Source organism: Bacillus sp. BP-3 (assembly GCF_028401955.1).
Taxonomy (GTDB): Bacteria; Bacillota; Bacilli; order Bacillales; family Bacillaceae_G; genus Bacillus_A.
In genome coordinates this window covers 57,672-115,342 of sequence record NZ_JAQOTJ010000012.1, presented here as the reverse complement: position 1 = coordinate 115,342, position 57,671 = coordinate 57,672, and the positions used below count along the sequence as shown (strand labels likewise).

60 protein-coding genes and 1 pseudogene (2 of these 61 cut by a window edge) are annotated in these 57,671 nt (G+C 34.6%); 48 read left to right on the top strand and 13 right to left on the bottom strand.

Going from position 1 to position 57,671, the window contains the following annotated elements; translation table 11 throughout:
* Positions 1 to 880 carry the 3' end of a squalene--hopene cyclase gene (shc, locus tag PLX19_RS18430; RefSeq protein ID WP_272190213.1) on the top strand. 980 nt of this gene lie to the left of the window's left edge, so the window shows 880 of its 1,860 coding nt (coding positions 981-1,860); the start codon falls outside the window, past its left edge; the stop codon is at positions 878 to 880.
* Positions 881 to 899: 19 nt separating this feature from the next.
* On the opposite strand, the gene PLX19_RS18425 is transcribed toward shc, so the two are convergent.
* Complete coding sequence (locus PLX19_RS18425) at positions 900 to 1,049, bottom strand: YfhD family protein (RefSeq protein ID WP_272190212.1); 150 nt, start codon at positions 1,047 to 1,049, stop codon at positions 900 to 902.
* Positions 1,050 to 1,181: 132 nt separating this feature from the next.
* Between PLX19_RS18425 and fabG the strand changes: the two genes are divergently transcribed.
* Positions 1,182 to 1,922, top strand: a complete 741-nt coding sequence (fabG, locus tag PLX19_RS18420; protein ID WP_272190211.1) for a 3-oxoacyl-ACP reductase FabG — start codon at positions 1,182 to 1,184, stop codon at positions 1,920 to 1,922.
* Between the two features lie 94 nt (positions 1,923 to 2,016).
* On the opposite strand, the gene PLX19_RS18415 is transcribed toward fabG, so the two are convergent.
* Positions 2,017 to 3,501: an aldehyde dehydrogenase family protein gene (locus PLX19_RS18415; protein WP_272190210.1), complete on the bottom strand. Its 1,485-nt coding sequence runs from the start codon at positions 3,499 to 3,501 to the stop codon at positions 2,017 to 2,019.
* A gap of 280 nt (positions 3,502 to 3,781) precedes the next feature.
* Between PLX19_RS18415 and PLX19_RS18410 the strand changes: the two genes are divergently transcribed.
* The 7 genes from PLX19_RS18410 to PLX19_RS18380 all read left to right on the top strand — a co-directional run bounded on the left by PLX19_RS18410 (position 3,782) and on the right by PLX19_RS18380 (position 10,971).
* Positions 3,782 to 4,060, top strand: coding sequence for a YhdT family protein (locus tag PLX19_RS18410; RefSeq protein ID WP_272190209.1), 279 nt, complete (start codon positions 3,782 to 3,784; stop codon positions 4,058 to 4,060).
* A 2-nt stretch (positions 4,061 to 4,062) separates the two neighbouring features.
* Entirely contained in the window at positions 4,063 to 5,502 is a 1,440-nt protein-coding gene (gene panF / locus PLX19_RS18405) for a sodium/pantothenate symporter (RefSeq protein WP_272190208.1), read from the top strand.
* Positions 5,503 to 5,814: 312 nt separating this feature from the next.
* Complete coding sequence (locus PLX19_RS18400) at positions 5,815 to 6,102, top strand: hypothetical protein (RefSeq protein ID WP_272190207.1); 288 nt, start codon at positions 5,815 to 5,817, stop codon at positions 6,100 to 6,102.
* 172 nt (positions 6,103 to 6,274) lie between these two features.
* Complete coding sequence (locus PLX19_RS18395) at positions 6,275 to 7,222, top strand: nucleoside hydrolase (protein WP_272190206.1); 948 nt, start codon at positions 6,275 to 6,277, stop codon at positions 7,220 to 7,222.
* Positions 7,223 to 7,349: 127 nt separating this feature from the next.
* Positions 7,350 to 8,450, top strand: a complete 1,101-nt coding sequence (locus tag PLX19_RS18390; protein WP_442869067.1) for a serine hydrolase — start codon at positions 7,350 to 7,352, stop codon at positions 8,448 to 8,450.
* A gap of 101 nt (positions 8,451 to 8,551) precedes the next feature.
* A complete protein-coding gene (gene argH, locus PLX19_RS18385; protein ID WP_272190205.1) occupies positions 8,552 to 10,060 on the top strand; it encodes an argininosuccinate lyase in 1,509 nt (502 codons plus the stop codon).
* A 71-nt stretch (positions 10,061 to 10,131) separates the two neighbouring features.
* Complete coding sequence (locus tag PLX19_RS18380; protein WP_272190203.1) at positions 10,132 to 10,971, top strand: GNAT family N-acetyltransferase; 840 nt, start codon at positions 10,132 to 10,134, stop codon at positions 10,969 to 10,971.
* Between the two features lie 23 nt (positions 10,972 to 10,994).
* On the opposite strand, the gene PLX19_RS18375 is transcribed toward PLX19_RS18380, so the two are convergent.
* Entirely contained in the window at positions 10,995 to 11,747 is a 753-nt protein-coding gene (locus tag PLX19_RS18375) for a (S)-benzoin forming benzil reductase (protein ID WP_272190202.1), read from the bottom strand.
* A 129-nt stretch (positions 11,748 to 11,876) separates the two neighbouring features.
* Between PLX19_RS18375 and PLX19_RS18370 the strand changes: the two genes are divergently transcribed.
* The 3 genes from PLX19_RS18370 (at position 11,877) to PLX19_RS18360 (ending at position 13,595) form a co-directional block, all read left to right on the top strand.
* On the top strand, positions 11,877 to 12,329 hold the full coding sequence (locus tag PLX19_RS18370; protein WP_272190201.1) for a ferritin-like domain-containing protein: 453 nt from the start codon (positions 11,877 to 11,879) through the stop codon (positions 12,327 to 12,329).
* A 161-nt stretch (positions 12,330 to 12,490) separates the two neighbouring features.
* Positions 12,491 to 12,892, top strand: coding sequence for an NUDIX hydrolase (locus PLX19_RS18365; protein WP_272190200.1), 402 nt, complete (start codon positions 12,491 to 12,493; stop codon positions 12,890 to 12,892).
* An 85-nt stretch (positions 12,893 to 12,977) separates the two neighbouring features.
* Positions 12,978 to 13,595, top strand: a complete 618-nt coding sequence (locus PLX19_RS18360) for an acetate uptake transporter (protein ID WP_272190198.1) — start codon at positions 12,978 to 12,980, stop codon at positions 13,593 to 13,595.
* 46 nt (positions 13,596 to 13,641) lie between these two features.
* Here the strand turns inward: PLX19_RS18360 and PLX19_RS18355 are convergent, their stop codons facing one another.
* Positions 13,642 to 14,754: a phosphodiester glycosidase family protein gene (locus PLX19_RS18355; protein ID WP_272190197.1), complete on the bottom strand. Its 1,113-nt coding sequence runs from the start codon at positions 14,752 to 14,754 to the stop codon at positions 13,642 to 13,644.
* A 480-nt stretch (positions 14,755 to 15,234) separates the two neighbouring features.
* Between PLX19_RS18355 and cspD the strand changes: the two genes are divergently transcribed.
* The 8 genes from cspD (at position 15,235) to PLX19_RS18315 (ending at position 23,645) form a co-directional block, all read left to right on the top strand.
* Entirely contained in the window at positions 15,235 to 15,435 is a 201-nt protein-coding gene (gene cspD, locus PLX19_RS18350; RefSeq protein ID WP_035430809.1) for a cold-shock protein CspD, read from the top strand.
* Positions 15,436 to 15,556: 121 nt separating this feature from the next.
* Positions 15,557 to 16,405 carry an exonuclease gene (locus tag PLX19_RS18345; RefSeq protein WP_272190196.1) on the top strand — a complete coding sequence of 283 codons (849 nt, stop codon included), beginning with the start codon at positions 15,557 to 15,559 and terminating at the stop codon, positions 16,403 to 16,405.
* A 776-nt stretch (positions 16,406 to 17,181) separates the two neighbouring features.
* A complete protein-coding gene (locus tag PLX19_RS18340; RefSeq protein ID WP_272190195.1) occupies positions 17,182 to 17,730 on the top strand; it encodes an AarF/UbiB family protein in 549 nt (182 codons plus the stop codon).
* Between the two features lie 342 nt (positions 17,731 to 18,072).
* Positions 18,073 to 18,729, top strand: a complete 657-nt coding sequence (locus tag PLX19_RS18335) for a PIG-L deacetylase family protein (protein ID WP_272190240.1) — start codon at positions 18,073 to 18,075, stop codon at positions 18,727 to 18,729.
* Positions 18,726 to 20,051 carry a glycosyltransferase family 4 protein gene (locus tag PLX19_RS18330; RefSeq protein ID WP_272190193.1) on the top strand — a complete coding sequence of 442 codons (1,326 nt, stop codon included), beginning with the start codon at positions 18,726 to 18,728 and terminating at the stop codon, positions 20,049 to 20,051. Before PLX19_RS18335 ends, PLX19_RS18330 begins: the two co-directional genes overlap by 4 nt.
* Positions 20,041 to 21,216, top strand: a complete 1,176-nt coding sequence (locus PLX19_RS18325) for a carboxylate--amine ligase (protein ID WP_272190192.1) — start codon at positions 20,041 to 20,043, stop codon at positions 21,214 to 21,216. The genes PLX19_RS18330 and PLX19_RS18325 overlap by 11 nt, the downstream gene beginning before the upstream one ends.
* Positions 21,217 to 21,221: 5 nt before the next feature.
* Entirely contained in the window at positions 21,222 to 22,277 is a 1,056-nt protein-coding gene (locus PLX19_RS18320; protein WP_272190238.1) for a phosphotransferase, read from the top strand.
* Between the two features lie 39 nt (positions 22,278 to 22,316).
* Positions 22,317 to 23,645 carry a glycosyltransferase family 4 protein gene (locus PLX19_RS18315; protein WP_272190191.1) on the top strand — a complete coding sequence of 443 codons (1,329 nt, stop codon included), beginning with the start codon at positions 22,317 to 22,319 and terminating at the stop codon, positions 23,643 to 23,645.
* A gap of 304 nt (positions 23,646 to 23,949) precedes the next feature.
* Here PLX19_RS18315 and PLX19_RS18310 read toward each other — a convergent pair.
* Positions 23,950 to 24,486: pseudogene (locus tag PLX19_RS18310) on the bottom strand (DUF3898 domain-containing protein); the annotation flags it as partial.
* Between the two features lie 78 nt (positions 24,487 to 24,564).
* A complete protein-coding gene (locus tag PLX19_RS18305) occupies positions 24,565 to 25,695 on the bottom strand; it encodes a site-specific integrase (protein ID WP_272190237.1) in 1,131 nt (376 codons plus the stop codon).
* A gap of 427 nt (positions 25,696 to 26,122) precedes the next feature.
* Between PLX19_RS18305 and PLX19_RS18300 the strand changes: the two genes are divergently transcribed.
* The 6 genes from PLX19_RS18300 to PLX19_RS18275 all read left to right on the top strand — a co-directional run bounded on the left by PLX19_RS18300 (position 26,123) and on the right by PLX19_RS18275 (position 32,023).
* On the top strand, positions 26,123 to 26,302 hold the full coding sequence (locus tag PLX19_RS18300; RefSeq protein ID WP_272190190.1) for a helix-turn-helix domain-containing protein: 180 nt from the start codon (positions 26,123 to 26,125) through the stop codon (positions 26,300 to 26,302).
* Positions 26,303 to 26,445: 143 nt separating this feature from the next.
* Positions 26,446 to 26,607, top strand: a complete 162-nt coding sequence (locus tag PLX19_RS18295; RefSeq protein WP_272190189.1) for a hypothetical protein — start codon at positions 26,446 to 26,448, stop codon at positions 26,605 to 26,607.
* A 40-nt stretch (positions 26,608 to 26,647) separates the two neighbouring features.
* On the top strand, positions 26,648 to 27,304 hold the full coding sequence (locus PLX19_RS18290) for a hypothetical protein (protein WP_272190188.1): 657 nt from the start codon (positions 26,648 to 26,650) through the stop codon (positions 27,302 to 27,304).
* 359 nt (positions 27,305 to 27,663) lie between these two features.
* A complete protein-coding gene (locus tag PLX19_RS18285; RefSeq protein WP_272190187.1) occupies positions 27,664 to 30,450 on the top strand; it encodes a hypothetical protein in 2,787 nt (928 codons plus the stop codon).
* A gap of 497 nt (positions 30,451 to 30,947) precedes the next feature.
* On the top strand, positions 30,948 to 31,634 hold the full coding sequence (locus PLX19_RS18280) for a Rha family transcriptional regulator (protein ID WP_272190186.1): 687 nt from the start codon (positions 30,948 to 30,950) through the stop codon (positions 31,632 to 31,634).
* Positions 31,635 to 31,804: 170 nt separating this feature from the next.
* Positions 31,805 to 32,023 (top strand): hypothetical protein, encoded by a 219-nt coding sequence (locus PLX19_RS18275; RefSeq protein ID WP_272190185.1) that lies wholly within the window; start codon positions 31,805 to 31,807, stop codon positions 32,021 to 32,023.
* Between the two features lie 49 nt (positions 32,024 to 32,072).
* Here the strand turns inward: PLX19_RS18275 and PLX19_RS18270 are convergent, their stop codons facing one another.
* Positions 32,073 to 32,714: a hypothetical protein gene (locus PLX19_RS18270; RefSeq protein WP_272190184.1), complete on the bottom strand. Its 642-nt coding sequence runs from the start codon at positions 32,712 to 32,714 to the stop codon at positions 32,073 to 32,075.
* 125 nt (positions 32,715 to 32,839) lie between these two features.
* Here PLX19_RS18270 and PLX19_RS18265 point away from each other — a divergent pair, with 125 nt between their 5' ends.
* The 21 genes from PLX19_RS18265 to PLX19_RS18165 all read left to right on the top strand — a co-directional run bounded on the left by PLX19_RS18265 (position 32,840) and on the right by PLX19_RS18165 (position 52,661).
* Positions 32,840 to 33,163, top strand: a complete 324-nt coding sequence (locus PLX19_RS18265) for an HNH endonuclease signature motif containing protein (protein WP_272190183.1) — start codon at positions 32,840 to 32,842, stop codon at positions 33,161 to 33,163.
* Complete coding sequence (locus tag PLX19_RS18260; protein WP_272190182.1) at positions 33,144 to 33,416, top strand: hypothetical protein; 273 nt, start codon at positions 33,144 to 33,146, stop codon at positions 33,414 to 33,416. The genes PLX19_RS18265 and PLX19_RS18260 overlap by 20 nt, the downstream gene beginning before the upstream one ends.
* Before the next feature lie 111 nt (positions 33,417 to 33,527).
* Positions 33,528 to 33,884, top strand: coding sequence for a hypothetical protein (locus PLX19_RS18255; RefSeq protein ID WP_272190181.1), 357 nt, complete (start codon positions 33,528 to 33,530; stop codon positions 33,882 to 33,884).
* A complete protein-coding gene (locus PLX19_RS18250) occupies positions 33,881 to 35,548 on the top strand; it encodes a terminase large subunit (protein WP_272190180.1) in 1,668 nt (555 codons plus the stop codon). Before PLX19_RS18255 ends, PLX19_RS18250 begins: the two co-directional genes overlap by 4 nt.
* A gap of 15 nt (positions 35,549 to 35,563) precedes the next feature.
* The gene (locus tag PLX19_RS18245) at positions 35,564 to 36,721 is read left to right on the top strand and encodes a phage portal protein (RefSeq protein WP_272190179.1); all 1,158 of its coding nucleotides are present in this window, start codon (positions 35,564 to 35,566) and stop codon (positions 36,719 to 36,721) included.
* Between the two features lie 16 nt (positions 36,722 to 36,737).
* Complete coding sequence (locus tag PLX19_RS18240; protein WP_272190178.1) at positions 36,738 to 37,439, top strand: head maturation protease, ClpP-related; 702 nt, start codon at positions 36,738 to 36,740, stop codon at positions 37,437 to 37,439.
* Positions 37,439 to 38,692 (top strand): phage major capsid protein, encoded by a 1,254-nt coding sequence (locus PLX19_RS18235; RefSeq protein WP_272190176.1) that lies wholly within the window; start codon positions 37,439 to 37,441, stop codon positions 38,690 to 38,692. Before PLX19_RS18240 ends, PLX19_RS18235 begins: the two co-directional genes overlap by 1 nt.
* A gap of 13 nt (positions 38,693 to 38,705) precedes the next feature.
* Entirely contained in the window at positions 38,706 to 38,837 is a 132-nt protein-coding gene (locus PLX19_RS18230; RefSeq protein ID WP_272190175.1) for a hypothetical protein, read from the top strand.
* Between the two features lie 2 nt (positions 38,838 to 38,839).
* Positions 38,840 to 39,121 (top strand): head-tail connector protein, encoded by a 282-nt coding sequence (locus PLX19_RS18225; RefSeq protein WP_272190174.1) that lies wholly within the window; start codon positions 38,840 to 38,842, stop codon positions 39,119 to 39,121.
* Positions 39,122 to 39,124: 3 nt separating this feature from the next.
* On the top strand, positions 39,125 to 39,427 hold the full coding sequence (locus tag PLX19_RS18220) for a phage head closure protein (protein ID WP_272190173.1): 303 nt from the start codon (positions 39,125 to 39,127) through the stop codon (positions 39,425 to 39,427).
* Positions 39,420 to 39,776, top strand: a complete 357-nt coding sequence (locus PLX19_RS18215; protein ID WP_272190172.1) for an HK97 gp10 family phage protein — start codon at positions 39,420 to 39,422, stop codon at positions 39,774 to 39,776. The genes PLX19_RS18220 and PLX19_RS18215 overlap by 8 nt, the downstream gene beginning before the upstream one ends.
* Positions 39,773 to 40,102, top strand: coding sequence for a hypothetical protein (locus PLX19_RS18210; protein ID WP_272190171.1), 330 nt, complete (start codon positions 39,773 to 39,775; stop codon positions 40,100 to 40,102). Before PLX19_RS18215 ends, PLX19_RS18210 begins: the two co-directional genes overlap by 4 nt.
* Positions 40,103 to 40,684: a major tail protein gene (locus PLX19_RS18205; protein WP_272190169.1), complete on the top strand. Its 582-nt coding sequence runs from the start codon at positions 40,103 to 40,105 to the stop codon at positions 40,682 to 40,684.
* A gap of 4 nt (positions 40,685 to 40,688) precedes the next feature.
* Positions 40,689 to 41,045 (top strand): hypothetical protein, encoded by a 357-nt coding sequence (locus PLX19_RS18200; protein ID WP_272190168.1) that lies wholly within the window; start codon positions 40,689 to 40,691, stop codon positions 41,043 to 41,045.
* Positions 41,046 to 41,301: 256 nt separating this feature from the next.
* Positions 41,302 to 44,091 carry a phage tail tape measure protein gene (locus PLX19_RS18195; protein WP_334313768.1) on the top strand — a complete coding sequence of 930 codons (2,790 nt, stop codon included), beginning with the start codon at positions 41,302 to 41,304 and terminating at the stop codon, positions 44,089 to 44,091.
* Between the two features lie 5 nt (positions 44,092 to 44,096).
* Positions 44,097 to 44,924 carry a phage tail domain-containing protein gene (locus tag PLX19_RS18190; protein ID WP_272190167.1) on the top strand — a complete coding sequence of 276 codons (828 nt, stop codon included), beginning with the start codon at positions 44,097 to 44,099 and terminating at the stop codon, positions 44,922 to 44,924.
* Between the two features lie 11 nt (positions 44,925 to 44,935).
* The gene (locus PLX19_RS18185) at positions 44,936 to 46,900 is read left to right on the top strand and encodes a pyocin knob domain-containing protein (RefSeq protein ID WP_272190166.1); all 1,965 of its coding nucleotides are present in this window, start codon (positions 44,936 to 44,938) and stop codon (positions 46,898 to 46,900) included.
* A 1-nt stretch (position 46,901) separates the two neighbouring features.
* Positions 46,902 to 50,315 (top strand): phage tail protein, encoded by a 3,414-nt coding sequence (locus PLX19_RS18180; RefSeq protein ID WP_272190165.1) that lies wholly within the window; start codon positions 46,902 to 46,904, stop codon positions 50,313 to 50,315.
* A 179-nt stretch (positions 50,316 to 50,494) separates the two neighbouring features.
* Positions 50,495 to 51,199, top strand: coding sequence for a hypothetical protein (locus PLX19_RS18175; protein ID WP_272190164.1), 705 nt, complete (start codon positions 50,495 to 50,497; stop codon positions 51,197 to 51,199).
* A gap of 170 nt (positions 51,200 to 51,369) precedes the next feature.
* On the top strand, positions 51,370 to 51,597 hold the full coding sequence (locus PLX19_RS18170; protein WP_272190163.1) for a BhlA/UviB family holin-like peptide: 228 nt from the start codon (positions 51,370 to 51,372) through the stop codon (positions 51,595 to 51,597).
* Positions 51,597 to 52,661, top strand: coding sequence for an N-acetylmuramoyl-L-alanine amidase (locus PLX19_RS18165; RefSeq protein ID WP_272190162.1), 1,065 nt, complete (start codon positions 51,597 to 51,599; stop codon positions 52,659 to 52,661). Before PLX19_RS18170 ends, PLX19_RS18165 begins: the two co-directional genes overlap by 1 nt.
* A 72-nt stretch (positions 52,662 to 52,733) precedes the next feature.
* Here PLX19_RS18165 and PLX19_RS18160 read toward each other — a convergent pair whose 3' ends face one another.
* The 5 genes from PLX19_RS18160 to PLX19_RS18140 all read right to left on the bottom strand — a co-directional run bounded on the left by PLX19_RS18160 (position 52,734) and on the right by PLX19_RS18140 (position 56,807).
* The gene (locus PLX19_RS18160; protein WP_272190161.1) at positions 52,734 to 53,303 is read right to left on the bottom strand and encodes an imm11 family protein; all 570 of its coding nucleotides are present in this window, start codon (positions 53,301 to 53,303) and stop codon (positions 52,734 to 52,736) included.
* A 35-nt stretch (positions 53,304 to 53,338) separates the two neighbouring features.
* Entirely contained in the window at positions 53,339 to 54,997 is a 1,659-nt protein-coding gene (locus PLX19_RS18155) for an AHH domain-containing protein (protein WP_272190160.1), read from the bottom strand.
* Positions 54,994 to 55,356: a DUF3958 family protein gene (locus PLX19_RS18150; RefSeq protein ID WP_272190159.1), complete on the bottom strand. Its 363-nt coding sequence runs from the start codon at positions 55,354 to 55,356 to the stop codon at positions 54,994 to 54,996. Before PLX19_RS18150 ends, PLX19_RS18155 begins: the two co-directional genes overlap by 4 nt.
* A gap of 41 nt (positions 55,357 to 55,397) precedes the next feature.
* On the bottom strand, positions 55,398 to 55,673 hold the full coding sequence (locus PLX19_RS18145) for a TIGR04197 family type VII secretion effector (protein WP_272190158.1): 276 nt from the start codon (positions 55,671 to 55,673) through the stop codon (positions 55,398 to 55,400).
* A gap of 285 nt (positions 55,674 to 55,958) precedes the next feature.
* Positions 55,959 to 56,807 carry a hypothetical protein gene (locus PLX19_RS18140; protein ID WP_272190157.1) on the bottom strand — a complete coding sequence of 283 codons (849 nt, stop codon included), beginning with the start codon at positions 56,805 to 56,807 and terminating at the stop codon, positions 55,959 to 55,961.
* A gap of 344 nt (positions 56,808 to 57,151) precedes the next feature.
* Between PLX19_RS18140 and PLX19_RS18135 the strand changes: the two genes are divergently transcribed.
* Positions 57,152 to 57,526, top strand: coding sequence for a hypothetical protein (locus PLX19_RS18135; protein ID WP_272190156.1), 375 nt, complete (start codon positions 57,152 to 57,154; stop codon positions 57,524 to 57,526).
* Positions 57,527 to 57,567: 41 nt separating this feature from the next.
* On the opposite strand, the gene PLX19_RS18130 is transcribed toward PLX19_RS18135, so the two are convergent.
* Positions 57,568 to 57,671, bottom strand: partial view of a hypothetical protein gene (locus PLX19_RS18130; RefSeq protein WP_272190155.1) — the 3' portion only. 169 nt of this gene lie beyond the right edge of the window; 104 of the gene's 273 nt are visible here — the last part of the coding sequence; its start codon lies beyond the right edge, outside the window — the gene reads right to left on this strand; the stop codon is at positions 57,568 to 57,570.

Genomic DNA, 57,671 nt, shown 5'->3' with positions numbered 1-57,671 from the left:
AGCAAATCGTTTTTTATTAAAGCAGCAGCATACTTCTTATGGGGATTGGCATGTTCATGCACCTTCTTTACCTCCTGGCGGATGGGGATTTACTGATACAAATACCATTGTACCAGATTGTGATGATACAACAGCAGCGCTGCGTTCGCTTACTTCAATCGCGAAGAAAGATAAGAAAGTAAAACGAGCTTGGGATAAAGGGATACATTGGCTTCTTGGAATGCAAAACAATGATGGAGGCTGGGGAGCATTTGAGAAGAATGTTGATAAGCAGATGTTTATGCATATTCCTCTCGACAGCGCAGAAGATATGATTCTCGATCCGTCTACAGCAGATTTAACAGGAAGGGTAATCGAATTTTTTGGAACGCATGCACCGAATGAGATAAACAGTTATGATTTACAACGTGGGGTACAGTGGCTTCTACGCAATCAAGAACAAAATGGTTCTTGGTATGGAAAATGGGGAGTTTGTTACATATATGGCACATGGGCTGCTGTAACAGGCCTGCAGGCAAATGGCTTGCTAAAGAATCATCCAGCAATAGAAAAGGCAGTACGGTGGTTAGAAATGATTCAACATCGCGATGGAGGTTGGGGAGAATCGTGCAAAAGCAGTAAGGAGAAACGATTTATTTCCACAACTTTTAGTACACCTTCTCAAACTGCATGGGCATTAGATGCATTAATTGCTGTACATGATACAGAGACACCAAGCATTCAAAGTGGAATCAATTATTTGTTAGAGCATTCTTTTCGAAATATTGAATATCCGACTGGAGCAGGGCTTCCAGGGGAATTTTATATTCGTTATCATAGTTATCATCGTTTATTTCCTTTACTAACCTTGGCACATTATGTGAAAAAATACAAAGAATAAACCGAGATATATTCTCGGTTTATTTTTTGTTTCGTTGCTGTTTTTGACGTGCATCTGCAGCATTTGCACGCGCTTGTGCTTCTAAGTCATCTTGATCAGCAAGTTCCCTAGAAAATTCAACATCAATACCGTCAGATACTTTGTTTTGTTGTACATTCTTTTTGTTCATTTTACACAATCTCCTTGTGCTATGCTAAGTTACAATTATAGTGTGACACAAATAGACTTTTTTATACAAAAAGGAAAATGAAATACATAAGACGAAATATATAGAAAATATATTGGGAAGTGGGGAAGAAGAATGAACTTTTTAGAGGGAAAAACAGCTGTTGTCACTGGGGCGGCACAAGGAATTGGAAAAGAAATTGCACGTGTATTTTGTGCTTTAGGAGCAAAAGTATTGCTAAGTGATATGAATCAAGAAGTTCTAAATAGTACGACAACCCAATTGTTACGGGAAGGATATGATGTAAGGGCGTATGTTTGTGATGTAAGCAGTCATACAGATGCAAAATCGCTAATTGAGTATGCCATTCAAACATACGGTGCATTACATATTTTAGTAAATAATGCCGGGATTACCCGAGATGCAATGCTACATAAAATGGAAAAAACAGCATGGGAACAAGTGCTGCAAGTAAATGTAACAGGGGTCTTTAACTGCATGCAACCAGCGCTCCTACATATGCGTAAACAACAGTATGGCCGCATTATTAATATTTCTTCGATTAGTTGGCAGGGAAATATCGGCCAAGCAAACTATGCTGCTGCGAAAGCAGGTGTAATTGGATTAACAAAAACAGCATCAAAAGAAGCGGCTGGATTTGGTGTTACATGTAATGCAATTTGTCCGGGATTTATGGATACCGATATGACGAATGCTATACCCGACAAAGTAAAGGACAAGATGGTCGCCGCAATTCCAGCAGGGCGAATCGGAACGCCGCAAGATATTGCAAATGCAGCTGCTTTCCTAGCGTCAGACTTTGCTTCTTATATTACTGGAGAAGTGTTGAATGTAAGCGGCGGATTACAAGTATAAGGTAAAACTTCAATCGATGAGCGGTTAATAGAAAACGCTCATCGATCATAATAAATGAAGAAAGAAGGCCTTGCCAATTGGCAAGGCCTTTCTTCTAGTTTAAGTTAATCCAAACACTTTTTACTTCTGTATAGTTATTTAACGCATAAGAACCCATTTCGCGTCCAAGACCCGACTGTTTATAACCGCCAAATGGAGAGGCTGCATCAAATACGTTATAGCAGTTTACCCATACCGTTCCAGCACGTAATTTATTTGCAACATAATGCGCATTTTTCATGTTCTCTGTCCACAAACCGGCTGCTAATCCATATGCTGATTTGTTAGCGCGTTCAATCACTTCATCAATGTCATCAAATGGCATTGCCGCAACGACAGGGCCGAAAATTTCTTCTTTCGCAATCGTCATTTCATCTTGTACAGCTGCGAAAATTGTTGGAGAAACATAATAACCATTTTCAAAAGGTTTCGTTCCGCCAACTAATATTTCTGCGCCTTCATTTTTTCCTTTTTCAATATAGCCCATTACGCGATTTTGTTGTTCTTCTGATACAAGGGGACCGATGTTAGTTTGTGGATCTAATCCCGCACCCTGCGTTAAGCTTTTTGAATATAAGGCAAGATCTGCCACAACATTATCATACATTTTCTTTGGAATGAATAGGCGCGATCCTGCGCAACATACTTGTCCTTGATTAAACATAACGCCCGAAAGTGCAGCTGGAATTGCACGGGACAAATCAGCATCAGGTAAAATGATATTTGGTGATTTCCCCCCGAGCTCTAAAGTCACGCGTTTTAAAGATTGAGATGCTTCTTTCATAATGTATTTTCCAACTTCTGTTGAACCTGTGAAAGCAATTTTATCGACAAGTGGGTGACTGACAAGAGCTTGACCAGCTGTTTCTCCGTATCCAGGTACAATGTTAATCACACCATTTGGAAATCCAGCTTCTTCAATTAGTTCAGCTAAATATAGCGCAGAAAGAGGAGTTTGTTCGGCAGGTTTTAGTACGACAGTACATCCAGTTGCTAGTGCTGCTCCTAGTTTCCACATCGCCATTAAAAGAGGGAAATTCCAAGGGATAATTTGACCAACAACACCAACTGGTTCATGGCGTGTATAGTTAAAATAATCTCCTGAAACAGGAATTGTTTGACCAACTAATTTTGTTGCCCAGCCAGCGTAATAGCGCATATGTTCAATTGCAAGAGGTATATCTGCAGTTGTTGTTTCTTGAATTGGTTTTCCATTATCTAATGTTTCGAGCTGTGCAAGCTCGTCTTTATGTTTTTCCATTAAATCAGCAAGCTTGTACATGAGACGGCTGCGATCAGCACCGCTCATACGTGACCATGGACCTTCATCAAACGCCAGGCGTGCTGCCAGGACAGCTTTATGAATATCTTCACGGCCACCTTCACATACAACGGCTAATGTATCGCCGGTTGCTGGATTTGGTGTTTTAAATGTTTTTCCTGAAGCGCTTTCAATAAAGTTTCCATTTACATATAACTTTTTTGTTCCTTGCAAAAATCTCTCTACTTTTTCATGAAGGTTCACAGCTAGTTGACTCATTGTATAACCCCCTTAAAAATATATAATGTAAACGCAGCAAAATACTGCGTTTATTCCAAATAAAAGAGGAGGTGTCAGATAACTAGGTGAATGACATCTAATTTCAATCGTAACCTGAATAGTTGGAAATTTCAATCTTTATTTATGTTGTGATTGTTAAAAATATGTAATTTTCAAATATATGTCCAATATTTTTCGTGAAAGATTTTCATTTTGTTTTTTGTAGGAAAAACTATATAAAGAATGTTACAATAATACATCGTGAAAGGAGGGAAAAGAAATGAATCGACATCATGAAGATCCGCGTTTCCGCATTTCACATCGTGAAGCGTTGATTGGACTTGGACTTGCTGTGATTAACTTTCTGATATGGTATGGTTTTGCATATGGATTAGGTAGTGGCAACCCGAAAGAGTATACGTACATATTAGGATTCCCAGCCTGGTTCTTTTATAGTTGTATAGTTGGATTTATTGTAATGGTTTTACTGATTGTCTTTGTTGTTCGTTTCGTCTTTCAAGATGTTTCGTTTGATGAGGAAGAAAAGAGTGAGGAATGAAAATGAACTGGTATGTAATTATTCCAATGATGTTATCTTTTATTATTGTATTTTTAATTGGTCTATATGCATCGAGACGTGTGCAAACAACCGCGCATAACAAATTTTTACAAGAATATTTTCTTGGTGGCCGCGAACTTGGTGGATTATTGTTAGCAATGACAATGATTGCGACTTACGGAAGTGCAAGTAGCTTTATCGGTGGACCTGGAATTGCCTATAATATAGGACTTGGTTGGGTATTATTGGCGTCTATTCAAGTTGTAACGGGTTACATTGTATTAACTGTACTTGGAAAGAAATTTGCAATTATTGCAAGGAAAATGGAAGCTATTACGTTAATCGATTACTTGAAGGGAAGATATAATAATAAAGCTGTTGTTATTTTATCAGCATTATGTATTATTATTTTCTTATTTTCAGCAACTGTTGCACAGTGGGTTGGCGGAGGAAGATTAATTGAGTCATTAACAGGTATGTCATATACAACGTCTTTATTTCTTTTTACGTTTTTTGTACTTGTTTATGTATTAATGGGTGGCTTTCGTGCTGTTGCGCTTTCAGACACAATACTCGGTCTCATTATGTTGATTGGTACGACAATTATTTTAATCGGTACAATTGTTGCAGGCGGTGGTATTTCAAACATCATGCAAGAGCTTGTGCAGATTAACCCTAATCTTATTACACCGTTTGGAGCAGACGGTAGTTTAACAAAAGTATATGTGTCATCATTTTGGATTTTAATTGGTGTTGGAGTAGTTGGCTTGCCGCAAATTAGCGTGCGTGCTATGTCGTATAAAAATTCAAAAGCGATGCATCAAGCTTTAATTATTGGTACTGTTGTTGTTGGCACAATTATGATTGGTATGCATTTAACAGGTGTATTCGCCCGTGTCGTTTTGCCAGGAGTGGATGTACCAGATAAAGTAATGCCATTGCTTGCGATGAAAGTATTGCCGCCTTGGCTTGCTGGTGTTTTCTTAGCGGCTCCAATGGCAGCTATTATGTCGACAGTGAACTCATTGTTGTTACTTGTGAGTTCTTCCATTATTAAAGATATTTATGTAAATTATATAAACGAAAATGCTGCGGATCAAACAGTAAAACGCGGAACGCTCTGGATTACAGCTATTGTTGGCTTGCTTGTTTATGCTGCAGCAATTAAACCGCCTGACTTTTTAATTTGGTTAAATTTATTTTCTTTTGGTGGTTTAGAAGCAGCATTTATTTGGCCGCTTGTACTTGGTTTGTATTGGAAAAAAGGGAATGCTGCCGGGGCGCTTGCCTCTATTGTTGTTGGAGTTGGTTCTTATATGGGATTCCATTTGTTACTCCCTAATCCTTTTGGTGTTCATACAGTCGTATTTCCGGTCTGTTTAGCATTTATTGCTTATATTATAGGAAGCATGTTGTTTTCACGTAAGTTGCAACAAATTTGAAATCTCTTTGTAAGAAGAGCTAGAAAGTATCATTAAACGTACAATAATTAGAAGAGGATGCGATGTCAAATATGAGAGCGTAGTTCCTCTTCTTTTTTGCATTCTTCACCACATATTCGGAGTTTAAAAAGGAGGTCTATGATGTATTAAATATTAAAGGAACGTATTGGGATCGATAGGAAAAGCTTTTTCAACTAACACGTACTTGAATTGAGTGGATTTGTTTAAGGAAAATTGATGTTTTATAAATATAGGTAATATAGTAAAATGAAATAATAATTATGAAATATCAAAAAAATAGGGAGTTGAGAAATGAAGTTAAATAAAAAGGTATTTGAAATAATAAATTCGGTAGAAAACTTAGATGATGGATTTGAAGATATATTTGAATTATCCATAAAATGTAAGTTTCCTAACTGCACTCATATAACCGAGCCTGGCTGTGCGGTTAAAAAAGCGATTTCTGAAGGCGTTTTGTCAGAGGAAAGTTTTAATAACTACTATAGATTTAAAAACGAAGCAGAATATGTTTCTGAACAAAAGAATAAAACGAAGGCTATTGATTATATGAAACAATTGAAACTTTTCCAAAGGTCTTAGCTAAGTTCATTTAAAATTTATTACACGGCAATACATATTTTATATGTATTGTCTTTTATTTATTATAAATGATTCATCATTTGTTTATAATATTTTTGGCATGAAATAAAAAATGCTTATAATTTACTTCTGTACACTTTTTTCCGTTCATATAGTAATAGCAATTGATATGATGGAGTTGAATGCCTTGAAAAAAGTACTGTTTCTTGGAGATCCAGGTATTGATGATTCATTGGCAATTATATACGGTTTATTACATCCTGATATTGATATTGTTGGTATTGTAACAGGCTATGGAAACGTTACGCAAGAACAAGCGACGAATAATGCAGCATATTTATTACAAATAGCTGGAAGAGAAGATATTCCAATTATTAATGGGGCAAAGATTCCTTTATCAGGAGAATTCATAACATATTATCCAGAAATACATGGGCAAGAAGGATTAGGTCCTATTCGTCCACCAGAAACGATTAAAGCGAATGTGAAGCCGTTTTGTGAAATATTTGAGATTATTAAAAGATATAAAGGAGAGTTAATTATCGTCGATGCAGGGCGCTCGACCAGCTTAGCAACGGCTTTTATTTTAGAGAACGAACTGATGAAAAGTGTAAAAGCGTATTACATCATGGGGGGAGGATTTCTTGTTCCAGGGAATGTTACTCCTGTTGCAGAAGCAAATTTTCACGGAGATGCAATTGCCTCAAATTTAGTCATGCAATATGCTGAGCATGTTACGTTAATCCCGCTAAATGTAACGAATGAAGCGATCATTACTCCTAATTCTGTTACATATATTGCAAAGAAAACAAAAACAAATTTTAATGAATTGATTGAACCGATTTTTAATTATTATTACGCTGCCTATAAAAAATTAAATCCTAAAATAGGAGGAAGTCCAATTCATGATGTTGTCACAATGATGGCTGTTGCGAATCCTTCTTTGATGGAATATGTATACCGTCGTGTTCAAGTTGACGTAGATGGTCTTGCGAAAGGGGAAAGTATAGCTGATTTTAGACCGCAGCCAAGTGCAGAAGCGATGAAAAATTGGGTGAAAATTGGATGGAAATTACACTACAAACAATTTCTTGAAGATTTTATTCGGATTATGACATAGACAATATGCAAGTTTACAAGTTACAATAGAGGCGATCTTATTACAGATCGCCTCTATTGTTTTGCGTATGAATTATATATAATAGATTACAAGATAAAGTTTAGGAGAGGAATTCCATTTGAGAACAATTGGATTATGTGTAGGAATAATTGGTTTATTTGCATTTATTTTCTCAGGTAATTTTTTGGTAAAAAAAGTATGGAGTTCAAATTATGATGATGCGCAGTATGTTGCGTCATTTGTAGAAGAAAATAAAGAGCAAAAAAACAGCGCGTTGTTAGTAAAACGAAATGATAAATTAGTATATTCCGTAAACTCTAATGTTGTATTACCTGTAGCGAGTACAATGAAGCTAATTGTAGCATTAGAATTCACAAAACAAGTAGGAGAAGGGAAAATTGATCCGAATGAGCTTGTATCATTGGACGATGTAAATCGTTATTATATTCCAAAGACAGATGGCGGTGCTCATGAAAGATGGCAAAAAGTTTTAATGAAAAAAGGACTCATAGAGGAAAATGCTGTTACGCTTGAAGATATCGCAAGAGGGATGATGAGATTTAGCTCAAATGCCAATACAGAGTATTTAATGGATCGTCTTGGTATCGACAATATAAATGCAAACATAAATAAGCTGGCATTGCCATCACATCAGCCGTTATTTCCGATTGTTGCATCTTTATATATTCCGGGATATTTACACAAGGAACTACATGTTCCAAAAAATCAATTAGAAAATAAGTTGAAAAACATGTCGCAAGAAGAATATCGCAAATGCGCGATATTAATACATGAGCGTTTAAAGCAAAAAGGCTCGCAGTTGCAAAATGAAATTCCGCTTTTCTTAGGAGAAAAGTACGAAAAAATATGGTCAGATCGGTTGCCAGCCGCTTCTGCGAATGACTATATGATTTTATTAGAGAAAGCAAATCATAAGAGAAATCTTACAAAAGAAGAAGAGAATGAGTGGGCACAACTCGTAGAATCAGATATGCAAGGGAAAAAGTATCGCCAAGTTTTTCGACATGCCGGTCAAAAAAATGGCTATACACCGTGGTCATTATCTAAAGCTGTATATGCAACAGACAAACAGGGGAACTGTACAGAAATTGTCTTTTTGGCAAATGATGTAAACGAAGACGACAGTGCGGAATTACGTAAACATTTACTTAATTTGCATTTTCAAATATTACAAAGTGATAAATATAAAGCAACTATTATTAAGTAAAACCGATGTGTATGCATCGGTTTTTTTGTTTGGATAAACACATTATTTTGAGTAGGTGGGTATGATGATTAATAATTAATAGTCGAGGGGAGCTATTTGAAATGCAGGAGGGGAACAAGGAGTTTTTGCAGCGGGAAGGGGTAAACTTTCCTGGTAAGACATATGCAGATTGTATACTACAACACATATTCTATTTTCAGAGAAATTATTTATTAGAGGACATGTTTCGTATTCATCATGCACATGTCATTATGTTAAAAGAAGAAGGTTTGTTAAAAAAACAAGATGCTAAAAAAATTGTAATGGCAGTAGAAAACGTAAAAACTATTTCATTAGACAAGCTTGAATATAGTGAAGAGTATGAAGATCTCTTTTTTCTAGTTGAGCATCTGATTCAAAAAGAAGCGGATAGCGATAGTATTAGTAATATGCATATTGGACGAAGTCGAAATGATATGGGAGTGGCGATGTATCGGATGAACTTACGACGTTATTTACTACGATACATCGAACATTTTATGGTACTGCAAGAGGGGATTCTAGGGCAGGCTAAAGAGCATATGGAAACGATTATGCCAGCATATACACATACACAGCCAGCGCAGCCAACAACGTTTGGACATTATTTGCTGGCCATTTATGATATGATGGGACGTGATACGGAGCGTTTATGGAGCGCTTATCGTGCTGTAAATCAATCTCCACTAGGAGCGGCAGCGCTTGCTACAACAAGTTTTCCGATTAATCGAAAACGAGTTGCAGATCTTCTTGGTTTTTCAAAAGTAATTGAAAATTCATATGACGCAATTGCAAGTACTGATTATTTATTAGAAACAAGTAGCGCACTTATGATAATGATGACAAATACAAGTAGATGGCTTCAAGACTTTTTATTATTAGCTACGAAAGAATATAGTGGCATTACAGTTGCAGATCCTTATGTGCAAATTAGTAGTATTATGCCACAAAAACGAAATCCAGTATCAATTGAACATGCTAGATCTCTCGCGAGTAGTATTTGGGGAGAAGCGTTTACTGTTTTTCAAATGATTCATAATACTCCGTTTGGAGATATAGTTGATACAGAAGATGATTTACAGCCTCATTTATATGAAGGATTTGAGAAAGCAATTCGAGTTGTTTCTGTAATGAATGCGGTGGTACGTACAATGACAATTGAAAAGGACATCTTAAAAAGTCGTGCAAATAAGCATGCAATTACGATAACTGAATTAGCTGATTCATTAACTCGCAAGTATGATGTTCCATTTCGCCGTGCTCACTGCGTAGCTAGTTATATAGCAAAATTTTCAGAAGAACAGAAAAAAGACTTATATGAACTAAAACTTGTCGATATTAATGTGTATTTACAAAAAGAACTAAAAGTAGTACTTACAGATGAAGAGTGGAAGGAAATGACTTCACCTCATTCATTTGTTGCAAAGAGAAACGTATACGGAGGACCGAGCCGTGAGCAAATGCAACGGATGATTAGAGAAAGAAAAGAGAATGTTGCAAACCAGAAACAAATGTTAGAAGATGTGAAGAAGCAGCTTAGTGAAGCTGAAACACAATTGAATACAATTGTTGCAACTATTGTAAACTCATGAAATAAAGAAGGATTTCCCTTTTAAATCGCCAATATATCACTATATATTTAGGAAAGAAAGAAGAGATTATAGTGATACGACTTCATATATATACAAATTTTACGCAATTTAAAAATGATGTTCTTCCTTTTTTGGAAACATATGAGCAAGAGAATAACTTAATATTGGGTGTGTTACGATCCTCTCAGTTTCCATTATTTATGGCAACAGCTATAAAAGAGGAAAAGCTTGTATTCGTCATGCTTCAAACACATCATCGTCAAGTAATTGTCTCGAAATCTGCACCTTTAGAAAAAGATGATATAAGAGAGCTTGCAGGGCAACTAGCAATTGCTTATCCTGATGTACCCGGATTAATTGGGGAAAAACAGGTGGTGGAGCATTTAGCAGAACAACTCGCAAATTTTCAAAATAAATCGATTCAAACCAAAATGAATCAAGGTGTGTACGGGTTAAAGTATGTAAAGAAGAAGGCTGGAAGCAACGGGGTTTTCCGCCGAGTAGAATTAAAAGAAAAAATTTTAATTGAAGATTGGGTATACCATTTTTGTGAGGAAGTACATTTAGCGCTCACAAAGGAAGAAGCAGTGCATACTGCCGCTGAATTAATTGAAAGTCAGCGGCTGTTTGGATGGGAAGTGGAAGGGCGGTTAGTTTCAATGGCTGCAGTCACAAGACCGACGAAACGTAATATCACAATTAATTTTGTATATACTCCAGAGGTAGAACGTAAACAAGGTTATGCTTTCAATTGTGTATCGGCACTGAGCCAACGTATGTTGGACAATGGATATGAAATGACTTCGTTATATACTGATTTAGCAAATCCTACATCGAATAAAATATATAAAGAAATTGGTTATGAATTAATAATGGAGTCAGTTCTATTATTTTTAGAATCTAAACAATAGAAAACTCGCTATTAACGAGTTTTCTATTGTTCATCGATACGTATAATGCCACCTTGATCGAAGTGATTTGTTTCTAATAAATCAATAACGGCCTTTGCTACATAATTTGGTGAAAGTAAATGATCGTTTTCTTTTAAAGATAAGAAACGTTCCACTTGAATAAAATCTTCTTTTGGTGTTTGTCTAATTTCTGTCTGCATCTCTGTATCTACTACACCTGGGGCAAAAGAAATAACTTTTACTGGGTATTTTTTGTCAGTTTCTTCTAGCGCAATACATTTTGTAAGCATATTTACACCGGCTTTCGTTGTGCAATATGCCCCCCAGCCGAAGTAGGGATTCTGGGCAGCACCAGAAGAGATGTTAATAATACGTTTATCTACATTCCAGTCTTTCGTGTGTTTCATAAATGCTGAAGAGAGTAACATCGGCGCCACTAAATTTACATGTACATTTGCAATTAATTGCTCGCTTTCTGAGCGCTCAAGTGGTTTCATTGGCGCTAGCATACCGGCATTATTAATTAGGTGAATAGAAGAAACGGTGGTTACATCAATAGTTGAAAAAATCTTTTCCATGAGTGACTCAATTTGATGAATTTCTTGTAGGTTAAACGAATAAAAATCAAAGGGATTATTAAAGTGCTGTGCTTGCTTCATAAGTTGCTCGTTTTGGTTGCGTGATATAGAAATGAGTTTCGTTCCTTGTTCTAGTAATTGCAAGGCAATTGCCTCGCCTAAACCGCGAGAAGTTCCTGTTACTATTACATAACGCATATATTGTAATCTCCTTTCCTTATACATGTATTAGTATAAAGCATTCTTTTTCATAAGCGAAACGAAACTGAACGAAATAATTACCTCTACATACAATATAGTAATGAATTGTTTTGAGGGGGAGTAGATATGTACTATGTAAATCCTAACTCGTATAATCAATTTTATCGAGTAAACGAAGGGACTTATAAACAAGTATCGCAAGCGATTTTAGAAGCGATTAAAGGGGAAGCGGCCGCAATTGATTTTTATAGTCGGCTTGTAAACGAAGCACCAAATGCGAAACATAAAAAAGATATTTCTCATGCATTAGAAGATGAAAAAGTACATTTACAGCAGTTTATACAATTGTTTACAACATTAACGGGGCAACAGCCAACGTATCAAGTGGTACAAACGCAATATTCTTCTTATAAAGAGGGATTAGAACGCGCGTATGAAGATGAATTAGAAGCGTATGAAGACTATCGTAATGCTTATTTGTTAACGCAAAACTTAGCAGTTCGGGATGTTTTTTTTCGAGCGATGACAGATGAAATAGAGCATGCTATACGTTTTGGTTTTTTACGATCTTCTTTATAAAACTAGACGATGGTGTCTAGTTTTTTCTTCGCTATTGAAGGACAACCTTACTATTATATTGAGAGAAGTGATGAAGGAAATTCTCATCGATAGAAGTTGTGTCTTAATAATAAATGTAGTTGCTGAAAGGGGCAGAAATTAATATGGTGAGGAGATCTAGAATGCGAGATCGAGGCGCAGCAATTCTTATGCAAGAAGGAAAATTAGCTCTTATAAAACGGATTCGGGATAAAGAAATATATTACGTGTTTCCAGGCGGCGGAATTGAGGAAGGAGAAACCTCAGAAGAAGCAACAGTTAGAGAAGTATATGAAGAACTTGGGGTACATATACAAATAAAGCGGCTTGCAAAGAAGGTGAACTACAATGGGACACAATATTACTATGAAGCAATAATTGTAGGTGGTACATTTGGTAATGGAAAAGGTGAGGAATATATAAATAATGACAGTGGCTGTAACAAATATATTCCGATGTGGGTGCCGATAAAGGATGTACTAAATATAAATATTAAACCGTTAGAAGTGGGAGAATATGTATATCGTTTATATGAAAATATGTAATTTGTGTGAATACGATAAAAAAGATTGACAGTACCCTCTGATTTCAGTATTGTATTCAAGTATGTTTTTAAATCAGGAGGGTTTTATGGAAAAGCAAACTACACATCATGTGAAAATGACAACAGCAGATCCGTCTGCACTAGGTTTATTTGGACTTGCAATGGTTACACTTGTTGCGTCCTCACAAAAACTTGGCTTAACAAGTGGTGTTTCATTTGTATTGCCATGGGCGATTTTCTTAGGAGGTTTTGCCCAATTATTTGCTTGTATTAACGATGCAAAGCACAATAATACATTCGGTACAACAGCGTTTGGTGGATTTGCATTATTTTGGTTTGGTGTTGGTACTTCATGGCTAATTCAACTTGGCGTATTTGGTGAGAAATTAGCAACAACTGTGGATCCAAAACAACTTGGCGTAGCATTTGTAGGTTACTTAATTTTTAGCTTGTTTATGACAATAGGCGCAATGGAAACACATAAAGTATTATTTACGATTTTTGTGCTTATTGATTTCTTATTTATAGGCCTTTCATTTAGTACTTTAGGTGTTATGCCACATGCAATGCATAAATTAGCAGCAATTTCTGAATTGCTTATTTCACTGCTTTCATTCTACGGATCAGCAGCAGCAGTATTAAACATACATTTCGGAAAAGTTGTATTACCAGTTGGTAAGCCTTTTGGTATCTTTAAAAAATAACAGCATAAATAAAACAGAAAAGAGCAGTTAAGTATCCTATAGATACTTAACTGCTCTTTGTTTCGTGAGAAGCAACAGCAGATGTTCCTGTCATTTCGGCAATCTTTGAGGTTTCTGCCGGATGACCGTCAATTGTAACATCCACTTTTTGATTGTTATTGGTAGTTACAACCCAACAGTTTGGAAGGTAACGAGACTTATGAGATAGAGTAGAAGGGATGTTTAATATATCTCCTAATGCATACATAGTTGCAGAAGAACCGCCATCCATAGCCATCGCGTTTTCGGCGCCCTTGTCATATAAAAGGTCCTGACAATCTTTTAAAGAAGCACCAATACTGTGAGGTTGTCTACCATCTACGATAAGAAACATAATTGAGCCATCTTTTTTTTGAGCCATAATACTTCTAGGGCCATATCCCCAGCCACCATCATTCGTAAGCATTTTTTCACCATTTACGATAAGCTGGGGCATAAAACCAGCTGCAGAAACAACACTTTTATTCAGCAATTGCTGTGCAGAGTAGTCGCCTGTTACCATTTGTCCATACTTTGTTAAACCAGTGATAATATCCGGTGTAGTTTCATTTTGAGGTGTATGAATAATTTGTCCGTTTTCAATCACAATACCTAGACCAACTTTACCGCCACCATGTCCTGTTTCATCTGAAAATCCACTTGCATTTACCGCAGCAAGTGCGTGATTCCGCTTAGCCATCACATAAATTTTCTCACCAACATCGCTACCTTGCGTACCTTGCTGTGTTACAAGTTTTACATTAAGAGGATTACTAATTGTCATAAGTTTTCCTTCAAAATAATGATCCTCATATTTTTTTTGAATGGTTTCGATTTTTACATGGAGCGGCACGTGTTTTTTCGCTTCTAATTGTTGTTTTGTAAGTTTTTGAAGCCCGTCGGATTGGCTGTTTTTCCACTTTGGATTATTAATCGAATTTGAAATATCATTCAACTCTTGTTGAGGTAGAAAAGTGAATTTTGCCAAATCACGATGTTGTGAAGTTAAGATGCTTTCCGCAGCAATTACACGTAATTTATGTCCATACGGCGTACCAAACAATACACCAGCACCAATTGCAATGAAAACAAATAATAAAATGGAGGATATTTTTAAAGCTTTTTTTAGATGTTTTTTCATTCTGAAAACTCCTCTTAAATAGTTCAGCTTTTAGCTTTTTTGTGATGCAATCACTTCTTATTAATAGCGTAGATTCCTTTACAATATGATGATATAAACAATTTGACAAGAGGAAAATATGAAACTGTATCGTTAAATCATAATAAAAACGGTCAGATTAATTAATGACGGAAAAAATAAGGGAATCTCATTTGGAAAGACATAGACAAAGTAAAGGGAAAAAACAGATTATATGATTCGTTCACGTCATATAATACATAAATAAAAAATAAAAATTTGCATTTATGTTAATAAAGGTGTATAGTGAGGTTAAACCATTTTACTTTTAATACCATAGAGATTTAAATAAGCTGTAACTTCAGAGGGGGATAGCAATGTTAAATCTTCTCTGGGTTACAGTTTTTTATATCTGATGATTATTTGTAAAATGGTAGAAAATGGACATGTACATTAAGGTACATATTTTAGGAGGATTTTTTCATGCAAAACGGTAAAGTAAAATGGTTTAACGCTGACAAAGGTTTCGGTTTCATCGAAGTTGAAGGTGGAGAAGACGTATTCGTTCACTTCTCAGCTATCCAAGGCGACGGCTTCAAAACTTTAGAAGAAGGTCAAGAAGTTACTTTCGAAGTTGAACAAGGTAACCGTGGACCACAAGCTACTAACGTAACAAAAAAATAATTGAAGTGAAAGAGAAGGGAACTCCCTTCTCTTTTTTAATACCTTAAATATGAGTGATTGTTAATACATATTGGAAATAAGGGATATACTGTTAAGAAGTGATAAGGAAGAGGTATGTGGTATGTATGAACCAAAATATTATATTGTATTTGATATTGAGCGGAATTTTAGACCTTATCAATCAGATGCTCCAACGGAAATAGTTGATATCGGAGCCGTCAAGATTGAAGCAAGTACAATGAGCATCATCGAAGTTTTTTCGTCATTAGTGAAACCAACGGCATCCCTATCTCGTCATACAACAAAATTAACAGGAATTACAAAACAAGATGTAAAAGGTGCAGAAAAATTCCCAAAAGTAATTGGGCGCTTTCGTAAGTTTCTAGGAGAAGATTATATGTTTGTAACGTGGGGAAAAGAGGATTATGGATTTCTAACAGAAGATTGTGCACGATATAATGTGAAATGTCCTGATCTTGAGAAAGAAAGAAGATTTGATTTACAGAGATTTGTATTTCATGCATATAAGGAAATATTTGTAAATCCACCCAGTTTGAAACTTGCAGTAGCACAATTGACTTTAGAATGGGAAGGAAAACAACATCGCGCCTTTGACGATGCCAAGAACACGGCAAATATTTTTCTTACAGCAGCTAAACAAAAAGACATTCGTAAACGTTATAAGAGAAATGTGGAGCTAATCCTTGTGAAAAGTGGCTCTTTGACTGATAAGGGTAGAAAGAAAATGAAAAGATGGGTATTTAAAGAGGTGAAAAAAAGAGGGAATTCCCAAATGACATGGGATACGTTCATAAATAGTAAGACATGGGAGAATGTATCAGAACAATATTATTTTGATCATGCGACTTTACTACTACTACAAAATTACTTTCCTACTGCTTTAAAGAAAGCAAAGCAGCAACTTCAAATATTGGCTTCAATGAATAACCAAGAGAATAAAACAAAATAGGTGCGGATGCTTTATGCTACTGAAAAAGATAGATTATGTGCGGTCAGTGGAGGTGAAAAGAATCCACTGATTGCAGTTTCACTTGAGATTAGTGATCTGTTAATAATTGCTTCATGCAGGAGAGGTGTTCCATCCAAAGAAAAAACGTAACTTCCCCAGACTCTCTGTGGAGCTAATTGATCTACATGTTTTTCTAAATTCCTCATTTAATAAACATATACATTAAGGCTAAAGAAAAAGATTAGCCCTCCTCATTATACAGATTTTTCATGCCGATACAAAAGGATAAAATTCTAAAGATAGCATAACGACTTCTATTGTTATCATAAATAACGAAGAGTAAATCTCCATTAAAATATGCTAAGATCAACCGTAAAATGCTCCTCCATACTAGAAATTTCCGCTATTCGTGGGCAGTAACCCTCCACCTCAAAACGTAGAGAGAAATGAAGAAGATAGTTCAGTGAATGAAGGCGAAGAAATCTTTCTATGAATATTCCAATACTAGTAAGAATAGATATAGGAAATTTTTCCACTTTATATCTGACAAAACACTATTAATTTGTTTAATGGTAAAAATGTAATAAAAAACAGCTAGTAGTACGCCTCTTGTTAAAACAAAGTCCCCCCACTACTTTTCAACCACTAATCTTTTTTTAAATTGAATCCATTTATAAAAATATATACAAATTTAGGGTACATATGCGAATGAGGAATCATAGAATATGAGATGAAGCGATTACGAAATTATGAAATCTCAAATAAGGAGAAATGAAATGAAAGCATATTTTAATAAAAGAAGAGTAAGTAGAAAAGATATAGAAAAATATAAGCTCATTGGGAGCGGAAAAGATGGGGAAGTATATCAATTAAATGATAATAAATGTGTGAAAATATATTATCTGGAAGAAACTCGAAAAAAAGAGTTAAAAGCGCTTGCAATTGGACAATCTTCCCCTATTATTCCACGACTTTATGAATATGGAGAAAATTATATCGTTATGGAATATATACGTGGAATTTCACTTGCGCGTCACTTGAAAAGAGAAAAAAAAATTACAGAAGAATTAACTGGAAAAATATTAATAATGTTGGGTGAATTGAAAAAGCTAGGGTTTACTAGATGGGACACTGAAGTGAGACATGTTTTAATAAATGAAAAAGGTCAATTAAAAGTTATTGATCATAAAAGAGCTTTTACTTTAAATAGAAAGACTCCTATTAAGTTATTAATGGGTTTTGAAAAATTGGGGCTCGCAGAGGATTTTTTAAAAGATGTGAGGAATATACAGCCTTCCGTTTATAAAACATGGATGAAACGCTAATAAAAAATGAAGTGTCTTGTATTCCATACTTTTTCGTATTCAAGTCACCGTTATATTGTTTGGATTCCTTCTTTTTAAAATGTATGAGTGATAAGGCTCTTCTCTGAAAAGCGTTAAATATTACAAAAGAAATGTGGAAGATAACGGTTAGTATATACCTAATTATCAAGAGCTTTTCACCAGTGATGAAAAGTTTATTTATCACATAGGGAGAAATGCACATATGAATGTATGCCTGAACTAGTGGTTATTAGTAATAAATAAAAACAAGTTTTCCGCTAATGACAGTTTCTTTTTACAGTATCAATCATAAATTAAGTAGTACAAGGAGTGAAAATACTAATGAAAGAGTGTATTTTAGTCATTGGCGCACATCCCGACGATGAGTTATTAGGAACTGGCGGGACTTTAAAAAGATTAGTAGAGGAAGGACATCAAGTAATTTCAATTATTACTGCTCTAGGAAGAAAAGAGGAAGCTCATCACATACAGCAGCTAGGCCGGTGTGCAAATAAGGAAATTGGTATTGAAGAAGTGATATTCCTCGAACATGCTAATTTAGAGTTAGAATTAATTCCACTACATCAATTAACGAAAGAAATTGAACAATTAATACAAATTTACAAACCAAGCAAAATCTTCACTCATCATTATGGAGATCTGAATATTGATCACCATATTACTTTTCAAGCGGTTTTGACTGCGACTCGCCCTCTACCAAACAAACATCCGATAGAATTAATTACATTTGAAACCGTTTCTTCTAGTGAGTGGAATATACACACGAATGATAAATCTTTCAAGCCTAATTATTTTGTTAACATTACAGATCAAATAGACTCAAAGATTGCAGCGCTTAAACATTACGATGTAGAAATGAGAGATTTTCCTCATCCTCGTTCATACGAAGGAGTTGAGTATTTAGGAAGAGTTAGAGGAATGACGATTGGCGTACCATATGCCGAAGCGTTTGAAGTGATAAGGAGGGTTTGGAAGTGAAAAAGAGATTTGAGTTCCCTTATCCTTATATAATCAAAACATTGGATAAGTATTATGGAGTTCAGTCATACTCATTACAAAAAAAGAAAAGTAAAGCAGAAGAGCGTTATACAGAGTCAAAGGGGTCTAAAAAGAAGAAACTTTCAATATTAATCGCTACATTTTGGGACTATCCTCATACTGGCGGGCTATCTAATTATATTACAGCACTTAGTGAAGGATTAAGAAAACAAGGACATCATGTCGATATTATCTCTCCTAATCACTTTTCTAGCAGTCAAGTGGAGAGGTTGCGCGAAGGGATTGTTCCTGAGTTAAAAAATTTTTTAAAAGAACGTTATGGAAGTTATAATAGCACAATTATCAAAAATCAAAGAAATATGTATATATACGAAAGAATGATTCGTGAAAATATCAAATTTAAAAAATATGATGTCTTCCATGCGCAAGATTTGTTCACAGCTAATATATTAGGAAGAATTAATGAATATTTTGGAAAAAAATTGATATTTACTCCCCATGGAATGTTTACTTTTAATCGAGTAAAGTTCGGCATGTTTAAAAAGGATTCAGTGGAAGAATTCTATCATACGGCATTAGAAAGAAAAGCAATTGAATTTGCCGATCATCTTATTATTCTCAGTGATTCATTTCGTCGCCCGTTAATGAAGTTAGGGGCAAATCAAGAGAATATGACAACCGTACTGACAGGCATTGATTATCCTGATAAGTATCAAACAAAAAATACATCTTCAACCCGTAAGAAAATTGTTATTACATGTGTGGCTAGGTTAGGACCAAGAAAAGGTCATAATGTATTACTTGACGCCTTTTCACAGATAGAAAGCAAATATAAAGATAAAATTAATCTGCTTATTGTCGGAGATGGTGAGATGAGGGAGAAATTAGAAGAACAGGTTCATTCTTTGAATCTTTCCATGGTGGAATTTTTAGGGCAAAGAGACGATGTCCCAGATATTTTAAGTAAGACAGATATTTTTGTACTTCCAACTTTAAATGATAGCCTACCAATTTCTATTATTGAGGCGATGCATAGCGGGGTTTGTGTCATTTCAACGCCATCGGGAGGTATACCTGAACTGATTAAAGACTCTAAGACAGGCATTCTTGTCGATGCAGGAGATACAAATAAACTGGCGCGCGCATTGCAGTTTGTTATTGCAAATCAGCAGGAGCGGGAAGAGCTGGGGAGAAATGCAAGAAAGTTTGCTCAGAAGTATTTAACTAGGGAGACTATGGTAGCAAACATCGAAAACATCTACAAAAAGTATTTAAGTAAGGAAGAGTTCAATGAATCATGAGAATGCAGCGGTTGTACTGGATTTAAGTGCAAATGGAATTGGGATTATTAGAAGTTTGGCGAGAAAAGGAATTAGCGTTTATGCATTTGATGTAGAGAAACCTTATAAAATAGGGAAATCGCGCCTTGCTACATGTGGAATATGCCCAAGCCCTTTGTATGAAGAAAAAGAATTACTAACTTTTCTAATCAACTTGGCTAAAGAATTTAAAGTGAAACCTGTTTTGTATACAGGTGCAGATGATTATGTAGTATTCATTTCAAAATATCGAATGGAGCTATCTAACTACTTTTTATTTTTGTTCCCTGAACATTCGTTGATTGAAGAAACACTAAATAAACAAAAAGCGTATGAACTAGCAGTTAAACATAATATTTCGTGTCCAAAAACGTATGTAATTACGAAACAAGAACAATTGGAAGAAGCGATATTAAACGTTGAGTTTCCATGTATATTAAAGCCGGTTTTAGGTCATGAGTTTCGAAAAAAGATAAACCAAAAGGCTATCCTCATTCAGAATGCAGCTCAACTTAGAAATGAGTATCAATCATATCGACAGCATGGAAAGCTCATAATTCAAGAAATTATTCCTGGTGATAACCAATGCTTTTATAAGGTTGCGACATTTTATGACGACAACATGGAGTTGCTTGCGTTATTTTCCTTACAAAAAAATCATCAATTCCCAGCTGAATTTGGAACAGGAGCGCACATTGTTAGTAAACAAGTTCCGGAATTAGTGGATATATGTTTGCCTTTTTTTAAAAACATCGGTCTTAAAGGTATTGCTATGGCAGAGTTTAAAAAGGATCCTCGGGATGGTGTTTATAAGTTTATTGAAATAAACCCACGCTTTTGGTTAACTCATAGTCTCACAGGGCCAGCTGGTATTGATTTTGTTTATATGTATTATTTATATTTGACAAAGCAAAATCCAACGCCAAGACTCAAACAAATAGACGGAATTAAATGGATTTATCTTGTTCGATATTATTTAACATTTCGTCATAAGAAAAGAAGAGCTGAAATGAAATGGAAAGACTTTTATAAAGGATTGAGAGGTAAAAAAGAATTTGCTTTGTTTGCGTGGGATGATCCAATGCCATTCATTAGAAGTGCATGGTCGCACTTGGTAAACGCCTGGAAACGAAAGCGAAAGGAATGAAAATATTGTACGAGGCAGAAGTATTGTCCGGTTACTTTGAAAAGTTGAGAATTGAAGAAAAACTCTCTTATTCAATGAATAAGAGAGTTGTAATAGATTCTGATAAAATCGAGTGTTTAAAGTCAACAAGAAGAAGTAGTATTTATAAATTATTTATTCAAACAAAAGATGATTCCTATCCTATCATTTTAAAAATATATAATTCAGCAGATTACAAAAACGAAATAGAGATTAATATATATAATAGTGCTTATTCTATATTGAAAGAATTTCTTCCTGATATATATCATATTGAACAAAATAGAAATGAGACTTGGATATTTATGGAGTTTGTACGTCAAATACGTGGTCAGATTACCTTTTTACCGAAACATTTTGACTACATTATTCCCACTGTTGCTAAGCTTCACGCGCACACATTTGAAGACAATTATAAAAAACATAAATATGTTTGGAAATCTTGGCTCCCTATTTATGAATCGAGCCGCATGAGGAACGATCGAACGAAACAAATTGAAAAGACGATTAATTTTCTTGATGATGGAATGAAAGACGATCGCTTAAAGGGAATTATTAAGCCTCATTATAAATCGTTAGTAAAACTATGTAACAAAGGGCCAGATTTTTTTCCGGAACTATTTGAAAATGGTTCGTCAATAACGCATGGCGATCTTCATTTGCAAAATATTTGTAGTAATAATGTAACACTTCATGCACCGTGGCATATTCAGTTTATCGATTGGGAGTCAACTAAATATGCACCTGTCTGGTTTGATATGGTTGTTCTAGTTGAAATTTTATTGGGTTTCAGAAAAGATTGGCAAGGCAGTGCAGAAGAAATTCGTACACATTGTGTAGAAGTTTATGCAAAAGAAATGCAGAAGAATGGCATAAACTTTAAAACAAAGCCAATTGATCTTTATAAAATGTCATATTTGCAGAGAACATTAGAAAAAGGACTGCATACTCAGCTGCGAAGAATATTTGATAACCGCGGCGGTGAATTATTGCCATATCATCTTGAAAAAATATCTACCTGGGGAAGCGAATTAGGTTTATAGCATATATACATTTTTCATCATCAGCTGAGTTAGGAGGAGATGCTTCTGAATACAGCAAAGGAAAGACGAAATGAATGTAATGTTCCTTTCCATACGAGCCTACTAAAAATCATGGATGAATACTATCAAATAGATAATAAAAAGGATCGTATTACCGAACCGTTTGAGACGTTTGGAATTAAAAAAGATGGCACACTAAGTAAAACAAGCAAACTAAAAATTCTTTATGTAACATTTTTGAAATATCCTAATACAGGGGGATTATCAAACTATATTACTTCTTTAAAAACAGGCTTTGAAAAGTATGGTCATGACGTAGCTGTCATCTCTCCTACTCAAATGACAGCGGTTCATTTAGAACAAGACATTCCGAAGGCTGCAGAACATGCAAGGGATTTTATGTTACAACGATACGGTATAGTGAATGAAAAAATTATAAAAAACACGAGTTTTTTGAATGTATTTATGTCTTTCTTAAGAGAAAAAAGATTAGAGCAATACGATGTCTTTCATGCACAAGATTTATTCGCTGTCTTTTTATTAGGACAACTAAACTTAGAATATAAGAAACCACTATTTTTTACACCACATGGGCATTTCACAAAGAGTCGCTTAAAATTTGATAAAATAAAAAAAGGATCAATTGAAGAAGCGTATTTTAGTGAAATTGAAAAACAGGGAATAAGAGCGGCTGATCAAATCATAACGATTAGTACTTCCTTTCATTCTCCTTTAAAAGCATACGGAGCAAAGACAGAGCAATTGATTACTATTCATACAGGCATAGATTTTCAGCAAGATTCTAAATCTAAGCCGAAGTGTACTAACAAACTTGTCATTACTTGTGTTTCTCGCCTCTCTCCTAGAAAAGGTCATGATATTCTCCTGAAAGCACTCTCACAAATTCAACAAGATTTAACGAATGTAGAGGTTTGGATTGTTGGGGATGGTATCATGCGAGAAAGGCTAGAAAATCAAGTTATCCATCTCGGCCTTAATAATGTTAAATTTTGGGGCAGAAGAGCAGATATACCAGAAATACTTTCTTCTTCTACAATCTATGTATTACCTACTATTAACGATAACTTTCCAATTTCAGTTATTGAAGCTATGTTTTCACGCCAAGCTATTATTACAACAAATTGCGGTGGCATACCAGAAATGATTCAAAATGGAAAAACAGGGATCATTTGTGAACCGGGCAATGTGCAACAACTTTCTAATGCTCTTAAATTGCTTTTAACGAATAAGAGTCTTCGTGAACAATTGGGAAGAGAGGCTCAGGCCTATTCACGGCAACATTTAACTCAGGATGTAATGGTCACAAAGATAGAAAGAGTATATTACTCTTTTATGGAGAATAAATAGAACTTGTATAAGATACATTCATATTTAAGTTAAAAAACAACATACCGCCCTTAAGGGGAGGATAGGAACATCTAGTCGCGTATAGAAGCGGTCAGAGTCTTTTCCTATCGTACGAAAAGAAAAGGGGAAAGTGAGTGCAGTACATGTTGTTTTTGCAAAATAGCGACTTATATGCAAAAAAATGAGTGCGTGTGTTTATGGCACACATGCACTCATTTTTTATTAATATAGGAAATCTTCTACAAGATAAAAAGCATATTTTGGTCACTAAAACGTTCGAAATCACCTTAATGGCACTTACTCATTATCCATACTGTTGCTTCTTCTCAATCCGCTCAATTACATCTTGCAGCTCATCGGGCTTCAAAAATTCAATAGGGGAGAACCCTTTTTCAAACGTAAGCGTGTCCGCTTCAATCATCAGTACATATTTATCATTAACCTTCGCAATATGAACTTGTTCACCAAAATCCGCAAGCAATGCCTTCACAGAAATGTGGTCTGCCTTTAGTTTTAATTCTATCTCAGGGGTATGCTCCACAATTTGTGCCGTAGCTTCCATAACTTCTTCTGTTGTGAAATGCTCCATAATTTCACGTTTAGGACTTGCAGCCCACACTTCCATCGCTTGGTCGAATTGTTCACGTTCTTCTGTACCTTCTTCAAAGACGTCTTCAATTTGGTCGTATACCATGCCCATAACTTGTGTTTTCATAATTTCTGGCATGGAACGCTCGTATTCTACGAATTTTAAGAAGTCTTCGAAGTAGCGGGCATGCGATGCTTGGTGGATTTTTAGTTCGCCTACTTCCACGATGCCTTCTTCTGGCATGTATGGATGAAAAGGTGTGAATTCGCATTCTAGCAATGTTTAAAAGAAATAATGTAAGCTGTGGACACAAATTTGGCAACAGATTGCTTATATATTAATGATTTTATCTAATTCATCTGATACAGACTTCTGCATGTTTGGTAAAATATGAGAATATATGTTGAGTGTAGTTTCGATGTCTGCATGTCCTAATCGATCTGCAATTAATTTTACACTCACATTCTGAGATATCAACATCGTACAATGAGTATGTCTTAAATCATGAAATCTAATCTTAGGTAATCCGAGTTTTTCAGTTAAGTTGTAAAATTCCTTGCGTAAATTGCGTGGAATCATTGGTTTACCTGTTCGTGTACAAATTACTAGGTCATTATCCTCATATTCTCTACCATTGTATAATCTCTCTTCTAAAATCATTTTACGATGTAATTTTAACTCGCTGACAAGTTTCTCAGGAATATGGATTGAACGTACACTGGATGTATTTTTTGCCCCGATTTTAATTTCGCCAGCTTGTGTTAATGTCTGTTTGATGTAGATTAGGTGCTTATTAAAGTCAATATCGCTCCATCTTAGCGCCATTGTTTCTCCTTGACGTGTTCCAGCTAGCAATGAAATCACAATCGCTATATAACAACGTGTAAGTCGTTTGACGTTTTTAGCCTCTCTGAGGAAGTAGTTTACATCGTCTAATGACCAAACATTCAACTCTTTACGTTGCTTTTTCGGTAGGGTAGTACCAGTCGTTGGATTATCTTTAATTAGCTTCATTGTTTTAGCTTTTTTTAGAGATGCACTAACAATTCGAAAGACTAAATGAATAGTATGTGATGAGTAATCTGTCTCATTTACTAAATTATTTACAAACTTTTGAATGTGAATAGGCTCGATCTTTTGTAATTTGAATTGACCTAGTTTTGGTTTTATTACATTCTCACAAAAGATTGAATGTATCTCATACGTAGACTTTTGTAGGTAGATACGTCTTTCTTCAAACCATTCATCAAGGTATTTTGAATATGTCATCTGTGACAAATCAACGAATTCATTGTTCAACATCTCAGCTTGTAGTTTAATAAGCGCTTCTTCAGCATCTTTTTCAGTTTTAAATCCGCGTCTTTTTGTCTGGCGTCTTTTTCCTGTGAATGGGTCATTTCCTAAATCGAAGGAAAAGTACCAAGTTCCTCTTTTTTTATCTTCTAATACGCTACCTTTCACAATTAAAACCTCCATCGGGTTTTAATCATTGAAATAGTAGCTTCCATTAATCGTATTTTATATCATTGGACACAAATTGTATATGGATATAAAAAGGAGAAAAATATAAATTTTAATGATAAATACCAAATTGTAATTATTTGTCGAAATGTTTTTGTTTTGTTATATTAATTCGATATTTTTGAATGAATATAAATTTTATTTTTATAAATTCCACCGATAACGAAATTATCAGTGGAATTAAATGTCTAAATAACAGTGTTTTTAGGTTCTTTTTGAATTTATAATCAAACTGCTTTAACTTCATCTGATTTTTAATTGTTGTATATTAAATACATAAATAGAATTTGATATAAAAAGATTTTAAGCTTCGTTGACCATTGTACAAAAAATTGAAATAGTAACGTAGAGAGAGGAGGTGAGAGAGATGACAGGTAAACAATTTAAGGAAGCAATCCGTAAGAGTGGTCTAAAACAAAATCATATTGCAAATGAAATTGGGATTAATCAATCTACATTAAGTAGATTTTTAAATGAGAAAGAGGAATTGAATACGGGAAAGATCAAAAGATTATCTAGTTTGTTAAAAATGAATTCTTTGTTTTAACGTAAATGTCAAAAAAAGTTGATAAAGTGGGATTATTTTAAGGTGTTGGGTATATAAAAAACGAGTAGATACTAATTTTAAAACTTGAGGAAGAAATAATAAGGTGCCAATAAAGTGTGAAGATTGGGAGAGGGTTAAGAGTAATGCAATTTAATTTTTGTTATGATTTCGCATTAAACAACAAACTAAAGAACAATGGTATACCTTTCATTACAACAGCTGTTTCTAACGACCAGAAGAGGTTCTGGTTATTCTGGCGAACGGATGAAGTGAACCTTATTATTAAGCAATATATTAACCAGTGATATAAATAAATTAAACAATTATACACAGGAGCGTGAATGGATGAGTACCAGAAAAGAAAAAAAGCTATACATAAAAGTTCCATCAGGTATTGTGAGAAACGAAAAGTTTTATCTATCAAATAGTGAATTCCTTCTATATGCTCGGATTTGCTTTTTATATTTTAAAAACTTTAGGAACAAGGAAATAAGTATAGATCACAAAAAGCTAATGAGTTTCTTAGGTATATCAGATACAAGGACATTAAAAAAGCAATTAAATAAATTATATAATGAAAGACTTATCGAAAATAAAATTGAGAAACTGCCGACAAAAGGGAACTTAACAATTGTTTTTAATGAAGCTTTATATGGTGAAGATAAACACTTCACATGGATGTCTGCTGAGTTGTTTTCTTATTTCAATAATGACCAAATAGATGAATATGCTTTCAGGCAAGTGTTCTATTACAAGAGCCATATCAACATGGACGATAAGGAACACGACAGAAGTTTCTGTTTTGTTGGGTACGACATGTTAATTAGTAGATTAAAAGTATCGAAAACTAAGGTTCACGAAGCTAATACCCAGTTGGTGAAGGCTAAACTTGTTAAAATTAAGCAACATGTATTGGAAACTACGTACGAGTATGACGTAAATGATGAGTTAGTTTTTGATCGATGGAACAATCATTATTATGTCGCAAATTCATTGCATTAAAATGTTGATTTTAAGCCATTTTTATCTAAGTACTCTTTATGCAGAGGTAAGTACTATAAATGCAGAGGTAAAAATGAAAATGCAGAGTTAAGAGTTAGAAATGCAGAGGCAAAGTACTCCTAGTGCTGCACTAGCGGTACAGTATATATAAAGCAATATAAAATATAATATACATATAAGATACATAGTTAAGATACATAGTTAAGATACAGTATTTACACGCCGCGAAAAATCGTCTCGGCATGCTGGTCAAACTTTCTTGTTTTTACATTTTGCTTACATAAATAAATTATATATTTACATATCATATCGAATTGAAAATTAAACAATTACTTATGTAAAAGGAGAATGATAATTTTATGACAAATTTATCAAAGCAAGTATATATCTATTCACTATCAACTGATGTATTTTTCACTGATGAAGAAAGAAAAATAAAGACATTAAAAGACAGATACCATGACAAGAAACGATTATCTTCTCAAGAAGATAATATTAAGGCTGAATTGAGTAAGTTAACACGTGAATTATCCGATGCAAAGAAAGAAGATAATGCTTTGCGGGATGAAGAGTCAAAAGCAAAGAAGAAAAAACAAATAGAGTTTATTGAATCTAAAATTACTTCTACACAACGCCAATTAGATTATCTTAAATGGCTGTCTGAGGAAGTGTTTAAGGACAAAAAGGTATCAAATGCAAGTCTCAAGCGTGAATTAAATGATAAGATTGTTAAGTATAAAGAGACACGGAGATTAAATCCACTACGTTTAAATCCTAGTCAGACGATTGCGTTATTTGAAAGCACATTAACTCGTAAATTAAAAATGAAAACTAATAAGTTATCTGAAAAGTTGATAGTCGTAGAGATTTATAACTATGAAGTATTCAAGAGTCTTTTGAGTAATGGATTCTATCATAGGGATAGTAAATACGTCTACTTCTCATCATCGAGTGGTCAAATACGAGACAAAAAGGCTGTTTTTATTAAAGAAGATGCCTGGGATGCAAAACAAGGTGGTATTGAAAATTCAATCACCGCCGGGTTGAGCATTGATGATATCAATAACAACGGTGGGATGAGTGTCAATAAATTCCTAGCGTACAAGGCATTAGCTTCAAGTGCAAGTGAGAAATGGAAAGGATTCAATATTGACAGATGTATTGTTGTAGATGATGTGAAGGTTAAATTAGAAAATAGAACAGTGGACTATATTCCTAGAGATACATTTGAAGTAGATCGTCAAACAGATAGAACTGTCAATCTAGAAATTACAGACGGTGCTGGTATGATGCTGCCTAGTGTAAGTGAAGAATTGTTTGGTGAAGGTGTCTATAAGAATATGCAGTTTAGACTTCCGTGGATGAAAGGCTGCTTATCATCTGTGTCATTTGATAAGTTTACTAATAATCCTAAAGTCACAGACATCTATGGTAAGGAATGGGATATTGTTAAGGATGGAATTTCAATTATATTTTTCAAATCCCAGTTTAAGATGTGGAAACACTTCATTAATAAGGATAATGTGAAGGAAAGCTGGAAGAAATACAAAGAAAACTTTAAAAAATACAAATGTGAAGCTGCCTTTATGAATGTTGAAGATGATTCAATTCCAAATGCTAAACTTAATTATCAGTACCTTCAGTCATTAGTACATGTAAGTGATGAAGATTTGATAGAATTGGCTCGAATGACCAATGATGATCTAAGCAATATGGGGTCTGATGCAGACACAATGATTCGTGTTATTGGCGCAGACGATGAAAATGATGATAAAAATGAGTTTCAGCAAGCAATCAATCTATATCCAGCTTTATTAAATGATAAGAATACCAAGGAAGCCATCAAGAGTAGAAAGAAGAAGATGCTGAAGGAAGCAAAGGCTGGAAAACTAAGTGTTGAAGGTAAATACACATACATTTTACCGGATTGGTATGCTGTAATGGAGAATATATTCCAAGGAATTGAAAATCCGAAAGGGTTATTATTAGACGGTCAAGTATCCAGTACCCTGTATGAACAAGGTAAGGTTGACTTAATGAGAAGTCCGGCACTATCATTCGAACATGTTATCCGAGAAAATGTCAGATCAGATAAAATGAAGGAATGGTATATCACTAAAGCTGTACATATTAGTGCTGATGATTTATTGCCGAAGATTCTTCAAGCGGACTTCGATGGTGATAAAATTTTGGTAACACCTTTAGAAAGTCTAATCAGAGTCTCTAAGGGCAATGCTAAAAGATTGGATGTTGTACCATTGGAGTATGAAATGGGTGTGTCTGAGCCGAAATTTATTAATCCCGAGAACATATTTGAGAGTCTGACAATAGCATTTAAGGCTAACATTGGAATTATAAGCAACACAATCTCAAAGCTCTATAACAAAGACAATTTTGATGTTGATGCCGATTATAGGTTAATCAAACAATTATGTTCATACAATAACCATGTGATTGATATGGCAAAAACTTTGGATGTAGTGAAAGTTCCACCAGAAATTAAGAAAGTATGGAATGAATATAATCAGCAGAAGTTACCTTACTTCTTCACTTTTGCTAAAAGTAAAGAAGTGGTTATGGATAAAAACAATAGTACAGTCAATCGACTTGAAGATGTGATTATCGATAAGAGAATTCATTTTAAGAGTGTGGTTGGAAAATTTGATTATAAAAAGTTAATGTGGACACCAAGCATTAAAGATGATGCTTACATAATTGATAAAGAAACTGATAATGAGATTATAAATACTTATACATACTTGGATCAAAATAAAAGAGACTACATGCCGTCAGATGCAGAAGATTACGATGGTAAAAAACCATACATCTACATTGTTATTCGCGAGAAATTATTAGATATTTATCCAGATGCTCATAAAGTAGCTGATGTATTAGTTAGATACCTATTTAAAGAAAAAGATAGTGAGTACAAGAAGACATTATGGGAGTCGTTTGGAGTTGAAGTGGTAAACAGTATTCGAAAGAATGTACATAAAGAAATTGATTGTGCTGGATGTGGCATCACAGTATGTGAACCTAGACAGCGACAGGTGAGATGTGATGAATGCCAAGATAAATATCACAAACAACGAGATGCATATCGTAAACGTAAGGAGAGAGAAGTATTGAAAAGAATGTCCGCATGAGTTTTTAATTAGTAAACGCCAAAAAGCCTACATAACTTGATATTACTAGGTTCGTAGACGGTTGTTTTATTTTGAGTTAAGGGTCTTTTAGGGGAAGAGATACAAAGTCAACATACGCAACAATCGGCAGTATTCTCTTTCCTCTATTTTTAAATGTCCATAAATAGAATTATTATAATTCTATTTAACTTAATTTGTATTATACATGTTTTCTTACTTGATTGCAATTTTTATTTTAAAAAAGTTTGAGTTTGCATTGGTTAGTAAATGGAGATTTAAACTCTCTGTGACAACTTAATAATTTGCAGGGACAGCTATATCATCCACCAGTCTGCAATGTCTGACTAAAAATTTGGAATGTCGTGAGATATACCACCTATCCAAAATTGAATATTGAAACGTGTCAACTTATTGGCATGAGGTGTTGTTTACTTGTCGCTCATCTTTATAAAAAAGAAACAAGTACAAAATATAAAAGGATAGGATGGGATTGCAGTATGGCAAATGTAGTTAATTTATTTTGTGAAAACGGAGTAGTACTTGCAACGAGTAGACAAATTGCAAAGGATTTTGGTAAAGAACATTTTAATGTAACAAGGGATATTGAAAACTTGTTAAAAAATGAACCCCTCAAAAATGAAGGGTTAAAATATTTCATTCCGAGCTCTTTTGTTCATAGAGGAAACGAGTACAAGGAATACAAGCTTACCAAAGACGGATTCACTTTGCTAGCGATGGGCTTTACTGGAGCGAAAGCACTCCAATTCAAAATTGATTATATTAATGAATTTAATAGCATGGAAGCCCAATTAAAAGAAATTGATGAAGTGATGAATACTAAAGGTGAATTCAGTGAAGAAGAGTATTCGAAGATTAAGTTTTCAACGGCGCAGAGAGTACGAAAAGCATTCATTGAAAGTGTTGATATTTTTAAAGACTACGATAGATTTGTATCATATAGCCAAAAAGCATTAACGAAGAAAAAACGTGAAAAAAGATTGAATCAAATTATCGAAGCTTTAAAAACTAGAGAAGATAATTTGTATAGATATAAACAAAAAGGTTATCGTACGGAACGAGAAAACATTATTGAATTAACAGAAGAAATTCTTCGCGATATTACTGAGTTAAATAAGAGATCATATGGACAAAAATTAAGACATGCTAATAAGAATGTTAGCTAATTTTCAGAAACGAAATAAAAGTATAGTTCCACATTTTGTATTATACATATAAGGAGTCAAGAAGTAAATGTGAATGAGTAAACAATTACTAAATTATGAAGATAATTGTTATTATTCAGAATTAAAGCATCCAATACGGTTGCTTTTTATTTTGGAAGGAGGAAATAACTATGAAATTCGAAGAAGCATTTCCACACATGCGTGAAGGTAAAACTATAAAAAGTAAAACATCTAGATATGGATTGAAGTTCCACTATGAAACGTTTGGCTGTGTAGATGGCAATGATCGCATGATGATTGCTCATGTAAACGATGAAAAGAAAATCATTTGCTATTCTGGATTGGAAGCTGAAGATTTGCTGAAAGAAGATTATGAAGTTGTAAGGTAAAAGCTAGGACTAGATGTCCTAGCTGATAGAGAAGTAGTATTGTAGTGAATTAGTATTTATATTCTACAATAAAGTCAGGGTCATTTTGCCAGAAGTAACTTACAACTGGTTTACCATTCGCAACATCATCTTGATCAGCTGTAAGAATTTGTTGATTAAGGTCTTTACCAGTAGTATTGATTACTGTTGAACCTGTAGGAAGAATACTAATAAAACGAACTTGACTTGTTGCAGGCATATTAAATCCTTTAAATGGAACTGTAGCATATAAGAAGTAAGAACCATTTTCATTAGGATAAACAGAGTATTCATAACTTACTCTGTAAAAATAATCTGAACCAATTTGTTGAGGTGTTACTTTAGTAAGATATTTTCTTACTAGACCTAGCATTGCATCCTCTTTAGTTTCTTGCTCTCTATTTGGATCGCTAGATTCATTTGCAAAGTCACTTAAAGCTTGCGTGATATATGATTCTGTCATTGGTGCTAAATTTACATGGCTTAGCTTCAGCATTTCAAATATATCTTTTGGAATTAGTTCCATTTCTGGTGGAACTAACAATGAATCAGCATCATTGATTGGCTCACTTAATTGAAAAATTGCTTCTACTCTTGCTTTGTCATAAGTCTGACCGTGTCTAGAAGTTGGAATGACAGTGATTATGGTTTCTTGATTGATACAATTGTACATGTTTTACCACCTTTGTTGTTTATTTACTACTTCTCTTCAGTGCTTTTATTCGTCAAAATGGAACATGTTTCCTGCTGATTCAACAAAATATATTTTAATAGACTAATTTAACATGAGGTGGTTGAATGGCAAAAGAATATGCTAAATCATTCTACAACTCAAAGGAATGGAGGAAGTGTAGAGCTTCTTACATATCCAGTACATTAGATGGAATGTGTGAGCATTGTAAGGAACAGCCGGGATATATAGTTGACCACATTGTAGAGATAACACCAGATAATATAAATGACCCTGATATTACTCTTAATCATTCGAACTTGCAATTCCTCTGTTTGCAATGCCATAACATTAAAACGTTTAGGAAATATAAACCGTTAAGAGAAGATGTTATGTTTGATGAGAATGGACAATTAATAAGGAGGGATAGAGATGGAACAAAAGAAGTATAAGGTTACATTTAAGGACGGTAAGTCTGAGGTAGTGACAGGCAGGGTATTCTTGTTTGATGAGAATAAACTAGACAGACACCAATTGCTAAATGGTTTGAATTTGTATAATGCGAGTTGTATATTGTCGGTTAAAGAAATTGAAGAAACAAAAGAATGTGAACAAGTTGAAACGGTTTATGCTGACAACAAAGAAGTATACAAGAATTGTAAATATGGTAAATGTATTACCATCCAAGAAAATAAGAAAGAATAGTCCCCCCTTATTTATATTCTTAAATACCCATATGGGTACCGATGACGGGCAACAATTTTACTGCGTGAGAGTTTATATAAGGGGTGTGGTATAAAAATGGGGTGATTTACGATGATTAAATCCGATTTAGAAAAAGATAAAGAAGTTAAAAAAGAGTTTAATAAAATTAAAAAGATTTTCAAAGACATGCCCGAAGATAAAAAGAAACTTAATTTAAAATTAATGTACCATGCTGCTTGGTTAGCCGTCTCTCTTGATAATTTAACTGAAACAATGGATAAAGATGGTGTTGTGATTGAATACAAAAATGGTGAGAATCAATATGGCACTAAGAAATCTCCTGAAGCAGAACTTTATACAAGTTGGTCGAAACAATACACAACTGTAATGAAACAACTAAGCGACTTGTTACCTAAGGGTGCAATAAATAAAACAAATGACCCATTAATGGAGTTTATCAAGAGATGACGTATTTAGAAGAATATGCTCATGCTGTTTTAAATGGAGACATAGTCGCTTGCCATCGTATTAAACAAGTATACAAAATGTTATTAGATAAATTACATAATTCTCAAGACGATTGGATATTTGACGAAGAAAAAGCGAATAAACCAATTGAGTTTATAGAAAAATTTTGTAAACAATCACAAGGGAAAATGGGAACACCCATTAAATTAATGCTGTTCCAAAAAGCTAAACTTCAAGCTGTGTTTGGTTTTGTTGATAAGCAAAGTGGTAATCGACAATATACAGAAATACTAGATGTTCGTGGACGTAAAAATGGGAAGACAACCGAACTTTCAGCAACTGCCAATTATGGACTTGTTGCTGATGATGAAGGTTCACCAGAAATATATTTTATTGCTACCGCACTCGACCAAGCAAAAAAAGGATTCAACGAGGCATGGAATATGATACGGCAAAGTCCAGATTTAAGAACACATATACGCAAAAGACAATCAGATTTATATTTTCCATATAACATGGGTTTTATCAAGGCATTGGCAAGTAACTCCAATTCTTTAGACGGCTTAAACGGTCATCTAATTATCATTGATGAGCTTGCAGCGATTAAAAATCGTGACATCTATGATCTTATGAAGCAATCAATGTCATCCCGAAAGCAACCATTGTTAACAACGATTAGTACAAATGGCTTTGTACGTGAGGGGATTTTTGATGCCCAATACGAATACGCTTGTAATCTATTAGATGGAAAAGTTAAGAATAATCGATTCCTTCCATTCATTTACGAATTAGATGATAGAGATGAATGGGATAAAGAGGAATGCTGGATTAAAGCGAATCCTGGTCTTGGTGTGATTAAATCAATTGATACATTGCGCGAGAATGTTCAAAAGGCAAAAGATGATCCAGCTTTTAAACCTACTGTTATGGTAAAGGATTTTAACATGAAAGAAAACTCATCTTCTGCTTGGCTTACATGGAATGAAATCGAAAATAAAAATCAGTTTGATTTTGCAAAAATGGGATTCAAATATGCCATTGGTGGTTTTGATGCAGCTGACTCTGTTGACTTAAACTCAGCTAAAGCTTTGTGTATGAGACCAAATGATCCAAATATCTATTTAAAGTCAATGTATTGGATGCCTGAAGATGTATTAAATCAAATGACTCAAGCTGGTAACAGGAGGGAACGTGATAACGTGCCCTATTTGTTGTGGGAAAGACAGGGGCTTTTGCGGACATATCCCGGTAACAAGGTAGACAAACGTGTATTTCTTGACTGGTTTAAAGAATTACGGGATGAAGAAGATTTATACGTCATCTATATTGGTTATGATCCATGGCATATTGATGATAGTTTATTAAGAGAATTTAAGAGTGAATTTGGTAAAGACAGTATGATTCCTATTCGACAAGGTGCAGCAACAATGTCACAACCTCTGAAGGAAATGAAGGCAGATTTAGCAGCTAAACGAATTGTACATAATAGTAATCCAATTGATATGTGGAATTTGAGTAACGCAGAAATAAAAGCAGATATTAACGGTAATATTCAACTCGTCAAAGGTATGGACAATCGAAAACGAATCGACGGTGTTGTTTCTTTAGCATGTGGATATATTGTTTTAAAAGATAAATGGGATGATTATGCAAATCTAATTTAGGAAGGCGGTGAGAGTTTGGGATTATTCGATAGATTTAAAAACAAAGCTGTTACCGTATCAAGGTATCAAATGATTACTGACAATGGTGGCGGTTTTTATTCGTGGAATGGCAACTTATATCAATCTGATATTGTTCGTTCAGCTATCAGACCTAAGGCAAAAGCAATTGGTAAGGCAATAGGAAAACATATTCGACAAGGTTTAGACGGCACAAAGATCAATCCAGACGTGTATATGAGATTCCTACTTGAAGAACCTAATCCTTATATGACGGGTCAACAACTACAGGAAAAGTTGATTACTCAATTGGAGTTGAATAATAACGCTTTTGCTTATATAAATAGGGATGAAAATGGATATCCTACTGAAATTTATCCTATTACAGCACTGACAAGTGAAGCCATACAGGATGATGCAGGAACACTTTATCTACGATTTAACTTACGAAATGGAAAAACTGTAACTTTTAGATACACAGATATTATTCATTTACGTAAGGATTTCAATGATAATGAGATTTTTGGAGATTCTCCAGCTCAAGCATTAACATCACTGATGGAAATTGCGAATACAACTGATCAAGGTATTGTAAAAGCGATTAAGAATTCTAATGTTATCAAATGGTTATTAAAATTCAATCAAACTTTAAGACCAGAAGATATTAAAAAGAACACAAAAGAGTTTGTTGATAGTTTTTTAAATATCGAGACAACAGAAACGAGTGGTGCGGCTGCTACCGATGCGAAAATGGATGCAAAACAGGTTGAGCCAAAAGATTACGTTCCAAATGAAAATCAAATGGACAAGACAGTTCAGCGTATCTATTCATTTTTTAATACAAACAACAAAATTGTACAAGGTAGTTACAATGAGGATGAATGGATTAGTTATTACGAATCAGCAATCGAGCCGGATATTGTTCAAATGAGCGGAGAGTACACAAGAAAACTATTTTCACGTAGAGAAAGAGGATTTGGAAATAAGATTCTCTTTGAATCTTCAAATTTATCGTTTGCTTCTATGCAAACTAAGTTAAATTTAGTTCAGTTTGTGGATAGAGGAATAATGGTACCTAACGAAGTTCGTGAGGTTCTAAATATGGCACCAATTGAAGGTGGAGACGTTCCAATTAGACGACTTGACACTGCACCAACAACACAAACGGCAAAGTAAAAGGAGGTGATAAGAATTGGCTAAGATTAGTATTAAGGGAGCTATTATTTCAAATAATGACCAATGGATTTATGACTGGCTCGATATGGACGCAACGAGTCCTAAGAAAGTACAAGAACAGCTATCTAATCTAAATGGACGAGATTTAGAAGTAGAAATTAATAGTGGCGGAGGTTCAGTATTTGCTGGATCAGAAATTTATACAAGTTTAAAAGAACATAATGGTAATGTTACTACAAAGGTTGTAGGTTTAGCAGCAAGTGCAGCATCAGTAGTAGCGATGGCAGGTGATAAAGTCCTAATGTCGCCAACTGCTCAAATGATGATACATAACGCTTCTGGTGGAACTTCAGGAGATTATCGAGATATGGATCACATGTCTGGAATTTTAAGGAATATTAATGAAACAATTGCAACTACATATCAAATGAAAACGGGTCTTGCTGAACAAGAATTATTAAGTATGATGGATACTGAAACATGGTTAACACCTCAGCAAGCATTAGAAAAAGGATTCATTGATGAAATTATGTTTACTGAAAACAATGCTCAATTTGTTGCTAGCTATAACAGTGGTATGTTACCACAAAATGTAATTGATAAAATTAGAAATGAAATGTTAAACAAGCCGACTAATCAAGAAGATAAGTCGGTTATTTTAATGCAACAAAAAGCAAAATTAAATCTTTTAAAATTAAAATTAGGAGGAACTGAATAATGAATTTTGAACAATATAACGAATTACGTAATCAATTATTTAATGAAGCTGAAACACTAATTTCTGAAGGTAAAATTGAAGATTCAAATGCAAAAATGCAGGAAATGACTGATTTAGATAGCAAATGGGAGGTAATCAAACTAGCAAACGCTAATTTGAATGCTTTAAAAGATAATACAAGTATTACGAATATCGAAAATAATTCTGTACATATCGATGGAGGAAAAACATTGGACAACACAATGAAACATCAAACAGTAGACAATAAAAAAGTGTATGAAAACGCATGGGCAAAGCATATGCAAGGTAAAACATTAGAAGCTAGTGAGCAAGAAGTTTTTAACACTGTAAATACTGAATTTAGTAATACTTATACTCATAGTACAGATAATACTGCTATTTTAATCCCTGAAACAGTTGTTGCAGGGATTTGGAAAAGGGCTGAGGAGATGTACCCGTTCTTGGCTGATGTTCGTAAATTTAGTGTACGTGGAACATTAACAATGAAGAAACACGTTAGCATTGATGCAGGGGATGCGGCTTTTTATTCTGAAAGTACAGCTACTGCTGACGAACAAAACACATTCGGTGAAATCAGCCTTTCTGGTTGTGAATTAGCGAAAGCAATCACAATTTCTTGGAAACTACGTTCTATGGCTACTGAAGAATTCATTCCATTTATCATCAAGGAACTTGGTGATCGTGTAGGTGTTGCATTAGGCAAAGCTGTAATTACAGGTAAAGGTGCAACAGCTACCCCACGTGAACCACAAGGTGTTGAAACTGCATTGCTTGCAGAAGCAGGAACACCACAGATTGTAACATATGATCCAGATCATGCAACAACACCTGTACCACTTACTTACGCAAAAATGACACAAGCTATCTCTAAAATTCATTCATCATACTTAAATGGATGTGCTATTTATGCTAATAACGCAACAATTTGGAACCAGTTAGCTAACTTACTAGATACAACTGGACGTCCGCTATTTATTCCAGATGTAACTAGCGGTGGTGTTGGTCGTATGTTTGGTATGGTTGTTAAGCCTGATGCAGGTGTGTCAAAAGGTAATATCATTATCGGTAATGCAAATGCAGGTTATATTATGAACACAAATGAGCCAATGTCAGTTGCTACAGAGGAGCATGTGAAACCACGTACTGTGGATTATGCTACATACACAATTGTTGACGGTGCTGTATTTGATACAAAAGCATTTGCAATGATTCGTGATATCCCAACAGCATAAGGAGTGATAATTGATGAAGTATGAGGTATTAAAAGACTTTTGTGATAAAGAAACCAGTGAGATTCGTCTTGCTGGTTCTTTTTATGAATTCGATAAGAAACGTGCAAATGAATTAATTAAATTAGGATTTTTAAAAGGTGAATAGTTATGTTGTTCGATGACGTAAAAAGAGCTTTACGTATCACGCATAATTCGCTTGATACAGAAATCAATGATTTTATCATGTCTGCACGTATAGATATGATTCAATCCGGTGTTTCTACAATAAAAGTGTACGAAGACACAGACGTATTAATAAAAAGAGCGATTATTTTATATACAAAGGCTAACTTTTTAGCTGATAAAGATGAAGCAGCTCGATTTCAAGCATCTTATAACCTATTAAAGATTCATTTGGCATTAGCTAGTGACTACAAAGAAGGTGTTTAGCTGATGAATGATATCTTATTTTTTCCTACGTCAGAAACAATTGTTGATGATTTAGGGCAAGTGATTGAAGTTACTGAAATATTTGATAGAGAAGTGTTTTGTTTTAAAAAATCTATACCTCAATCTGAATTTTTTCAAGCAGGACAAATTAATATAAAGGCTAGTTGTATGCTAATTGTTTACAACTTAGATTATCAGCAAGAACAAAAGGTTAAATACAAAGATGTTAAATATCATATCTATAGAACTTATGAACGTTCTGATGAGCGTATAGAACTATATTGTGAGGTGAAAGCTGGTGACTAGTGTTAATGATTTAGCAGATGAGATTGTTAGACAAGTAGCCACATATACAAGAGAAGTAGAAGAAAAAGTAGAAGTTTCAAAGGTTGAAGTCGCTAAAAAGGGCGTTGGTGAATTGAAACAAAAGAGCCCAAAGTTAACGGGTGATTATAGAAAAGGTTGGCGAGTGAAAAAGGTCGGCAAAGATGTTGTCATTCATAATGCAACTGATTACCAACTTACACACTTGCTTGAACATGGTCATGTAAAAGCTGGTGGGGGTCGTGTTGCAGCTAAACCACATATTAGACCTGTAGAAGAAATTGTAGTAAGTGAGTTCATTAGTAAAGTTGAAGAGGCGATAAGAGAATGACACTAGTTGAATTGAAAAAAATACTAGATGCTACAGGTTATCCTGTGGCTTATTCGCATTTCACAGCAACACCTAGCAAACTAGTACCTTCACCGCCTTATATTACGTATTTAGTTAGCTATTCTAGTAATTTCATAGCTGATAATAAAGTTCATAAGAAGATAGACAATATACAAATTGAACTTTACACAAGTAAGAAAGATTTAACTGCTGAGGACAAATTAGAGTCTGTTTTAGATATTAATGAGATTGCGTGGCAGTCAACAGAAACATGGATAGAAAGTGAAAATGTATTCCAAAAAATATACGAAACGAGGTTGATATAAATGGCAAATAATAAAGTTGTATTTGGTTTAACCAATGTACACTATGCCGTAATTACTGAAAACGCAGATGGCGCTTATACGTATGGTACACCAGCAAGATTACCAGGTGCGACAGAATTAAAACTGGAGAAAAAAGGCGACCCGAACGACTTTTATGCTGATAACGGAGTTTATTATACGGAATCATCGAACCTTGGGTATGATGGAACCCTTACTATAGCTAACATTACACAGGCATTCCGTATAGATGTTCTAGGAGAGACTTTAGATGAAATTGATAAAATTCTAACTGAAAATGCAAATGCTAAGATTAAGAAAATTGCTTTATTATTTGAATTTGACGGAGATGTGAAGGCGGTACGACATGTATTGTATAACGTAACTGTATCCCGTCCAGGTCATTCATCATCTACAAAGAGTGATAAAACTGATCCGAATACAATGGAGTTGAGTTTTGTTGCAGCAAAACATCCAATTTCCGGTGATGTAAAGAAATCAACAACAGGTGATACACCAGCAAATGTTTATGATGCTTGGTATACAAAAGTTTATGAAAAAACAGAAACACCAAAAGGGGCGTAATTAGATGGAAAAAACAATTGTAATAGATGGTAAAAATATTCGATTAAGTGTAAATGGGGCACTCCCTATTCTTTATCAAATGCAGTTTGGAAAAGATTATATGAAAGAAATCTTGAAATTAGGTTTAAATAGTGGCATTGACCCTAATAATCCTGATACGAGTAACGTAGATATTCATAACTTAGGCATTGATTATATGTTTTTTTATGAAGTAATTTGGTGTATGGCAAAACTTACAGATCAATCAATTCCAGACATGATGACATGGTTTGCTTCATTTGATTCATTTCCTATTGCTGATGTCATTCCAGAAGTAGAAGATATGATGGTGGCGAATATTCAAACGAAAAAAAAGTTATAGATCATGGTGAAGGAGGATATGCCGAGGAGTTTGGTACGGATGATTTTCTTGCACTGTGCTATAGTTGCAAGTTAACTAGAATTGATTTGGAAAATATGACCATTGGAATGTGTATTGATTATATTCGTGCATATTCAGACATGCATAATCAAGATAAAGAGAGTGTGAAGAAAGCAAGTCAATCTGATTACGATAATTTCTAGGAAGTGGCTGCCTATAATGGCAGTCACTTTGTTTTTTATAAGGTGGTGAATGTATGGCAGGAAATATCAAAGGAATCACAATTCAGCTTGGTGCTGATACGACTTCACTCCAAAATGCATTGAGGGATGTAACAAGACAATCTGTTAGTTTATCGCAAGAATTGAAGCAGGTTGAGAAAGGCTTAAAATTTAATCCTGGTAATACAGAACTTTTAGCACAAAAACAACAGATACTATCACAACAAGTGGCAGTCACATCTGAAAAGTTAAATAGATTAAAAGAAGCGCAAGCTCAGGTCAATCAACAATTTGCAAGTGGTAGAATTTCAGCTGAGCAATATCGGGCATTTAATCGAGAGATTGTCAACACAGAAGGTCATTTAAATCGTTTAAATGGCAGATTACAGAGCGCGACATCACAAATGAATGAGAATAGTAGAAGTGTTGATAATGTAAGAAACCATTACCAAGAAGCTGGTAGACAGATTGAAAATACAGCAAATAAATTTGATAAATTTAAATCAGCTGGCATGGCTTTAGCAGGTGTTGGAGTTGGTATAGCGGGTGCTTTAGGCATGGGTGTGAAAGCAGCGGCAGATCAAGAGTCACAATTGGCAGCAATGGAAACCGCGTTTCAAGGGAATACAAAAGCCGCACAGGAATATATAAAATGGGCACAAGAATTCGGAAAAACAACCCCATTCGAAGCAAAAGATGTAGTTGATGCAACGATTAAACTAAAGGCGTATGGTCTTGATGCGAAAAATGTACTAACTCCAATTGGAAATATGGCAGCAGGTATGGGGAAAGGCTTAGATCAAGCGATTGAAGCAGTAGCTGATGCTCAAACAGGGGAGTTAGAACGTTTAAAAGAATTCGGAATCACAAAACAAATGCTGATAGATAAAGCTACACAGATGGGAAAAGGTGAAATTGTTAACGCCCAAGGGCAAATCAAAGACATGAAGTCACTAAATGATGCGTTATTTGCAATCATGGATGAAAGATTTAAAGGTGGTATGGATCGACAAAGTAAAACGCTAAAAGGTCAGGTATCAGCGTTGAAAGATACCATGACACAATTTGCCCAGTCCATAGGGAATGCGTTAATGCCAGTGATTAAACCTCTTACCGAATTTCTTCAAACGTTAGCGGATAAGTTCAATTCATTATCTCCAAGTGCGAAGACATTTATAGCTGTATCAGGCGCAATTGCGGCAGCGATTGCACTTATATCTGCGCCAATTCTGTTATTGATCGGATTTATCCCACAAATTGTGGCAGGATTTGCGATGATTGCACCAGTTATAACAGGTGCATTTGCAGCCATATTTAGTCCCATTGGATTACTCATAGCTGCAATTGTTGGATTGGGCATAATTATATATAAAAACTGGGATACGATTAAATCTGTCACCATAAACACATGGAATACAATTTCTCAGTTTCTTGTAAACCTGTGGAATGGTGTTGTCAGTAAAGCCTCAGATATTTGGGGAAGCGTTGTGGAAGTCACAATGAATGTTTGGAATGGAATCAAGGAGTTTTTTGCGAACCTTTGGAACGGTATTGTAGAAATGTTTACATCGACTGTGAATGGTATTCGTGACTTCCTTGTTCAAACATGGACAACCATCTCTGAATTCTTCATGAACATATGGAATGGGATTGTTGCATTTTTAACACCAATTCTTCAAGGAATTGCTGATTTCTTTTCAATGATTTGGAATGGAATTTCAACAGTTATACAAACGGTTTGGAATTTTATCACACAGTATCTACAGGCGATTTGGACAGCGATTTTATATTTTGCTACTCCAATCTTCGAAAGCGTAAAACAGTTTATTGTGGATACTTGGAATACAATTAGTTCAACAACAAGTGCAGTATGGCAAGCCGTTACAGATTTCTTATCATCCGTTTGGAATGGACTTGTTAGTTTTGTTACCCCAATCTTTGAATCTATAAAAAATTTCATCGTATCGGTATGGGATGCGATTAGTTCAACAACAAGCACAGTGTGGAATGCAATAGTTGGGTTCTTAACTGGATTATGGAATGGGATTGTTTCAGGTGCAACAACCATATTTAATGCAATCAAAGGTGCAGTTGAATCCGTATGGAATTGGATTAGTAGTACAAGCAATAGTATCTGGAATGGGATTAGTTCTGCACTATCAAGTGTTTGGAATGGGATTAAGTCGACAGCATCATCCATTTGGGAAGGACTGAAAGAATCAATTATGACTCCTGTTCGCTGGGTTACGGGTGCTGTGAGTAATGCATTTGAAGGAATGAAATCATCCGTTCTTGGTGTATGGGATGGTATTAAAAGTGGTATAAAGGTTGTTATAAATGGCATTATTGGCGTCATAAACAATTTTATCGATGGTTTTAATATGCCAGCAAAAGCATTAAACTCTATACCTGGTGTAAATGCACCAACTATTTCGCACATTCCGATGCTCGCAAAAGGTGGTCGTGTGAATGGTGATGGACAATTCATTGCAGGTGAAGCAGGAGCAGAATTAATCACCAAGCGTGGGAATAATGTGACTGTAACACCGCTATCATCAAGGGAAAAATCACTCGGTATCACTGGGGCAATGGCAAAATTAATGAATGATATGAGTCGTACAATGGCGAATTCAATTCATCAATTACAAGGTGCAAGGGTATCTATGGATGCAGGGATGTATGGTATGAATTCAACTCCACAGGATGTAGTGGTACAACTGACTGTGGATCAGCCTATTATTGTGGATGGTCGTACAGTGCAACGAGTTGTACGAAAAGAAGATTTAAGAGTAGAAAAAATTGACTTTATGAAAGGGAGGATATGATAAGTATGCCAGATACAATTCTTTTATTTAAAAATGGACAAACTTGCTCCCTTAAGAAAGACCACAATGTTGAAACATTGGAATTAACAGTTGATCCACCTCAAATAGAGTCAGACAAGATGAAAATGAAAGGGCAGTTCGGTGTTCGTTATTACAATAAAAGCTATACAGAACGAGGATGTCAGCTCAGAGTGCTTGTGGATACGATGGACATAGAGGGTGTTTACGAAAAAAGAAATGAGTTGTATGCCGTATTTGGAAGGTTAGAAGACTTTTATATCATATATTCGAGAGAACCAGGTATAAGAAGACGTGTTGAGTATCAAAACATGAAAATCAACCGTCCACCTGGTTCTTTATTATTTGAAATTATTGTTGAGTTTTCTATGCCTGATGGTTTTGGTGAAAGTATATTCACCTCTTTAGACGTTAAAGGATGGGATACTAATAAATTTGCTTGGGGTATGAATTTGGAGTGGGACGATAACTATGATTACACATTTGAAGGGAAAATGTTCCACTTTAAAAACATTGGAACGATGGAAATTAATCCGTCACAGCATGATATCACATGGCGTATTAAATGTGATCCGCGCTATGTAAAAATCACTAACTTTACTACGAATGATTCATTAACAATTTATAATCCTGGTGCAGTATCACAAGGGGTTGTTGTTATAAAAGGTCTTCACATAGAAGATGAGTATGGTCGTAACCTTGTCCGTTATACTGATGCAGGTGAAATACATCTTGTATCAGGATTAAACCAAATAAAAATCGAGTCATCTACGTTCCATTGGTGTGAGATTGATACAAAATTTTACTATCTGTAAGGGGAGAGAGAATGCAAAGAAAACATTACATTAATAGTCCTATAAACGCTGATGAGCGAATGCAACTGAATGAAGAAATAGACTTAATTTATGGCGGGATAACTCAAAACGAAATCAACCATAGTAAGTTAGTAAATGATTTTAATAGTTTTTTAAATAGATATGGAATTGATAAAGCGACATTAGAAAAAGCAATTCAAGATGGCGATACAAATGTTTTAAATGTGGTTAAGAATATGATTTCGGATTTCTTAGCAGTCAAACCAGCGAATTTTGATGAGGTAGTGGCAGCGCGATTAGGCGAAAAAACTTTATATGATTTTAATCAGAAGGTAAAAATAAAACTTGATAATACAAATAACTTTCAACAAGTAAAGTTGACTGCTGATACTGGTAATAATATCGCAATTCAAGATGCAAGTGATCTGAATACAGTAACTAAAGGTGGGTTTTATAAAGGATCTAATCTTAAAAACGCTCCTAAAGAGCAAGGATCGTGGTACATTCAAGTCTATTCTCATGATGATAATAATTATGCTTGTATGCAAATTGCATACAGTTTGAATGTTGCATCTGAAAATAGTCTATATGTTAGAAAAAAATCTGGTGGTGTTTGGACTGATTGGAAGCAGTTAGCTTTATTTGGTGCCTACGACGACATCAAACAAGAAGTTTTAAATGTAAAAGCAGCCCACCCTTCATTAAATGCTGCAATTCGTGCCATGATTCCTTATAACAGTGTTAATTATTACTCGGATTTTCAAAAAGCATTAAGTGAATCGGCAGGCAAAACGTTGGATATTCCAGCAGGTACGTACACAATTGGTGATATAGAAATTCCAAGTAATATTAATATCCGCGCTGATCCTAACGCTTTATTTGTTTTAAAGGCAGGAAGTACAACGTTCTTTACTAATAAAGATGTTGTTAATATTGGCGGATATGATAAAACGATGGGAATTGTTTTTAAAGGTGGAGTATTTGATCTGAAAAAGACGAAAGATACAAAAGCATTTGTACTATCACATTGTCAAGATGTTGTGATTGATACAAAAATTATAAATGGCGGTGAGTCACAATCGTATGTCGCTTTAAATGCTGTTAAAGATTCAGAAATAAATATAGAAGCTGTGGATTGTACCGCTACGACATCGCCAGGTGCTACAGTAGGTATTTATGTTGTTATTGATACAAATACGCTTACGAATCAAAATACAAAGCCTTACGATAAGACACCTTGCGATAATGTTAAAGTCATTCTTAAAATGAAAAATACTAAAAAGGGACTAGCTGAGATTGCACCGGTAGACAAAGTGATTCATAAGAATATCACTTATAATGTACAAGCTGAGAATGTACTAGAAGAACTTGGATTATTCAACAATATGTCTTATTTCAAAACAGAAAAAGTAGTCGGAAATGATATTGGACATGGTTTAGTATTCCAAATTCTTAATGATACTTGTGAGGATTTTACAATAACAGGTGTTAATATTCGAAATGGTAAAAGTAAAGAAACATCACGCGGTGTTTGGTTCAAAAGTAAGGAAGGTGACAATGCACCGCAATATAAAAATGTTCGTATTTCCAATCCTGTTATTCGATCGTTTGCAAAAGGTATCACAACAGATTATGGTTTTAGTGCTAAAATTACCAATCCAGACGTACAAGAATGTTGGGAAGATGGTATTTGGAATTACTTTACCCTTGATTGGGGACTAAACGGTGGAACAGTCAAATACAACAATAAAAATGGTTGGGATTCCCGTGCTGATGTCCACATAGGTGAATTAGCTATTGATAATGGGAATAAAAAAGTATTTAGATCGATTCTTTCAAATGTCCAAGTTAGAACATTACGAGTAGAGAACTTACAAGATAGCATTATTAATAATGTGATTATTAAAGGTGGTGCTTTCTCGCAAGTTGGTTCTAATCACAATAATAAAATCGATTATTTAGAAGTGGGTTGGTAGTATGAAGCGAGTGGAAAGACCGAAAATTGAACAGTTATCAACGGGTGAGCAATTTCATTTAGTTGATATGAAACTTTTTGAGGTGATAGAGGGCAAGAACGAACCGTCCTCTATTCGCTTCGAAGTTCCAGATACAGAGATGAATAAGCGTGTGTATCCATATGTGGAAGATAGGAACCTACTTATCTTTGAAGGACAGTACTATATTATTTTAGTTGATCATCAAGATGAACTTGGATTTAAAGATTGTGATGCGATTCAAATTGGTGCTGAATTATCTTTACAAACGCAAGAAAAAAAGGTTTCAGGTTACTTTTCTATAGAGGAAGCATTATCACATACATTTGAGAGAAGTAACTTCAAATACATCAATCGTTGCTCAAAACAAACTCAATTACAGTTCGATAACTTCGGCGGCGAAAGCCGAATGAAAATGATTCGAAAGCTATTGGATCGCTTCGATATTGAATGTATATTCGATAATATGACTGTTATCTTTGCGGATAGAATCGGTAAAACGACAGACAAATTATATAAGTTTGGTTATAACGTAAATGCTATTAAGAAAACAACAGATGATAGTAATTGTTCGTTCTCTGTTTTATTACTCGGTCATACACAATCTAAAGAAGAGGGTGAAGGGCAACAGTTTACGTATTATTATGAATCGCCATTGAAATATAAAATGCCTGAATTAATTCGTTACAGACAAGCTGAAAACATTGATGATGATCGTGTAAAAGACAATGCAACAGCGTTGGAAAAATGTAAGGCAGCCGTTAATGATATCCCTGTTGTTTCTATCACTGTAGATCATAAAGAAGCTAATTTTGACGATTCTAACGAACCGAAAGTTAGCGATAAAGCGATTCTACAGCATCATAAGTACAATATGGATTTTGATGTACGCGTTGTAAAGCGGACTCGTTATCCATTTGAAGAAACACCAAACATTTACGAGTTTAGTAACAAACGAGATGAACTTGTGGATAGAACGGAAGAACAAAAGAAATGGACGGCTGATATTCTTTCCGTCGTAAAAGAATTAGATAAAAAGCTATTAGAGGAATCCAATAAGTATACTGACCGTATCAATGCTATAACAGAAGAAAAAGTTGAAGAAGCCAAAAAGGAAAGTGAAACCGCAAAGAAACTTGCGGAGCTTGTGAAAGAAAATCAAAAGAACTTTCAAACTACTATTATTGAGAGTAATGCAGAACCGACTCAAAACTTAGAGCCTGGAAAGTCCTTGTGGCTCAATACAAGCGAAAAACCCAATATGCTCTATCTGTGGACTGGGACAGAATGGTCTAAAATTGGTGTGAATGCACCAGAAGAAATTGGTGCTGTTACAAAAGTTAATTTTGAAGAAACAACGAACAGCATTAAACAAAGTGTTGAAACTGTAGAAAAAGCACAGACGGCACAGGGAGAACAACTCAAACAGGCACAAGCTACACTTGAAACACAAGCAGAAGCCATTAAAGGAAAAGTAACCATTACTGAAGTTGGGAACTATATGAGTAGTATTGGTATGAGTAACTTAATTAGAAACTCATTATTAAAAACAGATTCGAATCATTGGTCATTCGCACCTAATGTTACACGTGATATAAATGTTACGTATAACGGTGCTTATAGTATGAAAACAGATCAAAGTGGTTTAACAGCTGATAGTTGGCGTGGTGCCATTAGTGAAAAGGTTCCAGCGGTTGCAGGTGAAGATTTCGTTGCGTCTGGTTGGTTTATGACGGATGACAAAACTAAAATTGATAGAGGGTTAAGGTTAGAAATAGAATTTTTCAATGCTTCTGGTGTAAGAATATTAGCCCCAAATGTAGATTTTCTCCCTCTAGAAAATAATGTTTGGAAATTTGCATATGGGACATTTAGGGCACCAGTAGGAACAGCATTTGTTGATGCTAGGTTCTATTTAATCCGAAATGGTCGACTATGGGCATCTAAAATGATGTTGCAGCGTGGCACAAAGCCATCTGAGTTTACGGAGAATGCAGCTGATATTGTTGGAAAAGATGAGTTATTAAGCCAAATTGCTGAAAAAGTAGCCACAGCTGATTACAACAAGAAAATAGAACAAATTGACCGGGACATAACAGCTAATAAAGAAGGTATCACTCTTGCAGCCAAAAAGACAGAAGTGTATACACGAGTAGAATCTGATGGAAAATATGCAACCGATGCTTATGTAAAAACGATGGAAGCGCGTATCAGTGTTACTGAAAAAGACATTCTTAGCACAGTTAAAGTTGGTAATATCATCTCAAGTATTAACCAAACGGCTGAACAAATTAAAATCGAAGCAAAGCGTATAAATTTAATTGGTGCTGTTACAGCTGAAAGTATTGCTGGTAAATTGCTCGAAGGTATCACCATTAGAGCCATTGATCCGAACGATAAAAATAAGAAAGCAGAAATGACATCTGGCGGGAAGATATTTTCAGAATGGAAAACAACTCCTGATCCAATCAATTGGAATACAGCGCGATTTGAGACTGGTCTGCAAGGTGGAGCGCTCTATGCAAAAACTTTTGATTCTAACGGAAAAGAGAAATATGCAGCTGAATTGAATGCTCTTGGTGTGTCGTTTTCGATAGGAAATGATAGTGCAAACTATGGAGCGAGCATTTTGTCTATTAATGATAGGGGTGAAAATAAAAGTGTATTTGCAAAGGCTTATGCGGAAGAAGAAGGTTGGCGTCCTATTGTAAAATGTAGCAATCCTCGCGGAAAGGAATTTGGTATCTTCAGATCGGATGGACTTAAATTTATTAGAGAGGGAAGATATCAAAATGAATGGATTACTGAAGATGTTGGTTCACATATAACATTGTATAAGTCAATGATTTGTAGTGACGATGGTTGGAATGGATATTTACAAGTGAAATCTGGTAATGGTGGAAGTCACAGCGGTATGGTAGCAACCGAATATAAAACTACATCCCAACGAAAACTGAAAACGTATATAAAAGATTTACAGTTTGATGCCTTAAAAAGTGTTTTAGAGTTAAAAATCAAAGAATACCACTTTAAAAGTGATGTAGCAAAATTATATGAAATGCGTGAGAAAAGGGAAGAAGGAGAAGCTCCATACACGTTAAATGATATTCCTAAATACTATGGATTCATGGTAGATGATTGTCCTATTTCGTTCACAGATGCAAATCGACAAGGTGTAAATTTATATGCTTCTTTATCAGTTACAATAAGGGGTTTTCAGCAATATGTACGGAAAACAGATGATAGATTAAATCAAATAGAAAAGGTGATTATTGATGAAAATAACAGCAAACACAGAACTTTACGCAAAAGTGGTGGAAGAACAGCTAAACGCAGCCATCCAAGAGAAAAACATTTATTTGGCACGCGTAATCGAGTTAGAAACAGAAAATCATAATTTAAGAGAAGTAAATGAGAAGTTGAAGCCCAAGTCTACTAAATAAGTAAGGCTTTTTTTATTCTTTAAAACAAAATACAGCATTTATAATAAAAAGGGAAGTGGTATCTCTCTTTTTATTTAATATAGAAAAGGAATATTTGTTTTATATAAAGAAATCTATATGATGAGGTGAGTATATGGAACAGTTTATTTCGATAATCATATTTTCTTTACCGGGGTTACTTGCATATTTTTGGTTGCAATTGTTTGGATTAAATCCAACAGTTAAACATACACCTACTGAAATGGTAGGGCTTGTTGCTTTACTTTGGGTTCCAACTACTTGTTTAACAATAATTATGTATAACCTATCAGTATATCTATTATCAATTCCAATAATTTATCTTACCGACATTAAAGATATAAGTATTCTATCAACAAATTTATTATTTTTGATGAGTTACGTGTTATTGAGTACTTGTTTTAGCTTTTTAGTTGCTTATATGTGGGGAAAGTATTTGTACAAAATGGTTTTGAAGTTGGTTAATAGAGTAAGGGTACAACGTAAAACATCTAGACTTTCAGAAGATACGAGTGTATGGGATACATTCTTTTTTAGGCTTGAACAAGCTGAGGAAAAAGCACTTATTGTGGAAATTTACAAAATTGATAAACCTGATGAAAAAACATATGGAGCTGTGATTAGGATGTCCCGTCCTTTTGAGACGGAACGATCCTTAATACTAGATCAATCTGAAGAATGGAAAGAATCACATGAGTACTATAAGTATCCTGTTAAAAGAAGTTATGTAGACACAAAATCAGGAATAGTAGTCAATGAACTGGATCATTTAAATCCTACTGTTACTTCTTCACCGGAGGTTGAGGAGCAACCAATGTAGGTCTTTCTCCTGAACGTGTTTCTGTGACTGGGGAAGAAGTAGCATTTGATTGAGAATTTTTGGACATAAGGAATCTCCTTTCTTTAGAAATGTTGCAATTAGCATTACAGCATTTCGACAAAAGAAGCGGAGTTCCTTTTTTTATTTTTGAAAGGAGATGAATAATATTTATGACAGAAGAAATTTTTAAATTAGCGTTATCACAAGGGCTCTTAGCAGCCCTTTTTGTTTGGCTATTTTTTGATTCACGAAAAGAGAGCAAGGAACGAGAAATTAAATTACAAGCTGTTATTGAGAAAAACCAAGGAGTAATCGAAGAACAAGCAAAAGCCTTTGGTTCATTATCAAAAGATGTATCTGATATTAAACAAAAAGTCTTGGGGAATGGTGATGTGTAATGAAAAAATCAATCAAACTTATCACCTCAATGTTTACAACTCTACTACTCTTATTCTCATTCACAACAGGAGCATTTGCAGACAGAGTATTAATTATTGATGGCTTACCTCACAACCCCTATCGAAACGGTGTAGGAATGTATGAAGGGGTTGTAGCTCATAGTACAGCAACTCCTGAAGCACCTGCGGTGAACATTTGGAAGTATGAGACTCGCACATGGCAAAATGCATTCGTTCACTACGCAGTCGATTGGAATGAAACAATTCAGATTGCAGACACGAAATACGCAGCTTATGGTGCTGGATCATCTGCAAATAAACGATTCGTTCATGTAGAGCTATGTGAAACAGCAGATTATGACAAGTTTAAATCTTCATACGATAAGTATGTGAAACTATTAGCTAAGATTCTACGTGATAGAGGGCTATCTGTTGAGAAAGGATTATGGACTCACTATGACGTAACAAAATATTTGGGTGGAACTGATCATGAAGACCCATTAGATTACCTTGCTTCACATGGAGTATCTGAAGCACAATTTAGAGCTGATGTACAACGTGCGTATGATAATTCTAGTGTAGACACTTCTGTTCCAAATCAACCCTCTAAACCAGCAGAACAGCCAACTGTTGTTACTGACGGAGTAGCATATGTTTTAGGTACTAATATTAATTTACGTAAAGGCGCAGATACAAGCTATTCTGTGATTCGTAAATTAAATAAACCAGAAAGCTATATTGTATATGGTGAGAAAAATGGATGGTTAGACTTAGGTGCAGGACAATGGGTGAAATATGATCCTTCTTATATTCGCTTTGAGAAGAAAAGTACAGTGGATTCATCAGTGGTAGGAAAACGTGTTGTATCTAAAGTAGATAATTTACGTTTCTATGATAAGCCATCTTGGAATGATAAAGATGTGGCTGGAAGTGTTGATACAGGGTTAGGATTTACAATTGACGAAAAAGTTAATGTAAACGGTTCTTCTCAATATAGAGTACATAATTCTAGAGGTAAGACGTTTTATATTACGGCTAGTCCAACTTATGTGAGTGTGAAGTAATAATAAATCCGACTCAATCTAATATGAGTCGGATTTTCTTTAGTTTACAGCATGATTAAATTAGAACTTTGATTATATACTTGATTCCGAATCCCATACCTCAATAAATTTAAAGCCTTTTAAATCATTTTTTAAAATTGTATTTCTAAATTCATCTGATACGAAAACCGAAGTAGGATGAATTCTTTGATTTATATATACTTTAAAAATCATTTCATTGTGAACAGTATTAGGAATAAATGCGAATTTTTCACATCCTATTACTAGACCTGTGATTAATTTTTTAAAGATTGCTTTATTACTGTCAATTGCATCTAGTACATTTAAAACATGGACTAGATAATATACTTCATTTGTTTTATTATGAACAAGTGGAAGAAATTCAACATTAGCACCTATTAAAGGCTCTAATAAATTTTTTGCTTGTTCACTAATCATTATTGAACCAGTTTCTCCCCAGAAATGCGGACAGTCGCTTTGATTTCCTTCTTCTATACATTCAATGAATATTTCTCCCCATGAATCTAATAAAACTGCTGTAGAGTTGAATTTCCCTTCAAAATATTTTTTGTCTTCTTTATAATTCAATAGTTGAAAGGATTCATAGTCATCAAACGAACTTCTCAATTCCCAAATTTTCATTATCATTCTCCTTTGAGATTTAAGATATTTATTATTTATTTTGATTTATTTAAGTCTAAACTTCCCTTTAATAAACGTATTCTTATGTCATGTAGAGCTGCAATAGCATCAGCTTGAGTACCGCCATATTCTTTAACTTCTTTTAACACTCTAGCTACTTCATCTGCATACTCTGCTGAATGACTCCCAATATGTAATGTTTCTGTAGTCACGTATGGATTTATTTCCTTTTTTACCATAGGTAGAAAAACCCCATTAGCAGCAGAGTCATGGTGGATTCCAAACTCTTCTAATAATTCTTGTGCCTCAATAGCTTTCCTGTCCTTCCAAGGAACTATATGATGCGCCGCATTACGGTATGGAGGTGGTTGAATTCCAGCATCTTTCAGCTCTCCTCTTAGTATATCAGATTCCTTAACTGATGGTGGATATTCGTTTTCTACCTTTACTCTATCAAGAACCTTATCTGCGTAGTCTTGAATTACCTCTTGTACATCCTTAACCCTAGGTTTTCCACCTGTTGTTTTAGCATATACCATTGTATCCTCGGCTTTATTAAAAGCAGAGGAATCAAAGCTAGACCTTAGATTAAATCCATTTGTATCAGCAAAAGCAAGTCGATTTTCTATACTTAAATTACCAACCCAATTTGTAACAGTTTGTTGTATACGTGGTACTTTGACGTCCTTTACTTTTGCATATCTAACTTCTCTTAACACTTTTGCAAATGTACCCATACCTTTATCAAAAAGTACACCTGTTGCGAATTGTGTTGCGCCATAACTGAACCATATTACTCCATCTTCAAAATCGCCATTTTTCACATTCTTAATATACGAATCTGAAAGCACATTGCACATGGTTTTAAGGGTATCAAAAGGGTGGAATGCAGCATACGCCATAGCTTCCCACGTTTCCTTGTCTCTCAATGCTTTAATATCTTCTATTGAGTCTCCAATAGCTCGTCCAGAACCGATTTGCCATCCTTCTTTAAATTGATCTAATGCAGTCTTGTCATTCTTCATGAAATCAGATTGACCTAACTCTTCAACCCCTTGACTAGAAAATTCTTCTGCTTGACGCTTTGCTATAATTTCTTGAATAGGGGCTGCCCACTCCATATTCAACCCTTGTGTACTAAATGTGCCTGATGCGGGACTAAAACCTTTTCCACTTTGAACTTCAGCAAGCCCTCGTGCAATACTGGCAGCTAGTTGAATTGCTGTATCATAGTTACTACTAGAAGTATAATTGAATTCATACAGATGTTCCAATTTTTCTTGCAACTTCTGTTTCATTGCATCAAAAATACCCATCATAGCTTGCATAGCCGGAAGGACATTACTAATTCCTTCAATACCTGCTTTCGTTCGGTCAATTTGTAGCATCTGTTCCTTTATTTCTTGCTCAATAACATCCGTTGTGGCTACTTTTGATTGAAAATCGTTTGGAAAGGCATTATTTTGACGAATTAATTCTTCACACAAGTAAATAATTCCTTGTGCTAAAGGGCGGAATGTTTGTGCAAAGAAGGCTTTTGCGCTGCCATAAGTTTGTCCTTGCAAAACTGCATCGAACATAAAAGCATCAATCGAATTGATGGCTTGTTCCATTCCTTGAATCGTTGCAGTACACATAGCATTCATACTTTGTGTTTGAGATTGCACTTCTCCTAGATACATGTTTAGACTCATGACTTCACCTCCAGTGCTAATTTTTGGCGCTGATGGTGAATGTCATTTTCTAGCTTGCTTAAGTTTTGTTTCTCCTTTAGCAATGTTTCTTTTTGGTCTTCCAATTCGTATGTAAGTTTTCGCTCAATTTGCTGTGCATCTTGGCGGATGTTATGAAAGAATTGTCCTAGTTCTCTATCGTTATGCCAAGTTTCTAATAAACGATCAAACAGTCGATAACTTTGACCTTTCCATTGATAAAAACCTGCTTCCGCTTGTTCTTGCCTTTGAATCGCGCGTTGATTTTGATATTGTTCTTCAGACAGACTTCTTAATTTTTCGTTCAGTTGACTCATTTGTTTTTGGATATCTTGACTCATTTTTTCACTCCTACTTTTCTATGTTCGTGTAGGTTGCTATGTCACTTAAAAATTCTTTGAAGTTCGTTATCCATACGCTCAAAATCTTGAGCTACAGAATGAATATTGTTAACAGCTTGTTGAAAGGCGCTATAAAATTGTTTCGTTAATTCCAAAGCTTGTTGATTTGCTTCTTGTGCTTTGGCGTTGACGGATAACGTTGTACGTGACGCTTTTATTATCGATCTGTTTGTGGCACTTTGGATTGTGTCAGCAGCGTTTCCCATTTGCGTAGCAATTTGTTGTGCAGTTTGAAGATTACTTTGAAATTTCCCCATTACTTGAATCCTTTCTGTACTTAATAAACTATGAAAATTATACCATATTAGTAAATTATAGATGAGTTGTATTGATAAGAAACTTGTACTATTTTTATATTTTATTAATATCTACTCACTGGAAAATTACCTATAAACGTAAAAGAGGAGTAAGGGGAAATAAAATAAAAAAGAAGAGAAAAATCTCTTCTTTTGCATGGAAAATTATTATGGAATCTTAAAGGTGTGTTTACAATATACCCTTAAGATTCGATTTAATGCTTTGTAATATTTTAAGTAATAATTTCATTTAACTAATTCCTTATCTTGAACTTCTTTATTTAAATCTTCAAGCAAGAAATCTAACTCTATAATTGTATGTAGTGCACTAAATAGCCTTAATGCATCCACTTTTCTCCAATTACTTGGATAGTCACGACCATGTAGTACCCAATCTCTATTTATAATTGATAAACGAGTTAGATTATTGTCGAAATCTCCAAATACGAATATTTTGTTTAAAAATTCTGCTACTGAAACATAGAATATAATGTATGTCCTATCTGTTTTAATTTCTTGCTGCACTTTCTTATACTTAGCTCTTAAAGAAGTTCTTTTATTAGGATTTATATATTTTTGATATCTCGGTGAGATAAGAATATGGGCAATATTTTCAATAATAATAAATAGATTAGGAATTGTAATTAAATAATTTCCCGTCTCATAATTCTCAAAACATTGCTCTAGAAGCTCTTTCCAATCATTGACCAGTTCATGTTCAAGGACAATCCTTTTAATATGCTGATATTCTTTTTCATTTGAGTAAAAATCATATAATACTGAATCTAGTTCATCTTGATCTTCAATTTGAGATAATCCAATTACCTCTCCCGGTGTCATGTTCATTGGGATAGTCCAACCTTTTTTCCCTAATTTCTCAGCAGACTTTTTCCAAGATCGTTCAACTTCTTTCAAATCTATATCACGTAATGGTACTAGAGATTCGTTAATCGATTCTAATATTTGCATACGCGCTTCTATAAACTTCTTAATCGCTTCTTGTGCTAGTCTGTTTACTTCGGCTAATTCAGAAAAAAAGTCAAGTTTAGGAGCATTTGGAAATTCAAATCTATATCGATGTTTACCTTCATCCATTATTTCGTTCTCCTATCTTTGTTTAAAATATAGTTTTCATCAAGACTAGATATTTCTAAAAAAGTATCAATACTAATGCGACATAGTTATAAATAGATTAATAATTTAATTCCAATAATTTCATTTTATCGTGTTATATTCCTTTTAACAATAAAGATTAATGTCATGTAACATTAATCTTTATTGTTCAGTGATTTTTGGGAATACTTTCGAAAGCAATTTATCTTAATTTGTATCATCTTCTTTTAATGTTAATAGAAAGTTTATACTGTATTTACACCTTCTTAATATCTACCCACTAAAATTTTACATATAACTAATCACAGTAAAAGGAGATGAGGTAAGTGAAACAAACACAAATCTACGATGTATTCATGTCAGAAGGGCAAGAGTTAATATGGCATATTGCAGAGGTTAAACGTGGTAACAGTACATATCGTTTTGAAATTCATAAGGCTACTGATTGTATAACAGTATATTTTATTGGCGAAGATCACAGTAGGTTTATGATTACTAGTCTTGAAGAAATGCTTATGATGATACCAAACGAGATAGAGCAGAAACGTTATCGAAATATAATAGGTAACGCTGATTGGTTGTTATTAAACGGCATACATGATTTTCGAGGTATGACTAAGGAAGAGGTGGCAGCACTTTTATATTTGAAGGAAAATGTATTAGATGAGATGGTAGCGAGTTTAGAAGAAATGAATGTATAAGCGTAAAGTAAAACCGCCTTTATAGGGCGGCTTCTTTTATTTTATATGCCAAATTGACGCACGAATTCTTTATACTGTTCTTCTTCAACCTTTTTTATTATGTGTTTACATTCTAGGCATCTTGCACGACGTACTTTACCAAATA

Bases quoted from the DNA above. Each gene is read 5' to 3' on its own strand.
- PLX19_RS18425 (WP_272190212.1), bottom strand. From the start codon at position 1,049: ATGAACAAAAAGAATGTACAACAAAACAAAGTATCTGACGGTATTGAT.
- fabG (WP_272190211.1), top strand. From the start codon at position 1,182: ATGAACTTTTTAGAGGGAAAAACAGCTGTTGTCACTGGGGCGGCACAA.
- PLX19_RS18415 (WP_272190210.1), bottom strand. From the start codon at position 3,501: ATGAGTCAACTAGCTGTGAACCTTCATGAAAAAGTAGAGAGATTTTTG.
- PLX19_RS18410 (WP_272190209.1), top strand. From the start codon at position 3,782: ATGAATCGACATCATGAAGATCCGCGTTTCCGCATTTCACATCGTGAA.
- panF (WP_272190208.1), top strand. From the start codon at position 4,063: ATGAACTGGTATGTAATTATTCCAATGATGTTATCTTTTATTATTGTA.
- PLX19_RS18400 (WP_272190207.1), top strand. From the start codon at position 5,815: ATGAAGTTAAATAAAAAGGTATTTGAAATAATAAATTCGGTAGAAAAC.
- PLX19_RS18395 (WP_272190206.1), top strand. From the start codon at position 6,275: ATGGAGTTGAATGCCTTGAAAAAAGTACTGTTTCTTGGAGATCCAGGT.
- argH (WP_272190205.1), top strand. From the start codon at position 8,552: ATGCAGGAGGGGAACAAGGAGTTTTTGCAGCGGGAAGGGGTAAACTTT.
- PLX19_RS18375 (WP_272190202.1), bottom strand. From the start codon at position 11,747: ATGCGTTATGTAATAGTAACAGGAACTTCTCGCGGTTTAGGCGAGGCA.
- PLX19_RS18370 (WP_272190201.1), top strand. From the start codon at position 11,877: ATGTACTATGTAAATCCTAACTCGTATAATCAATTTTATCGAGTAAAC.
- PLX19_RS18365 (WP_272190200.1), top strand. From the start codon at position 12,491: ATGCGAGATCGAGGCGCAGCAATTCTTATGCAAGAAGGAAAATTAGCT.
- PLX19_RS18360 (WP_272190198.1), top strand. From the start codon at position 12,978: ATGGAAAAGCAAACTACACATCATGTGAAAATGACAACAGCAGATCCG.
- PLX19_RS18355 (WP_272190197.1), bottom strand. From the start codon at position 14,754: ATGAAAAAACATCTAAAAAAAGCTTTAAAAATATCCTCCATTTTATTA.
- cspD (WP_035430809.1), top strand. From the start codon at position 15,235: ATGCAAAACGGTAAAGTAAAATGGTTTAACGCTGACAAAGGTTTCGGT.
- PLX19_RS18345 (WP_272190196.1), top strand. From the start codon at position 15,557: ATGTATGAACCAAAATATTATATTGTATTTGATATTGAGCGGAATTTT.
- PLX19_RS18340 (WP_272190195.1), top strand. From the start codon at position 17,182: ATGAAAGCATATTTTAATAAAAGAAGAGTAAGTAGAAAAGATATAGAA.
- PLX19_RS18335 (WP_272190240.1), top strand. From the start codon at position 18,073: ATGAAAGAGTGTATTTTAGTCATTGGCGCACATCCCGACGATGAGTTA.
- PLX19_RS18325 (WP_272190192.1), top strand. From the start codon at position 20,041: ATGAATCATGAGAATGCAGCGGTTGTACTGGATTTAAGTGCAAATGGA.
- PLX19_RS18315 (WP_272190191.1), top strand. From the start codon at position 22,317: ATGCTTCTGAATACAGCAAAGGAAAGACGAAATGAATGTAATGTTCCT.
- PLX19_RS18300 (WP_272190190.1), top strand. From the start codon at position 26,123: ATGACAGGTAAACAATTTAAGGAAGCAATCCGTAAGAGTGGTCTAAAA.
- PLX19_RS18295 (WP_272190189.1), top strand. From the start codon at position 26,446: ATGCAATTTAATTTTTGTTATGATTTCGCATTAAACAACAAACTAAAG.
- PLX19_RS18290 (WP_272190188.1), top strand. From the start codon at position 26,648: ATGAGTACCAGAAAAGAAAAAAAGCTATACATAAAAGTTCCATCAGGT.
- PLX19_RS18285 (WP_272190187.1), top strand. From the start codon at position 27,664: ATGACAAATTTATCAAAGCAAGTATATATCTATTCACTATCAACTGAT.
- PLX19_RS18280 (WP_272190186.1), top strand. From the start codon at position 30,948: ATGGCAAATGTAGTTAATTTATTTTGTGAAAACGGAGTAGTACTTGCA.
- PLX19_RS18275 (WP_272190185.1), top strand. From the start codon at position 31,805: ATGAAATTCGAAGAAGCATTTCCACACATGCGTGAAGGTAAAACTATA.
- PLX19_RS18270 (WP_272190184.1), bottom strand. From the start codon at position 32,714: ATGTACAATTGTATCAATCAAGAAACCATAATCACTGTCATTCCAACT.
- PLX19_RS18265 (WP_272190183.1), top strand. From the start codon at position 32,840: ATGGCAAAAGAATATGCTAAATCATTCTACAACTCAAAGGAATGGAGG.
- PLX19_RS18260 (WP_272190182.1), top strand. From the start codon at position 33,144: ATGGAACAAAAGAAGTATAAGGTTACATTTAAGGACGGTAAGTCTGAG.
- PLX19_RS18255 (WP_272190181.1), top strand. From the start codon at position 33,528: ATGATTAAATCCGATTTAGAAAAAGATAAAGAAGTTAAAAAAGAGTTT.
- PLX19_RS18250 (WP_272190180.1), top strand. From the start codon at position 33,881: ATGACGTATTTAGAAGAATATGCTCATGCTGTTTTAAATGGAGACATA.
- PLX19_RS18235 (WP_272190176.1), top strand. From the start codon at position 37,439: ATGAATTTTGAACAATATAACGAATTACGTAATCAATTATTTAATGAA.
- PLX19_RS18230 (WP_272190175.1), top strand. From the start codon at position 38,706: ATGAAGTATGAGGTATTAAAAGACTTTTGTGATAAAGAAACCAGTGAG.
- PLX19_RS18225 (WP_272190174.1), top strand. From the start codon at position 38,840: ATGTTGTTCGATGACGTAAAAAGAGCTTTACGTATCACGCATAATTCG.
- PLX19_RS18220 (WP_272190173.1), top strand. From the start codon at position 39,125: ATGAATGATATCTTATTTTTTCCTACGTCAGAAACAATTGTTGATGAT.
- PLX19_RS18210 (WP_272190171.1), top strand. From the start codon at position 39,773: ATGACACTAGTTGAATTGAAAAAAATACTAGATGCTACAGGTTATCCT.
- PLX19_RS18205 (WP_272190169.1), top strand. From the start codon at position 40,103: ATGGCAAATAATAAAGTTGTATTTGGTTTAACCAATGTACACTATGCC.
- PLX19_RS18200 (WP_272190168.1), top strand. From the start codon at position 40,689: ATGGAAAAAACAATTGTAATAGATGGTAAAAATATTCGATTAAGTGTA.
- PLX19_RS18195 (WP_334313768.1), top strand. From the start codon at position 41,302: ATGGCAGGAAATATCAAAGGAATCACAATTCAGCTTGGTGCTGATACG.
- PLX19_RS18190 (WP_272190167.1), top strand. From the start codon at position 44,097: ATGCCAGATACAATTCTTTTATTTAAAAATGGACAAACTTGCTCCCTT.
- PLX19_RS18185 (WP_272190166.1), top strand. From the start codon at position 44,936: ATGCAAAGAAAACATTACATTAATAGTCCTATAAACGCTGATGAGCGA.
- PLX19_RS18180 (WP_272190165.1), top strand. From the start codon at position 46,902: ATGAAGCGAGTGGAAAGACCGAAAATTGAACAGTTATCAACGGGTGAG.
- PLX19_RS18175 (WP_272190164.1), top strand. From the start codon at position 50,495: ATGGAACAGTTTATTTCGATAATCATATTTTCTTTACCGGGGTTACTT.
- PLX19_RS18170 (WP_272190163.1), top strand. From the start codon at position 51,370: ATGACAGAAGAAATTTTTAAATTAGCGTTATCACAAGGGCTCTTAGCA.
- PLX19_RS18165 (WP_272190162.1), top strand. From the start codon at position 51,597: ATGAAAAAATCAATCAAACTTATCACCTCAATGTTTACAACTCTACTA.
- PLX19_RS18160 (WP_272190161.1), bottom strand. From the start codon at position 53,303: ATGAAAATTTGGGAATTGAGAAGTTCGTTTGATGACTATGAATCCTTT.
- PLX19_RS18155 (WP_272190160.1), bottom strand. From the start codon at position 54,997: ATGAGTCTAAACATGTATCTAGGAGAAGTGCAATCTCAAACACAAAGT.
- PLX19_RS18150 (WP_272190159.1), bottom strand. From the start codon at position 55,356: ATGAGTCAAGATATCCAAAAACAAATGAGTCAACTGAACGAAAAATTA.
- PLX19_RS18145 (WP_272190158.1), bottom strand. From the start codon at position 55,673: ATGGGGAAATTTCAAAGTAATCTTCAAACTGCACAACAAATTGCTACG.
- PLX19_RS18140 (WP_272190157.1), bottom strand. From the start codon at position 56,807: ATGGATGAAGGTAAACATCGATATAGATTTGAATTTCCAAATGCTCCT.